Origin of the sequence: Hyalangium sp., assembly GCF_045802625.1 — a bacterium.
GTDB lineage: Bacteria > Myxococcota > Myxococcia > Myxococcales > Myxococcaceae > Hyalangium.
On sequence record NZ_JBJMQP010000244.1, the window covers coordinates 1 to 56092 of the forward strand.

General features: G+C 67.9%; 52 protein-coding genes (1 of these 52 cut by a window edge). 18 read left to right on the plus strand and 34 right to left on the minus strand.

Going from position 1 to position 56092, the window contains the following annotated elements; genetic code table 11:
- Positions 1 to 16: 16 nt before the first annotated feature.
- A complete protein-coding gene (locus tag ACJ8AT_RS37915; RefSeq protein ID WP_407739505.1) occupies positions 17 to 235 on the minus strand; it encodes a hypothetical protein in 219 nt (72 codons plus the stop codon).
- A gap of 414 nt (positions 236 to 649) precedes the next feature.
- Here ACJ8AT_RS37915 and ACJ8AT_RS37920 point away from each other — a divergent pair, with 414 nt between their 5' ends.
- Positions 650 to 1804 (plus strand): zinc-dependent alcohol dehydrogenase, encoded by a 1155-nt coding sequence (locus tag ACJ8AT_RS37920; protein ID WP_407742865.1) that lies wholly within the window; start codon positions 650 to 652, stop codon positions 1802 to 1804.
- Between the two features lie 16 nt (positions 1805 to 1820).
- On the plus strand, positions 1821 to 2402 hold the full coding sequence (locus ACJ8AT_RS37925) for a hypothetical protein (protein ID WP_407742866.1): 582 nt from the start codon (positions 1821 to 1823) through the stop codon (positions 2400 to 2402).
- Between the two features lie 174 nt (positions 2403 to 2576).
- Here the strand turns inward: ACJ8AT_RS37925 and ACJ8AT_RS37930 are convergent, their stop codons facing one another.
- The 24 genes from ACJ8AT_RS37930 to ACJ8AT_RS38045 form a co-directional block, all read right to left on the minus strand.
- The gene (locus ACJ8AT_RS37930) at positions 2577 to 2795 is read right to left on the minus strand and encodes a hypothetical protein (RefSeq protein ID WP_407739505.1); all 219 of its coding nucleotides are present in this window, start codon (positions 2793 to 2795) and stop codon (positions 2577 to 2579) included.
- A 235-nt stretch (positions 2796 to 3030) separates the two neighbouring features.
- A complete protein-coding gene (locus tag ACJ8AT_RS37935) occupies positions 3031 to 3249 on the minus strand; it encodes a hypothetical protein (RefSeq protein ID WP_407739505.1) in 219 nt (72 codons plus the stop codon).
- Between the two features lie 112 nt (positions 3250 to 3361).
- The gene (locus ACJ8AT_RS37940; protein WP_407742867.1) at positions 3362 to 3970 is read right to left on the minus strand and encodes a hypothetical protein; all 609 of its coding nucleotides are present in this window, start codon (positions 3968 to 3970) and stop codon (positions 3362 to 3364) included.
- A gap of 108 nt (positions 3971 to 4078) precedes the next feature.
- Positions 4079 to 4555: a SycD/LcrH family type III secretion system chaperone gene (locus ACJ8AT_RS37945; RefSeq protein ID WP_407742868.1), complete on the minus strand. Its 477-nt coding sequence runs from the start codon at positions 4553 to 4555 to the stop codon at positions 4079 to 4081.
- 4 nt (positions 4556 to 4559) lie between these two features.
- Positions 4560 to 5036: a hypothetical protein gene (locus ACJ8AT_RS37950; RefSeq protein ID WP_407742869.1), complete on the minus strand. Its 477-nt coding sequence runs from the start codon at positions 5034 to 5036 to the stop codon at positions 4560 to 4562.
- A gap of 43 nt (positions 5037 to 5079) precedes the next feature.
- Entirely contained in the window at positions 5080 to 5361 is a 282-nt protein-coding gene (locus tag ACJ8AT_RS37955; RefSeq protein WP_407742870.1) for an EscU/YscU/HrcU family type III secretion system export apparatus switch protein, read from the minus strand.
- A gap of 33 nt (positions 5362 to 5394) precedes the next feature.
- On the minus strand, positions 5395 to 6456 hold the full coding sequence (gene sctU / locus ACJ8AT_RS37960) for a type III secretion system export apparatus subunit SctU (RefSeq protein ID WP_407742871.1): 1062 nt from the start codon (positions 6454 to 6456) through the stop codon (positions 5395 to 5397).
- Between the two features lie 13 nt (positions 6457 to 6469).
- Positions 6470 to 7288, minus strand: a complete 819-nt coding sequence (locus tag ACJ8AT_RS37965) for a flagellar biosynthetic protein FliR (protein ID WP_407742872.1) — start codon at positions 7286 to 7288, stop codon at positions 6470 to 6472.
- Complete coding sequence (fliQ, locus tag ACJ8AT_RS37970; RefSeq protein ID WP_407742873.1) at positions 7285 to 7548, minus strand: flagellar biosynthesis protein FliQ; 264 nt, start codon at positions 7546 to 7548, stop codon at positions 7285 to 7287. The genes ACJ8AT_RS37965 and fliQ overlap by 4 nt, the downstream gene beginning before the upstream one ends.
- 12 nt (positions 7549 to 7560) lie before the next feature.
- Entirely contained in the window at positions 7561 to 8421 is an 861-nt protein-coding gene (gene sctR / locus ACJ8AT_RS37975) for a type III secretion system export apparatus subunit SctR (protein WP_407742874.1), read from the minus strand.
- Positions 8422 to 8424: 3 nt separating this feature from the next.
- Positions 8425 to 9057 (minus strand): flagellar biosynthetic protein FliO, encoded by a 633-nt coding sequence (locus ACJ8AT_RS37980; RefSeq protein WP_407742875.1) that lies wholly within the window; start codon positions 9055 to 9057, stop codon positions 8425 to 8427.
- A gap of 94 nt (positions 9058 to 9151) precedes the next feature.
- Positions 9152 to 10492 carry a type III secretion system cytoplasmic ring protein SctQ gene (gene sctQ, locus ACJ8AT_RS37985; protein ID WP_407742876.1) on the minus strand — a complete coding sequence of 447 codons (1341 nt, stop codon included), beginning with the start codon at positions 10490 to 10492 and terminating at the stop codon, positions 9152 to 9154.
- Positions 10489 to 11481 carry a flagellar hook-length control protein FliK gene (locus ACJ8AT_RS37990; protein ID WP_407742877.1) on the minus strand — a complete coding sequence of 331 codons (993 nt, stop codon included), beginning with the start codon at positions 11479 to 11481 and terminating at the stop codon, positions 10489 to 10491. Before ACJ8AT_RS37990 ends, sctQ begins: the two co-directional genes overlap by 4 nt.
- Before the next feature lie 28 nt (positions 11482 to 11509).
- A complete protein-coding gene (locus ACJ8AT_RS37995; RefSeq protein WP_407742878.1) occupies positions 11510 to 11998 on the minus strand; it encodes a flagellar assembly protein FliH in 489 nt (162 codons plus the stop codon).
- 35 nt (positions 11999 to 12033) lie between these two features.
- A complete protein-coding gene (gene sctN, locus ACJ8AT_RS38000) occupies positions 12034 to 13341 on the minus strand; it encodes a type III secretion system ATPase SctN (RefSeq protein WP_407742879.1) in 1308 nt (435 codons plus the stop codon).
- Positions 13342 to 13345: 4 nt separating this feature from the next.
- Positions 13346 to 14026 (minus strand): FliH/SctL family protein, encoded by a 681-nt coding sequence (locus ACJ8AT_RS38005; protein WP_407742880.1) that lies wholly within the window; start codon positions 14024 to 14026, stop codon positions 13346 to 13348.
- Positions 14027 to 14050: 24 nt separating this feature from the next.
- A complete protein-coding gene (locus ACJ8AT_RS38010) occupies positions 14051 to 15943 on the minus strand; it encodes a hypothetical protein (protein WP_407742881.1) in 1893 nt (630 codons plus the stop codon).
- Positions 15944 to 16009: 66 nt separating this feature from the next.
- Positions 16010 to 16801 carry a type III secretion protein gene (locus tag ACJ8AT_RS38015; protein ID WP_407742882.1) on the minus strand — a complete coding sequence of 264 codons (792 nt, stop codon included), beginning with the start codon at positions 16799 to 16801 and terminating at the stop codon, positions 16010 to 16012.
- 129 nt (positions 16802 to 16930) lie between these two features.
- Entirely contained in the window at positions 16931 to 17416 is a 486-nt protein-coding gene (locus tag ACJ8AT_RS38020; RefSeq protein ID WP_407742883.1) for an ATP-dependent helicase HrpB, read from the minus strand.
- The gene (locus ACJ8AT_RS38025) at positions 17373 to 18206 is read right to left on the minus strand and encodes a sigma-70 family RNA polymerase sigma factor (protein ID WP_407742884.1); all 834 of its coding nucleotides are present in this window, start codon (positions 18204 to 18206) and stop codon (positions 17373 to 17375) included. Before ACJ8AT_RS38025 ends, ACJ8AT_RS38020 begins: the two co-directional genes overlap by 44 nt.
- 7 nt (positions 18207 to 18213) lie before the next feature.
- Positions 18214 to 18609, minus strand: coding sequence for a hypothetical protein (locus ACJ8AT_RS38030; protein ID WP_407742885.1), 396 nt, complete (start codon positions 18607 to 18609; stop codon positions 18214 to 18216).
- Between the two features lie 35 nt (positions 18610 to 18644).
- Positions 18645 to 19079 (minus strand): tetratricopeptide repeat protein, encoded by a 435-nt coding sequence (locus ACJ8AT_RS38035; protein ID WP_407742886.1) that lies wholly within the window; start codon positions 19077 to 19079, stop codon positions 18645 to 18647.
- Between the two features lie 98 nt (positions 19080 to 19177).
- Positions 19178 to 19720, minus strand: coding sequence for a hypothetical protein (locus ACJ8AT_RS38040; RefSeq protein WP_407742887.1), 543 nt, complete (start codon positions 19718 to 19720; stop codon positions 19178 to 19180).
- Between the two features lie 213 nt (positions 19721 to 19933).
- The gene (locus tag ACJ8AT_RS38045) at positions 19934 to 20215 is read right to left on the minus strand and encodes a hypothetical protein (RefSeq protein WP_407742888.1); all 282 of its coding nucleotides are present in this window, start codon (positions 20213 to 20215) and stop codon (positions 19934 to 19936) included.
- Between the two features lie 267 nt (positions 20216 to 20482).
- Between ACJ8AT_RS38045 and ACJ8AT_RS38050 the strand changes: the two genes are divergently transcribed.
- From ACJ8AT_RS38050 to ACJ8AT_RS38075, 6 genes are all read left to right on the plus strand, one after another.
- On the plus strand, positions 20483 to 21178 hold the full coding sequence (locus ACJ8AT_RS38050) for a hypothetical protein (protein ID WP_407742889.1): 696 nt from the start codon (positions 20483 to 20485) through the stop codon (positions 21176 to 21178).
- A 347-nt stretch (positions 21179 to 21525) separates the two neighbouring features.
- Positions 21526 to 22266: an ABC transporter ATP-binding protein gene (locus ACJ8AT_RS38055; protein WP_407742890.1), complete on the plus strand. Its 741-nt coding sequence runs from the start codon at positions 21526 to 21528 to the stop codon at positions 22264 to 22266.
- On the plus strand, positions 22266 to 24374 hold the full coding sequence (locus tag ACJ8AT_RS38060) for an ABC transporter permease (RefSeq protein WP_407742891.1): 2109 nt from the start codon (positions 22266 to 22268) through the stop codon (positions 24372 to 24374). Before ACJ8AT_RS38055 ends, ACJ8AT_RS38060 begins: the two co-directional genes overlap by 1 nt.
- A gap of 4 nt (positions 24375 to 24378) precedes the next feature.
- A complete protein-coding gene (locus ACJ8AT_RS38065; protein WP_407742892.1) occupies positions 24379 to 25680 on the plus strand; it encodes an ABC transporter permease in 1302 nt (433 codons plus the stop codon).
- Positions 25681 to 25685: 5 nt separating this feature from the next.
- Positions 25686 to 26465, plus strand: coding sequence for an outer membrane lipoprotein-sorting protein (locus ACJ8AT_RS38070; protein ID WP_407742893.1), 780 nt, complete (start codon positions 25686 to 25688; stop codon positions 26463 to 26465).
- Positions 26462 to 28144 (plus strand): hypothetical protein, encoded by a 1683-nt coding sequence (locus ACJ8AT_RS38075; RefSeq protein WP_407742894.1) that lies wholly within the window; start codon positions 26462 to 26464, stop codon positions 28142 to 28144. Before ACJ8AT_RS38070 ends, ACJ8AT_RS38075 begins: the two co-directional genes overlap by 4 nt.
- Position 28145: 1 nt before the next feature.
- Here ACJ8AT_RS38075 and ACJ8AT_RS38080 read toward each other — a convergent pair whose 3' ends face one another.
- Positions 28146 to 28718 (minus strand): Spy/CpxP family protein refolding chaperone, encoded by a 573-nt coding sequence (locus ACJ8AT_RS38080; RefSeq protein WP_407742895.1) that lies wholly within the window; start codon positions 28716 to 28718, stop codon positions 28146 to 28148.
- Positions 28719 to 28997: 279 nt separating this feature from the next.
- On the opposite strand from ACJ8AT_RS38080, the gene ACJ8AT_RS38085 reads away from it, so the two are divergent.
- Positions 28998 to 31778, plus strand: a complete 2781-nt coding sequence (locus tag ACJ8AT_RS38085) for a hypothetical protein (protein ID WP_407742896.1) — start codon at positions 28998 to 29000, stop codon at positions 31776 to 31778.
- 94 nt (positions 31779 to 31872) lie between these two features.
- Positions 31873 to 32616, plus strand: coding sequence for a hypothetical protein (locus ACJ8AT_RS38090; protein WP_407742897.1), 744 nt, complete (start codon positions 31873 to 31875; stop codon positions 32614 to 32616).
- An 18-nt stretch (positions 32617 to 32634) separates the two neighbouring features.
- Here ACJ8AT_RS38090 and ACJ8AT_RS38095 read toward each other — a convergent pair whose 3' ends face one another.
- Positions 32635 to 34017 (minus strand): LVIVD repeat-containing protein, encoded by a 1383-nt coding sequence (locus tag ACJ8AT_RS38095; RefSeq protein ID WP_407742898.1) that lies wholly within the window; start codon positions 34015 to 34017, stop codon positions 32635 to 32637.
- 253 nt (positions 34018 to 34270) lie between these two features.
- Between ACJ8AT_RS38095 and ACJ8AT_RS38100 the strand changes: the two genes are divergently transcribed.
- On the plus strand, positions 34271 to 37765 hold the full coding sequence (locus ACJ8AT_RS38100) for a tolB protein precursor protein (protein ID WP_407742899.1): 3495 nt from the start codon (positions 34271 to 34273) through the stop codon (positions 37763 to 37765).
- A gap of 54 nt (positions 37766 to 37819) precedes the next feature.
- Here ACJ8AT_RS38100 and ACJ8AT_RS38105 read toward each other — a convergent pair whose 3' ends face one another.
- Both ACJ8AT_RS38105 and ACJ8AT_RS38110 read right to left on the minus strand, forming a co-directional pair.
- Positions 37820 to 38554 carry a methyltransferase family protein gene (locus ACJ8AT_RS38105; protein WP_407742900.1) on the minus strand — a complete coding sequence of 245 codons (735 nt, stop codon included), beginning with the start codon at positions 38552 to 38554 and terminating at the stop codon, positions 37820 to 37822.
- 89 nt (positions 38555 to 38643) lie between these two features.
- Positions 38644 to 39117 carry a hypothetical protein gene (locus tag ACJ8AT_RS38110; RefSeq protein ID WP_407742901.1) on the minus strand — a complete coding sequence of 158 codons (474 nt, stop codon included), beginning with the start codon at positions 39115 to 39117 and terminating at the stop codon, positions 38644 to 38646.
- Between the two features lie 301 nt (positions 39118 to 39418).
- On the opposite strand from ACJ8AT_RS38110, the gene ACJ8AT_RS38115 reads away from it, so the two are divergent.
- On the plus strand, positions 39419 to 41194 hold the full coding sequence (locus tag ACJ8AT_RS38115) for a CotH kinase family protein (protein WP_407742902.1): 1776 nt from the start codon (positions 39419 to 39421) through the stop codon (positions 41192 to 41194).
- 49 nt (positions 41195 to 41243) lie between these two features.
- Positions 41244 to 41969 carry a DUF2652 domain-containing protein gene (locus ACJ8AT_RS38120; RefSeq protein WP_407742903.1) on the plus strand — a complete coding sequence of 242 codons (726 nt, stop codon included), beginning with the start codon at positions 41244 to 41246 and terminating at the stop codon, positions 41967 to 41969.
- On the opposite strand, the gene ACJ8AT_RS38125 is transcribed toward ACJ8AT_RS38120, so the two are convergent.
- Both ACJ8AT_RS38125 and ACJ8AT_RS38130 read right to left on the minus strand, forming a co-directional pair.
- Positions 41964 to 43103, minus strand: coding sequence for an aromatic ring-hydroxylating oxygenase subunit alpha (locus ACJ8AT_RS38125; protein ID WP_407742904.1), 1140 nt, complete (start codon positions 43101 to 43103; stop codon positions 41964 to 41966). The two genes, ACJ8AT_RS38120 and ACJ8AT_RS38125, sit on opposite strands and share 6 nt — an antisense overlap.
- Before the next feature lie 92 nt (positions 43104 to 43195).
- Positions 43196 to 43612 (minus strand): MAPEG family protein, encoded by a 417-nt coding sequence (locus tag ACJ8AT_RS38130; RefSeq protein ID WP_407742905.1) that lies wholly within the window; start codon positions 43610 to 43612, stop codon positions 43196 to 43198.
- A gap of 179 nt (positions 43613 to 43791) precedes the next feature.
- Here ACJ8AT_RS38130 and ACJ8AT_RS38135 point away from each other — a divergent pair, with 179 nt between their 5' ends.
- The 3 genes from ACJ8AT_RS38135 to ACJ8AT_RS38145 all read left to right on the plus strand — a co-directional run bounded on the left by ACJ8AT_RS38135 (position 43792) and on the right by ACJ8AT_RS38145 (position 45688).
- Positions 43792 to 44394 (plus strand): DUF2378 family protein, encoded by a 603-nt coding sequence (locus ACJ8AT_RS38135; protein WP_407742906.1) that lies wholly within the window; start codon positions 43792 to 43794, stop codon positions 44392 to 44394.
- Positions 44395 to 44728: 334 nt separating this feature from the next.
- On the plus strand, positions 44729 to 45085 hold the full coding sequence (locus ACJ8AT_RS38140; protein WP_407742907.1) for a hypothetical protein: 357 nt from the start codon (positions 44729 to 44731) through the stop codon (positions 45083 to 45085).
- Between the two features lie 111 nt (positions 45086 to 45196).
- Positions 45197 to 45688: a hypothetical protein gene (locus tag ACJ8AT_RS38145; RefSeq protein WP_407742908.1), complete on the plus strand. Its 492-nt coding sequence runs from the start codon at positions 45197 to 45199 to the stop codon at positions 45686 to 45688.
- A 23-nt stretch (positions 45689 to 45711) separates the two neighbouring features.
- Here ACJ8AT_RS38145 and pbpC read toward each other — a convergent pair whose 3' ends face one another.
- On the minus strand, positions 45712 to 48084 hold the full coding sequence (gene pbpC / locus ACJ8AT_RS38150) for a penicillin-binding protein 1C (RefSeq protein WP_407742909.1): 2373 nt from the start codon (positions 48082 to 48084) through the stop codon (positions 45712 to 45714).
- Positions 48085 to 48091: 7 nt separating this feature from the next.
- Positions 48092 to 53815, minus strand: coding sequence for an alpha-2-macroglobulin family protein (locus tag ACJ8AT_RS38155; protein WP_407742910.1), 5724 nt, complete (start codon positions 53813 to 53815; stop codon positions 48092 to 48094).
- A gap of 243 nt (positions 53816 to 54058) precedes the next feature.
- Between ACJ8AT_RS38155 and ACJ8AT_RS38160 the strand changes: the two genes are divergently transcribed.
- Positions 54059 to 54781 (plus strand): RNA methyltransferase, encoded by a 723-nt coding sequence (locus ACJ8AT_RS38160; RefSeq protein WP_407742911.1) that lies wholly within the window; start codon positions 54059 to 54061, stop codon positions 54779 to 54781.
- 421 nt (positions 54782 to 55202) lie between these two features.
- Here ACJ8AT_RS38160 and ACJ8AT_RS38165 read toward each other — a convergent pair whose 3' ends face one another.
- Complete coding sequence (locus ACJ8AT_RS38165) at positions 55203 to 55412, minus strand: hypothetical protein (protein ID WP_407742912.1); 210 nt, start codon at positions 55410 to 55412, stop codon at positions 55203 to 55205.
- 132 nt (positions 55413 to 55544) lie between these two features.
- On the opposite strand from ACJ8AT_RS38165, the gene ACJ8AT_RS38170 reads away from it, so the two are divergent.
- A protein-coding gene (locus tag ACJ8AT_RS38170; protein ID WP_407742913.1) for an ABC-three component system protein crosses the window boundary here: on the plus strand, positions 55545 to 56092 show its 5' portion. It continues 808 nt past the right edge of the window; only the first 548 of its 1356 coding nucleotides appear in the window; the start codon lies at positions 55545 to 55547; its stop codon lies off the right edge, out of view.

The window sequence follows — 56092 nt, forward strand, 5'->3', positions numbered from 1 at the left end:
TACTGCCAGCCTGGTATTAGGCCAGGTTGCGGATGACCGCGGAGGACATTTCGTCCAGCTTCTTCAGGATGTTGGAGATCTGCTGGGTGGCCTGCGACTCGTTCTCCAGCTTGAACTGAGCCTGCAGGTAGGGGCGCTGCTCCTCAGGAGCCGCGTTCACCATCTCCTGCTGGGTGCTGGTCAGGCCCTGACGCTGGCTGGTCACGATGTCCGAGATGCTCTTGATGCTCGACATGGTTTTGTCCTCCGAAATTTCGTTCGCGGAAAAAGTAGCGTTACACCCTGATTATCGGCTCCTCCCCTCCGGAGTTTCCTGCCTCTTTTTCCCCCGGATTTTCCCCTCCCCCTCCGATCAGCCGCAGCTGGGCCCCAGCCCCTTCGCACTCGCCGAAGCCGAAACCGGGCAGTTGCTGGCCGGACCGGGCGCCCAATCCCGCCGAGTCGGGCCTGCCTGCCGTGCACGCGGCCTGAGCCTTGGCCAGTCGCATGCCCGGTGGCCGACGGTGCGACTGCTCCTCTGGGCTGCCTCGACCAAGTGGCGCGCGACCGGACGGACGCAGCGCCCCCCCATGCTTGGTGTGGACGAAGTGCACACGCTGTGTCGGGCAGCGCCCAATCTCGACGCGCCTGCATACCTCGAAGGACGCCAATGCAAGCACTCACGTACGAAGGACCGTGGCGGGTGTCGGTCAAGGAGAAGCCGGACCCGCGCATCGAGCACCCGCAGGACGGCATCGTCCGGGTGGAGACCGCCGCCATCTGCGGCTCGGACTTCCACATCCTGCACGGCCTGATCCCCGACACCCGCGTCGGCTCCACGTTCGGCCACGAGTTCGTGGGCATCGTGGAGGAGGTGGGCCGGGACGTCACGGGCGTGAAGCCGGGCGACCGGGTGGCGGTGCCGTTCCAGATCTTCTGCGGCAGCTGCTACTACTGCCAGCGCGGCCTGACGTCGTGCTGCATGAACACCAACCCCAGCACGGACGCGGCGTGCGGCATGTACGGCTACTCGCACACCATGGGCGGCTACGACGGCGGCCAGGCCCAGTACGTGCGCGTGCCCTTCATCGGCGTGGACGCGGAGCACGTGCCCGAGGACGTCTCGAGCCTGGACGCGCTGCCCATCACCGACGCCTTCCCGACGGGCTACCAGGCCGCCGAGATGTGCAACATCCGCGGCGGGGAGACGGTGCTCGTGCTCGGCTGCGGGCCAGTGGGCCTGTTCGCCATGTGGTCGCTCTGGGCCATGGGCGCCGGCCGCGTCATCGCGGTGGACCACTACGACTACAAGCTCGAGTTCGCGCGCCGGTGGCTGGGCGTGGAGACGCTCAACTTCCGTGACGTGGATCTCGTCACGATCATCAAGGGCATGACCGAGGACCTCGGCGCGGACGCGACCATCGACGCGGTGGGCGCCGAGGCCGCCGGCAGCCCCATGCACCGCGCGCTCGGCATCTACGCGAAGCTCGAGGCGGGCAGCCCGCAGGCGCTCAATACCGCCATCCACGCCACGAAGAAGGGCGGCACCATCTCCGTCATCGGCGCGTACGGCCCGCCGTTCACCGGCGTGGACATCGGCACGTACATGAACAAGGCGCAGACCATGCGCACGGGCCAGGCGAGCGTGAAGCGCTACATGCCGCTGCTCTTCGAGCACATCCAGGCCGGCCGCATCCGCCCCTCCGACGTGCTCACGCACCGCGGCCCCCTGGAGAAGGCCCCGGAGTTCTACCGCACCATGGCCCAGAAGAAGGACGGGTGCATCAAGTGCGCCCTCTTCCCCAACGGCCCCACCATCCACTAGCCCGGAGACAACCCACATGGAAACGACAAATACTCCGCGTGAGTCCCAGGTGCGGGCCCCCCGCATCGACACGACCCACACCCCACGAGAGCCCACGTTGAGCAGCCCCGAGGACATCCAGCGGCACTCCGGCTACAAGGCAGTGCAGGCCCCGCAGCGCCCGGCCTACTGGGGCGTGGACCGTGAGCTGTCGCGCCGCCCCGGCGTGCCGATGATGCGGCCTCCGGAGCCCTGGCCCAACGCGCGCCTGGACATCGAGCGCATGGACCCCGCGCGCGCGACCGTGTTCAAGCACGGCCGCCCCAACCGGGAGTGGCCACCCGTCTTCGGCACCACCTGCCCTCCCAAGGGGCTGTCGGGCCTCATCCGCAAGTGGGCCTCGAGCCTCCCCGACCACAAGCCCCAGTACTGGCTGCTGAAGCTGCTGGGCGACCGCGTGGACAGCGCCGAGCACCGCCTCAAGAAGCTCGCGTCCGTGGCCCTGCCGCTCGCCGCCGTGGGGCTGCTGGGCCGCATGTACCTGCGCAACGGGCTCAGCGGCGCGAGGCTCGACCGCGTGCGCGGCACCCTGCACCTGCGCACCGCGTACGGGCAATAGGCCGCGCGGCCCGGGGAAGGGGCTCGCCCTTCCCCGGCGGGCGCGCCGAAGTGGAGCTGGAGGCGGGGGCTCGCTGGGCGCCTCGAGCCCGCAAAAGCCGAAGCCGGGCTTGCAGAGGGCCACTTCGCCCACGCAAGTCCGGCTCCGAGTGCTTCAGGTACTGCCAGCCTGGTATTAGGCCAGGTTGCGGATGACCGCAGAGGACATTTCGTCCAGCTTCTTCAGGATGTTGGAGATCTGCTGGGTGGCCTGCGACTCGTTCTCCAGCTTGAACTGAGCCTGCAGGTAGGGGCGCTGCTCCTCGGGAGCCGCGTTCACCATCTCCTGCTGGGTGCTGGTCAGGCCCTGGCGCTGGCTGGTCACGATGTCCGAGATGCTCTTGATGCTCGACATGGTTTTGTCCTCCGAAATTTCGTTCGCGGAAAAAGTAGCGTTACACCCTGATTATCGGCCCCTGCCCTCCGGAGTTTCCTGCCTCTTTTTCCCCCCGATTTTCCCCTCCCCCTCCGATCAGCCCCTGCCGAGCTCCGGGCAGCTCGAGCCCGCAAAAGCCGAAGCCGGGCTTGCAGAGGGCTCCTTCGCCCACGCAAGTCCGGCTCCGAGTGCTTCAGGTACTGCCTGCCTGGTATTAGGCCAGGTTGCGGATGACCGCGGAGGACATTTCGTCCAGCTTCTTCAGGATGTTGGAGATCTGCTGGGTGGCCTGCGACTCGTTCTCCAGCTTGAACTGAGCCTGCAGGTAGGGGCGCTGCTCCTCGGGAGCCGCGTTCACCATCTCCTGCTGGGTGCTGGTCAGGCCCTGGCGCTGGCTGGTCACGATATCCGAGATGCTCTTGATGCTCGACATGGTTTTGTCCTCCGAAGTTTCGTTCGCGGAAAAAGTAGCGTTACACCCTGATTATCGGCCGTGCCCTCGTGGAGTTTCCTATTTTTTGATCCACGGAGAACCAGCCCGCGGATCAGCCCTTCATCTTCCCCAGGCCCGGGTTCTTCATCCACGTCTTGAAGGACTCGAGTTCCTCCTGCTTCTTGCTCTCCGACGACGAGCTGGCAGGGGGCGGAGCGTCATCCCCGCCCAGGGACATCTTCTTCTTCGGCTGGCCACCCGACTCGAACCCGTCCTTGGCCGCCTTGCCCGCCGGGGCCTGAGGAGCCGCGGGCGCCGCCGCCGGAGCTGCCGCCGCCGGAGCCGCCGCCGCCGTGATGGCCGGGGCCTTGATCCCGTGCTCGGCCGACGACGAGGTGAACTGCGGCGAGAGCGCCGCGATGCGCTCCTGCATGTACTCAATCGTGAGGAGGAAGATCTCCGGAGGCGGAAGGGCCGCCGGGTCCTTCGTCAGGCGCATGAAGGCCTCGGTAAAGTCCCGGTAGAGGTGCTCATCCAGCGGCGCCGACGGCTCCATCGCCTTGAGGACCTGGACCGACTTGAGCATGCAGGCCTTGATGTTGCCGGTCGCCGTCTTGGACTGCTTCTCCAGCTCCGCGAGGATCTTCCCCCGCCGAGCGATCATCTCGGGCGGCTCCTTGGGAACGGGAATCGGCTGGGCCTTCGAATCTTTCGTCGACAAGGTACTTCCTCCTTAGAGTAGAGCGGGAGCCAGGGGCTGATTAGCGACATTACCAGAATTTCAGGGAAGCGGAATCAGCAGCACCGAAAATGGAGGCGGCCCCGGGCCTCACCGCCGGGAGAGCGCGCTGATCATCGCCTCGGCCTTGCGAGAGACGGGGTCCTCCTCGGGAGCCAGCCCCGTGGCCTTGCGCAGATCCTCGATCGCCTGCGCCTTCTGCCCCAGGGCCAGCTTCACCTCGGCGCGGCCCACGTGGGCCTGCGCATCATTGGGTGACAGCTTGATGGCCACGTCGTACGCGGCCAGCGCGCCCTGGGCATTGCCGGCGGCCAGCTCCACCACGCCCAGCGCCTTGGCGAAGTACGAGTCCGTGGGGTTCACCGCGTACAGGCCCTGGAAGAGCGTGCGCGCCTCGTTCACCCGCCCCTGGTAGAAGAAGAAGTAGGCCGTCTTGGCGATGGCGTAGAGCTCATCGTCCGTGTAGCCCCGCACCTCTTTCAGGGTGGCCTTGCCGTCGGCCCACTTCTGCAGCGTCGCGACGAGCTTCGCCTCGTCCTGGGGGTTGTTGGGATTGGGTACGGCCATGGCGCTAGAAGCCCTCGTCCTTCTGTTCCTCGCGGATGCGGCGCTGGATCTCCACCACCTCGGAGTGCACGTGCCCCATCAGCGACAGCATCTGTGACTCGCGCTGCAGCAGCGCCTTGAGCCGGTCCATCCGGTCCGGCGGCGCGTTGATGCGCGCCAGGCCCCGCTCCAGCATCTGCCGCTGCTCGTTCTCGGCGCGCTCGGCCACCGTCTCCAGGTGGGGCCGGTCCGAGAAGGCCTCGAGCGGCGCGTCATGGTTGCGAGGGTTGGGCGGGCTGGGCAGCCGCAGCTCCTCGGAGGAGTGCGCCGGGCCAATGAAGTCCAGCAGCGCCGCCGAGGCCAGCGCCGGGTTCTTCGCGTTGCCGCTCTTGAACTTCTTGCGGTTGAGCTGCGACGGGTCGACGAGCTTCTCGCGGACGCTGCGCGGCCCACCCCATGGCCAGAGGGGTGCCCTCGGGGGTTGATTGTTGATCTTCGCCATGGCGCAACCTCACTCCAGAAGGGGTCCGTCCGTCCAGCCCTTGTCAGCGCTGGCCGCCCGCCTGCTGCTCCTGCTGGAGGGCATAGACGAAGTTGAGGACCTCGGCCACCGCATCATACAGCTCCTCGGGCACTTCCTGGCCCACGTCAATGCGGTAGAGCGCGTTGGCCAGCGGCACGTTCTTCATGATGGGGATGTTGTACTGGCGGGCGATCTCCCGGATCTTCTCCGCCTTCAGCCGCAGCCCCTTGGCCACGATGCGAGGCGCGGTGTCCTTCTCCTTGTCGTACTTCAGGGCGATCGCGATCTCGGTCTCGTCGTTCATGGTCGCTCGGGATGATAGCCGGGGTGAGGCCCGTCAGGCTTGCGCGGGCGAGCCTTGCTTCAGGCCGTAGACAAAGTTGAGGACCTCGGCCACCGCGTCGTACAGCTCCTCGGGGACGTCCTGGCCGACGTCGATCCGCAGCAGCGCGTGCGCCAGCGGCACGTTGCGCAGCAGCGGCACGTCCGCCTGCCGGGCAATCTCCTTGATGCGCTCGGCCTTGAAGTCCAGGCCCTTGGCCAGCACCCGCGGCGCCGCGTCCTTCTCCCGGTCGTACTTGAGCGCCACGGCCACGTGATCCGGGTTGGTGACGATCACGTCGGCGCTCTTGACGGACTCCATCTGGGCGCCCTCCATGATCTCCTGGTGCATCTGCTTGCGGTGGGCCTTGTGGTGCGGATCGCCCTCGCTCTCCTTGTATTCCTTCTTCACCTCGTCCTTCGACATCATCATGTCCTTCATGTAGGACTTGCGCTGCCACCAGATGTCGAAGATGGAGAACAGCAGGAAGACAAGCCCAATGCGGGCGGCCACGCGGTACACCAGCTCGCCCATGACGGCCATGATGCCGGGGACCTCCTGGCGAGCCGTCTGCACCACCATGCCCATGGCGTCGCGCACCACGCCATAGACGACGTAGGCGGCGATGGAGATCTTCGCCAGGTTCTTGATCAGCTCGACGACGGTCTTCTTGGAGAAGATGTTCTTCAGGCCCGCCAGCGGGTTGAGCTTCTCCAGCTTGGGGATCAGCGTGTCCATGGTGAACAGCGAGCCCACCTGGAGGAACTCGGCCAGCCCGCCCACCACGGCGGCCCCCATGATGATGGGCACGCTCAGGACGATCACATCCCGCACCGCCATCTGCATCAGGTGGAAGGTGGCGACCTCGAGCGTGTCCGGCTGGGAGGTGTGCTCGAAGGAGAAGCGGAAGAGCGTCTTGATCTCCGCCTCGATGTTCGGCCAGCTGCTCTTGAGGGCGCCCAACCCCACGAGAAACACGAAGACGCCCGTCAGGTCCTTGCTCTTCCAGACCTGACCCTTCTTGCGGGCATCGTCGAGCTTCTTTTGTGTAGGTTCTTCTGTCTTCTCGTCAGACATGACAGACGCCGGGTCAGGTGAGGAGCTTCAAGGCATGCCTGAGCATCTCCAGCATGGAGACGAACTCCCGCTGGAAGCGCTCGATGATGAGCTGGATGGCCAGGGCGCCGATGACGACGGACACCAGGGGCTTGATGGCCATGGAGATGAAGAACACCTGGAGCTGCGGCGCCACGCGGTTGATGGCGCCCAGGGCCAGGTCCGTGAGGAAGGTGGCCAGCACGATGGGCGCCGAGAGCCCCAGGGCGATGGCCAGCAGCTGCGCGAAGGACCGGGTGATCAAGTCAAAGAAGGGCCAGAAGCCGGAGCTGAACTTCGGGAAGCCGTCCAGGGGGATGGCCACGAAGCTGTCGCCCAGCGTCTGGATGATGATGTGGTGCCCGTTGAGGGTGAGGAACAGCACCACGGCCAGCTGCACCTTGATGCTGGAGAAGAGCGAGACCTGCTGGCCCAGCTGCGGCACGTAGAGCTGGGCGTTGTTGCTGCCCGCCATGGTGTCCGCCAGGGTGCCGGCCACGCGCGCCGCGTCGAAGATGATGTTGATGATGAAGGACAGCGTCACGCCGATGAAGATCTCCTTCAGCATCAGCGCGATGAAGGGCAGCGCGGTGATGGGGAGGGCCCCCATCCGGTCCGCCACCAGCGGGAAGAGCACGATGGACAGCGTGATGCCCACGCCCATCTTCACCTCGGTGGGCACCACCTCGCCGCCGAGAAAAGGCGAGAACACCAGCACCGGCATGATCCGGCACATGAGCAGGCCCACCGTGAAGATGACGAGCGAGAGGTTGGCTTGCTGCGTCAACCTCGCGAGCACATCCGTGGCGTTCATTTGAGCATCGCCGGGAAGCGGTCGAAGACGTGGAAGGTGAAGCGCACCAGCTGCGAGCCAATCCACGGCCCCGTCATGGCCAGCACGACGAAGACGATGATGACCTTGGGCGCGAAGGTGAGCGTCTGCTCCTGGATCTGCGTGGTGGCCTGGAAGACGGAGATGATGAAGCCGACGATCAGGCTGATGAGCACGGGCGGCGCCGAGGCGACGAGCACCAGGAAGAGCGCCTGCTGGGTGATGACGGTCAGTTCATGCATGGCGCGCGCCTCTTACAGGTAGCCGATGACCAGGCCCTTGGCGATGAGGTACCACCCATCCACGAGCACGAAGAGCAGCAGCTTGAAGGGCATGGAGATGGTGGTCGGTGAGAGCATGTGCATGCCGAGCGCCAGCAGGATGTTGGCCACCACCATGTCGATGACGATGAAGGGCACGAAGAGCAGGAAGCCGATCTGGAAGGACTCCTTCAGCTCGGACACCACGAAGGCCGGGATGATGACCATGAAGTCCCGGTCACCAATGCTCTTGCGGTCCTCCTCCTTGCGCATCTTCTTGGCCAGGTGGAAGAAGAGCGCGCGGTCCTTGTCCTTGACCTTCTTGACGAGGAACTCGCGCAGCGGCTCCTTGGCGCGGCTGGCGCCCTCGAGCAGGGTGCCCACCGTCTCCGAGGAGAGCAGCCCCGGGCCCTTGGCCCAGATGTCCACCTCGGCCGCCTTGTACATGTTCTGACCCACCGGGGCCATGATGTAGACGGTGAGGATGACGGCCAGCCCGGTGATGACCTGGGTGGGCGGGATCTGCTGGGTGCCCAGCGCCGAGCGGACGATGGAGAGCACCACCGAGATCTTCACGAAGCTCGTCACCATCATCAGCACGAACGGCACGAGCGACAGCGCCGCCAGCGCCAGCACGAGGATGAGCGGGCGCGAGGCGAATGACTCGGGGTTCGTCAGGGACTGGGCGACGTTGTCCGGGACGGGATCCGGGCTGGCGGCGGCGGCTCCACCGCCACCTTTGGCGTGACCGGCGGCGAGGGCGACGGCGGGCTGGAGCGCGACCGCGGCGGCATAGAGCCAGGGAGTGAGGCGGGACAAGGACTGGCGAAGGGGCGAGGATCTCACGGGGGGCAATCTTCAGGACCGAGGGGGCGTGGAACCGGTCCGGCGAGAGAGGAGCTTCTGGAGGAAGGGAGTCAGGGGGACGACGTTGGTGGCGGGCGGGCGCTCGGCCCGGATGCGTTCGACGGCCTGGGTGTCGAGCTTCGACAGGAGCTGGAGACCGCCCTCGCCGCTGCCGACCAGGAGGTACTCGTCCGCGGCCTTGAGCACGAAGAGGGCCCGGCGCTGATCGAGCGGCACCCGCTCCACCACGGACACCAGGGGGTTGCGTCCCGGGCCCACGCCCTGCAACCCCATCAGCTTGCGCAGGCCCACGTTGAGCGTGAGGTAGATGCTGGCCAGCACCGCGAGCAGCAGCAGCACCGTGCGCACCAGCGTCCAGCCCAGGCTCTCGGGCTCCTCGGTGGCGGCCTGGGCCTCGAAGGGATCCGGAAGATCGCTTGCCGGAGTCGGAGCCGCCGCAGCAGGAGCCGCAGCAGGGGCCGGCGCCTTCACAGCGGCAGCCGGAGCAATGGGAACCGGCGCCTTCGCCGAGGAGGCCGGCGAGGCGGCAGCCGGAGCCTCCGCGGAGGCCAGCGGAGGCGCGAGCAGGAGCCAGGCGCAGGCCAGCAAGGCCCAGCGCACGTTCGATAGGAGGGAAACCACCATGACTGGGAGCGAGGCTAGTCCATTCGGCGGCGGGACCGCCATGGCTCCACCCCGGATCCGGGGGTGCGCCCTGCCCGCCCGCCTGCCTGAGGGTCTACCCCGCCAGGGAGAGCACTCGGACGCCGAGTTGCCCCTCCACCTCCACCAGCTCGCCGCGAGCGACCACCTTGCCATTGACAGAGAGCTCCACAGGCTCTCCAGGCGAGCGGTGTAGCTCAATGACCTGCCCCACCTTCAGCGCCACCACCTCATCCGCGGTGACGGGCACCCGGGCAAGTTCCACGGCGAGCTGTAGCGGAATATCGGCCAGCAGCTCGCTGCCCTCGGGCTTGTTCGAGTCCAAGGCATCCCCTTCCGAGTCCGGAGCCATCTCGTTCTCCGGATTGGTGAAAACCTCATCTTGCCGGGCACCCGCCCCGGCCGCCTCATCGATCGGCAGCACGCGCTGGAAGACCGGATCGCCGATGACGAAGTCCTTGATGCGCGCCTTGTACTGGCCGTCCTCGACGAAGACCTCGGCCGCCACGCGGGAGCTTCCCAGCCCCACTCGCAGCGTGGCCGTGCCCGCCTCGCCGCGATCCGGCCGCGCCGTCAGCGCGTCCATCAGCACCACATCCTTCACGCGGATGTATGCCAGATCCGCGCTGGCGATCTCCGCCTGGCCGATCTCCGCGCGCAGCCACGTGCGCACCGTGGACAGCAGCCGCCGGTTGATCTTGGCATCCGACACGAGCCGGGCCCGCCGCTCGGCGCTGCCACGGCTCTCGTCCGCCGCGCCCATCACCGAGGCCGGGACGATCAGCCGCACCATGCCCGTGTTCGAGCCCACCGTGACGTTGGCCTGGACGACCAGCACCAGCTCGTCTTCCCCGAGCTTGGAGGCGACCTCGTCCACCGTGCGCGCCACGGCCTCTAAGCGCAGGCGGGGCACGGTGGGCTCCAGCGAGGGCGCCAGCGACTTGAGCGCCTCGAGGACGACGAAGCTCATGACTCCTTCTTCGATGTCCGTCAGCGGCCGCAGGCCCACCGTCTCGCCAGCGCCGCCCAGCAGCATGTCCACCAGGTTGTGCGCGAGCGCCAGCTCCACCTCCAGCACCACGCGGCTCTTGAGCGCCCCCGGCGCGAGCACCGTCAGGAAGGAGGGATCCCCCAGGTGGCGGCGCAGCTCCGACACGGGGCGGATCTGCATGGACACCAGGGACATGCGCGCGTCGGCGTCGAAGAGCGCCTTGAGCCGGGTGTACAGGGGCTCGGCCGCGCTCGGAGGCGGCGCCAGCCGGTGGGCGCGAGCAATGAACTCGGTCTGGGTGCGGTCCACCCGCTCCAGGTTCCGGAACCGGAACGGCTTCCACGGCCGGGACGAGTGGAGCTGGCGCAGGTCCACCAGCATCGTCCGCTCGTGGTATCCGGGCTCATCATCCCGGCGCAGTGTCATGCGCGGGCCTCAAACTTGAGATCCTCGAGCTTCAAGCCGCGCCCCTGGAGCGCGCTCTTGAGGCCCTCGCTCTGCTCCTGGATCATCTTCAGCACGTCGCGGTCGCTCCCGCTGAAGACGGCCGAGATCTTCCCGTTCTTCGCGCTGAGCTTGATGGACAGGCCGCTGAGCACGTTGCTGCGCAGATCGATCTGGAACTCCGCCGCGCCCGCGCCGTTGGTGCCCACGCGCACGCGCTCGACGATCTTCTGGGCGATCTCGTTGGCGATGGCGCGCAGCCGGTCCGAGCCCGCGGTGGGCTTGGGCTTGGCCACCGGCACGGGCGCCATCAGCGCCGGGTTGAAGCGGAAGCCCGCCGCCGCGGCCGCCTCACCGCCCTGCTTGCCATCCTTGTTGCCGCCGCTCTGGCCGCCGCTCGAGTCCGCGTCCGTCTTGAGGCTGCCCTTCTGCCCGGCCCGCCCGGCGCTGCGCAGATCCGCGCTGCGATCGTCCGCCTTGGCGTCACCCTCGGCCTTCGAGTCCGAGCGGCGCGACTCGGCCAGGGACTCGGTGCCCTCGCGGCCCTCCTTGCGGTCGGCGGCCATCAGCTCGCCCCGGGCCGTGTCCGTCTGCTGACCCTCGGAGGTGCGCTCCGCCTCGCCCGAGAGCGCCGCGTGGACGCCCTCGTCCAGGTTCTTGGCCTCCTGGCGCCCCTGGGCCTTGCCCGTCTCCTGGCGCTCCCCGGTCTGCCGCGTGGCGGCGCCTTCCTGCTGGCGCGCCTCGGTGGCCGTCCCATCCTTCACGCGCGCGAGCACCTGCTGCGCCAGGCTCTGCTTGGTCTCCTGCTTCTGCTGCGTCTGCGCCTTGGCAGTCTGGCTCTGCTGGACCAGCTTCGAGAAGGCATTCTCCGTGGTGCGGATCTGCTTGCTCTTGGCCTCCGCCCGCTGCTTCTCCTGGAGGAGACGCTGGGTGATCTGGTCTGCCTGGCGATCGTCGTCGACTCGGCTCATCGCTCGTACCTGAAAAGGGGGGGAGAGGTTACTTGCGCTGGCGGGCCTGGAACAAGGCACTGCCGATCTCTTCCTGCGTCATCTCTTCGCGCTGCTGGCGCTCGTGCTTCACCTGCTTCTTCCAGTTCTCTTTGTGCTTCTCGATGGCCTTGAGCTCCTTGGCGGCCTCGGCCATCACGTAGCGCCGCTGCTCGACCAGCCGCTCGGCGGCCTTGACGGCCTCTTTTTGACGCTCGATGTCGAGCGCCACCTGCGCCTCCTCGTCCTTCAGGCGCTGCTCGAAGCGGCTCATCATGTTCATGCCGTTGATGCCGGCGCCCTTGGCCATCACCTCGTTGAGGTAGGCCATGACCTTCTGCTTGCGCTCGACCTTGCGCCGCTCCAGATCTTCCTCGAGGCGCTTGAGCTCCAGCTTCTCCTTCTCCAGGGCTTTGATGGCCGCGGAGAACGCCTGTTCAGCCTCCTCCTTGGCGCGGGCGCGCATATCCAGGAGGGTCTCCAACCGGTACTGGGGCATGGTGGCCCCATCCTAACCCGGAAAACCCCGTTTCGTCAGTCCTGGAAGAGCGCGATGAGCTTCTCGACTGTCTCCTCGAAGGGCGAGTTCGAGTGGGTGTCCTGTTTGAGGAAGTCGATGATGGCGTCGTACTTCTCGATGGCGTAGTCGGTCCGGGGGTCGGTGCCGACCTGGTAGGCGCCCAGGAGGATGAGATCGCGCTGCTTCTCGTAGGTGGCGAGCGTCTCGCGCAGCTTGCCGGCCGCCTTCTTGTGATCCTTGGAGACGATGCCGCTCATCACACGGGAGAGGCTGGCCAGCACGTCCATGGCGGGCCACTGGTTGCGCTCGCCCAGGGCGCGGTTGAGGATGAAGTGGCCGTCGAGAATACCGCGGACCTCGTCGGCGATGGGCTCTTCCATGTCACCGCCGGCCACCAGGCACGTGTAGATGGCGGTGCACTTGCCCTTATCCGAGTTGCCGGTGCGCTCCAGGATGCGCGGCAGCATGGAGAACACGCTGGGCGGGTAGCCCTGGCGGGCCGGGGGCTCGCCGATGGCGAGGCCAATCTCGCGCTGGGCGCGGGCAAGACGGGTCACCGTGTCGAGCATGAACAGCACGTTGCCGCCGCGCTCGCGGAAGTACTCGGCGATGGCGGTGGCCACGTAGGCGGCGCGCAGACGCACCAGGCTGGGCTGGTCGGAGGTGGCGCACACCAGCACGGCGCGCTTCATGCCCTCCTCGCCCATGGCGTCCTCGATGAACTCGCGAACCTCGCGGCCACGCTCGCCGATCAGCGCCACGACGCTCAGGTCCGCCTGGGTGTTCCGGGCGATCTGGCCCATGAGCGTGGATTTACCGACGCCGGAGCCTGCGAAGAGGCCCACGCGCTGGCCCTCGCCCACCGTGAGCAGCCCGTCGATGCAGCGCACGCCCAGGGGCAGCGGCCGCTCGATGCGCTGGCGCTTGAACGGGTCCGGGCAGTCGCGGTCCACGGACCAGTCGATCATGCCCTCCGGCAGGGGCTTGCCGTCGATGGGCTCGCCCGTGCCGCCGAGCACGCGGCCCAGCAGCCCGTCTCCGCACTTGATGGTGAGCGGGTTGCCGGTGGGGATCACCTCGCTGTCGGGGCCAATGCCGGACAGCTCGCCCAGGGGCATGAGCATCACCTCGTCGCCCTGGAAGCCCACCACCTCGGCCTTCACCCGGCCGTTGCGGCTCTTGATGTAGACGACCTCGCCCACGCGCACGTTGGGCACGCTGGCCTTGATGACCAGGCCCGTGAGCTCCGTCACCCGGCCCCGCACCCGGACGAGCGAGGCATCCTTCAACAGCGAGTAGTAGTGCTGGAGATCGATCGCCATGGCCCTACGCCGGTCCTTCCTTCTTCTTGTTGGGGTCGGGCACCAGCACGTTCTGGAGCATCTCGAACTGCGTGGGCAGCTGCGCGTCCACCGTGCCGAACTCCGTCTGGACGATGCAGCCCACCGACGACACCTCGGGATCCTCGCGGATGGCCAAGTCTACCGCCCGGCCAATGAGCTCCATCAGCTCCGGCTTGCGCGAGCGCAGCACCTGCGCCGTCTTGGGGTGCACCCGCAGCACCATGGCGCGCGCGCTGCGGATCTGCTCGATGGCCGTGGCGCACATGTCCAGCAGCAGCTCCGGCTGCCGCTCGATGTCCCGGCCGATGATCTTCTCGGAGATCTTACAGGCCAGGGCGATGACGTCCCGCTCGTTGTTGGCCAGCATCTGCCCCGCCTGCATCTTGGCGCGCAGCAGCACCTCGGTGGACTGGGCGAGCCCCTCCTGACGGCCCTGCTCGCGCGCCTTGGCCAGCACCTCCTCGCGCTCGCGCTGGGCCTCCGCGAGGATGCGCTCCTTCTCCTTGTGCGCCTCCTCGATGATCCCCTGGGCGGACTGCCGCGCATCGAAGATCTCGGCGTTCATCACGCCCGCGCGAGTCGGCCGCGCCGCCAGGGGCCGCTCGGCCGAGACGACAGCGTCCGCCCCCGGCCCATCACCTTTGATCACCTTGCCGATCGCCATGGACAGCTCCTTGCGGGCCGGATGCTAACGCGATCCACCGCGAGGTCCACGCCCCGAGTTGTCCTCAGGCCCGGGACGGGGCCGCCGCTGCACGCTCGTCCCCTCGCCCCTCGCAGGGCGCGGCCCACCGGAGACGGCCGCTGACTTGCCTGAGAGGACACGGGGCGGGCGATCTGGCTCTTCTGCTGTAAGAGCAGGTCTCACCCCGGTCCGCTGGTTGCGGGCGCCCGGAGAGGAGATGACCCGGGAGACCTCGGGATCGCTCGGGCCCGCCGGGCGCTCGCCCATGCGAGGAGGAATGCGCGCGGGGGGAATGCTCCGCCGCTCCCCTTCCCGTTCACGCCGGGGCGCGGCGGCGGCCCCTCCGACCTCGGGAGGAGGCCTCCGGGAGCCGGCGCGGGAGATGTCTCCCATCTCGGGAGGAGGCTGTCGCGAGCCGACGCGGGAGCTCTCCACCTCGGGTGGCTGCTGCCGGGAGCCCACCCGCGAGTTCTCTCGCCCGGGAGGAGGACCGATCCGAGCCCCACCGGGATCCGGAGCCACCGGGGGCTCTCGCCGGGGAGCCACGTTGACGGAGACCTCCCGCGGCCCCATGCGGTGCCGGCGCGAGGCGTCGGGCGGAGCGTCGGCCAGGGACTCCTCGTTCGCGCGGGAGCCCTCTCGGGAGGACAGCGCTCCGGCGCGGCGGGCGGCGCGCTCGGCCATGGGATCCCGGCGCTCGTTGGCGTTGGCCTGGCGCTCGTTGGCGTTGGCCTGGTGGGAGGCGCCTCCCACGGCCCCCGCGCGCCGCGCCTCGCGCTCGGCCATGGGATCGCGCCGGGGAGCGTTAGCAGGCGCCGAGTAGTTCGAGCGCTCGTGGCCAGGAGGAACACGGGCGGAACTCTGCTCGGCCCGCTCGGCTCTCTCGGAGCGGACGGGAGGCGGCGGTGCGCCGCGGCCCGGCGGAGGGTTCAGCGCGGGACGCTGCGGGGTGAGCCGCACCGGGCGATCGATCAGGCCCCGGATCGCGAGCCGCTCCAGATCCGCGACGATGTCGGCGCGGCCTCCGTCAGTGGTGCGCGAGACGGGCTTGGAGCGCTCGTCCCGGACCCACTTCGCCAGCAGGCTGCCGAAGTCGCTGCGGTGCCGCTCGAGCATGCGCGCGGCGAACTCCGCGGACTGCGCCACGCAGGCGCGCGCCAGGCGCTGGGTGCCCGCGCTGCGGAGGGCGGCGGACAGGTTCTTCAGGCCGTCATGCACCGCGAGCTGCTCCTTGGCCTCCTCCTCGGGCAGCTTGCGGGGTGCGTTGGCCTGGACGGACTTGATGGCCAGCTGCTTCTGGTCCGGCGGCAGCACGGAGATCAGCGCCTCGCGCTGCTCCTCGGCGAGCCCCGCCAGCGCCGGCCCCAGCACTCGCGCGCCGAGCCGATCACAGACGGTGAGCAGCTCGCGGGGCTGCAGCATCAGCACGTCGCTGAACTTGAAGCCGACCTGCGAGCCCGCGCTGCGCGACAGCCGCTGCTCCAGCTTCCAGCGGACGATGTCGAGGATCTGCGGGCGCACCTCGCGGGTGAGCCGCACCGGCTTCTGGGGCAGGTGGGCGCGCACGGCCTCGGCGAGCACCGCGGGCAGCGCGCGCAGCACCACCTCCGCCAGCGCGCCGCGCTCCTTCTGGATCAGCGCCGCCAGCTTCTCGGGCTCGGCGCTCCAGAGCTGGCCGCGCCGGTCCTTCACCAGCTTCTTGATCTCCTGCACCAGGAGCGGGATCCGCTTCTCGCGAGGGATCTGTATGATCTCCTGGGCGCGGTGGAGCAGCAGCTCGCCCTCCTCGGGCGCGAGGTGCTCCAGCGAGGCGACGCCCTCCTGACCGCCGAAGGTGATGGCGGTCAGCAGCAGCATCGTCTGGCGCTTGTTGAGCGAGGTGAGAATTTGATCCAACGGTCACCTCGCGGGCGTCATCGCCCAGGGTTCGATGCGGGAGGCACCGGGGGAGCTTGCCTCAGCCTACCGGCGAGCGGGGCGTCCCGCGGAGGCGCTCGAGCCGCCGCGCATGAGCACCCAGGCCGACAGGCCAATCATGCCCAGAATGAAGATGGAGACCAGCGCCACGAGCACGCGGAACTCGTTGGCGCTCGACGCCGTCATCCGCAGGCCGAACACGTCCTGCAGCCGGCTCTCGGAGTTGGTCTCCGCCGCGGGCGGCTGCGCCGGCGTCAGCAGCACGGTGACCTTGTCCGGCTTGAGCTCCTGCACCGCGGAGGAGACGAACTGCTGCACCTCCTTCTCGGAGACGGGCGACTTGCCCTCCAGCGTGGGCCGGTAGCGGATCATCACCGAGGCCGACGGCATCGGCTTGTTCTCCGGCTGGGTGAGATCATTGGTCTCGGGGATGTTGACGATGACGTCCGTCTCCAGCACGCCGTCCACCTTGGTGAGCGCGTTGGAGACCTCGCCGGCCACCGCCTTGAGCATCATCGCGCGCTCCTCGGCGGCCGTGGGCACCATGCTGCCCTTGGCGAAGTGGTTGAAGCCCTTCTCCATGGGGCGCGGCAGCGAGTTGCTGCGCAACAGCTCCGCGGCCTGCGCCGCGTCCGACTTGGACACCTGGATGGTGAAGACCATGTCCTTGCCGTCACCCACCGCCACCTTCGTGGCGTTGATGCCGTTCTTGTTCAGCAGGACGTAGATCTCGTTGGCGTCCTCCTCCGACAGCCCATGCTGCAGTTCAATGGAGCAGCCGGTGATGAGGAGCAGGGCCAGGAGCGGGGCAACAAGCTTGGACGATCGATGAGTCATGTGCGGGGCCTAGCTTAGCGGCGCGGCCTTCCCGTTCCAACATGGGTCCCGGAAAACGTGGAAGGGCGACCCCTGCGAGAGAGGGATCGCCCTTCCTGGCGCCGCCCGACAGAGGGGCAGGCAGCGGAGCTACACCTGGGTCTTGACGACGTCCTTGAGGCCGCTGGTGGCCTTCTCGACGACCTTGCTGGTCAGGTCCAGCTCCTGGGTGTACTTGTACATGGAGGCCTGGAGCGACAGCAGCTCCGAGTTGGAGAAGTTCTTGCCGCTCATGCCCCCGTTGATCAGCTTCTCGAGGTTGAGCTGGCCCTTCTCCAGCGAGTTGACCACGCTGGTCACCATGTTGCTGGCCTTGCTCGTCTCCGGCTTGGCATCCACCGGCTGGGCGGCCTTGGCCGACAGCTGCTCGCTGTTGGCGCCGTTCACCTTGTTCAGGCCGGCCTTCTCCGTCTTGTTGACGGTCTCGACCTGGCGCACCTGATCGGCCTTCTGGGTGGCCTGCGCCTTCTGAGCCGCCTGGGCCGCCTGCGTCGCGTGGGCCTGATCGACCCCGCCCGCCGCCTGGGCCTTGTTAGCGAGAGCCGCGTCGAACTTCGAGGCTCCCTGCTTGTTCACCTGCTGCGCGCCCTGATCCTGCAGCTTCTGCTGCGCGATCTGTGCGGCCGAGACGCCTGCCATCGGACCCGCCATGTGACTGCCTCCTTGCATCGTCGGAGGAAGCCGGGGCTTCCTCGTCGTCTAGAAGTTCCTTGAGTCGCTCGATGGCCCGCGCATGCAGCCGCGACGCCCAGCTCTTCGACTGCCCGATCTCCGACCCCGCCTCTTCCAGCGTCTTGCCGTGGAAGTAATACCCCTGCAGCAGCTGCCGCTCCTTCTCGGGGAGCTTCTCGATCGCCGCCCTCACCCGCTGCTTCAACTGCTCCATCTCCAGCCGCTGATCCGCCGGCAGGGACTCGTCCACGTACCCCGAGCTGTCCGCACCCTCCAGGCTGGTGGCGAACACCATCGCCAGCCCCGTCACCGCGCTGGAGATGTCATTAACATCATCGTCGAATGACCCTCCGCGGTTGCCTCCGCCCTGCTCGCGATCCGACAAATTTCCAAGATAGGCGGCCGCGCGCTCGCCCACGAAGGCCCCGCGCGCATCCGAGCCCTTCAACACCCCCATTTTCCTCAGCCCATCGAAGATGGCACCCTTGATGCGGTAGTGGGCAAAGGTGAGGAAGTTGGCTCCAACCTTGGGATCAAAGCGATCCGCGGCCTCCAGGAGGCCGATCTGGCCGTAAGCGACCAGCTCCTCTATCTCGAGTTGGGCATTGAACTGCTTGCGCACGGTCGCCGCGAGCGACCGCACGTAGGGCCCGTACTTCTCGAGGATGGACTTCTTGTCGTCGCCGAAACCCAAACGCTGCTCACTCGGCCTTGGACCACAGCCGCTCGAGAACCTGGTTGAGCCGAGGATCCTCTTGGAGCGCGTCCGCGATCTTGCCCGAGAGAGAGGAGGACTTCATGTGAAGCTTCTCCTTGAGGACCTCGGCGACGAGATGACGCGTAGCCTCCTCCTTGTTCTTGAAGCCTCCGTTCTTGAGCTGCTTGGCGATGGCCATGGCCTGCGCCGCGATGGGGTCCGCGGCCTTGGTGCTCTCCACATTGGAGGAGCCTACCAGCCCGGAGGGCCCCACCAGGGACTCGGCCTTGTCGACCTTGGCCCCGAAACTCGATCCACCCACGGGAGCGTTGCCGGACGCACCCTTCGCGCCACCCGCCCGGCCCTTGCCACCGCCACGTCCGACTCCACCGACAGCCATCGCCAGTCCTCCTCAGCTCCAGCGCATTGTATGCGCTACTTCTTCGGCGGGGGGAGTACCCCCGCATCCTTGGCTTCCACGAGGGCCTTGGCCAGCCGGGCGGCATCGCCTTCGGGCTCGAGATCCATCGCGGCCTTCAGTTCCTTCATCGCTTCCGGGACCTTCCCCAGGAAGAGTAGCGCTTCTCCGGCGTGCGCGCGCGGCAGGGCCGAATGCGGGGCCAGCCGCTGGGCCGCCCGGTAAGCTTGCAGGGCCTTGTCATGGCGCCCCTGGGCGAACTCCAGCGCGCCGAGCGCCAGCTGCGGCACCTCGCTCTTGGGCATCAGGGCGGCGGCGCCGGTGAAGACGTCCTTCGCCTTGTCGAACTTGCCCATGTCCAGCCAGATGTAACCGGCCTCGAGCAGGATCATCGCCTGCTGTTTGGCGACGGGAACCAGGCTGCCAGCAATCTCCGAAGCAGACTCCGCCATGAACCACGCTCTCCTTTGCAAGGCCCCGGAAGGAAGAAGGGCGGCACCGACGCCGCCCTCCGTCCTGCTCCGAGTCCGTCCGCCGACAGCTTAGCGGATCAGCGGATGTTGCCGATGGCGTTCTTCGCGTTCTCGTGGCGCGTCTTGAGGACGTTGGAGATCGCCTGGTACTTCTGGGACTCGTTCTGCATGGTGGCCTGGAGCTTCAGCAGGTCCTTCTGCTGCTGGAACATGCCGGCCAGCTCACCGTTGAACTCGGTGCCCGAGCCGCTGGTGGCGCCGCCCAGGTAGTTGGGGCCGCCCGCGCCGCTGCCGCCGGTGCCCGGGATGCCCACCGAGCCCGTCGAGCCCACGGTGGTGTTCACGGAGGGCACGCCCACCGTGCTCACCGCGCCCGCGCCGCCGCCGGTCGCGCCGGGGAGCGCGCCGGTGTACGGGGTGGAGGCCCCGCCCGTGGCGCCCTGAGCCGTGAGCGACATGGAGGAGACCGCCGCGGAGACGATGCCGCCACCGGGGACCATGCCCGCGGCCAGGCCCACGCCGCTGGCGACCGCGCCAGAGACGTTGTTCACGCCAGCCTGCACGCGAGCGCCGAAGCTCATGTCAGGAGTCTGCCGCGGCACGGACAAGTTGGCAGACATCCGGGGACCCATCAACCCACCGCCATTAACACCATTGACACTCATGTTTCCTCCAGCGTTCGGACAATCGAGAAGAGTGCTGCGTAAGGTTCAGAGCCCCGGCCAGCCCGGCGCTCTCATTGTAATTATCGCTGATCACGGCCCTGGGTTGCCTCGCTCCCTGAGAATCCTGTCCTCGGGAGCCCGGCCCCAGCAAATCCGGGCACTTGCGGGTTACTTGCGGCCCTTGCCGCCCTGGGACTCCGCGATCAGGCGCTCGCGGGTCTCCAGGAGGATGCCCAGCAGCTCCTCGGTGCTGGCCAGGGCGGCCTGCACCTTCTTGCCCTGCTCGCCCTTGGGGCCCTTGAGGGCGTTGAGGCCTTCCTTGATGGGGTTGAAGAGCGACTGGATCTCCTCCGTGGAGGCGCGCTCGATGAAGGACTCGATGGCCGGATAGGAGGGCGTGGGGAGCGGCTCGGGAGCGGGGGCCTGCTGCTGCTGCTTGGGGGGAGGCATCGTGGAAAAGGTCTCCTGTCAGGGCGCCATCCAGTCGATCGGCGCGGAGCAGATCCCGGGACGCTAGGAGAAAACTCCCTCCATGTTCAAGACGGCCGTCACGCCCGAGGGGCAAGGTGGCCCGCACGCGACGCTCGTCCAGCGAGCATGCACGCGGCATTGCCCTTCAGGACGTGTCCTCGTCTCCGAGCGCACCTAGCTTTTTCCCAGCGGGGGACGCGCACAGCACCCACCGCACTCACCACAATTCAAATGGGGGAGACTTCCATGAAGAAGCTGATTGGGTTGTTCGCGTCCGTGGCGTTGCTGGGCTCTGGCGTGGCCTTCGCGCAAGACCAGGCGCAGATGCAGGAGCCGCAGACGCAGAGCCAGGGCGCCACGGGGGGCTCTGGGAGCATGGGCTCTGGGAGCATGGGCTCTGGGAGCATGGGCTCGGGTAGCCAGGCAGGCCAGAGCGGGCAGATGGGCCAGAGTGGGCAGGCGGGCCAGAGTGGGCAGGTGGGCCAGAGCGATCAGAGCGGCATGATCAACCAGGTGGGCGGCAACCAGCTCACCGGGCGCGTGGTGAAGAACGACAAGAAGACCGTCTGGATCGAGCACGCGGGCGCCATCGTGCCGCTGAAGATCGACAAGAACACGCAGTTCACCGACCCGAGCCTGAAGAAGGTCCAGGATCTCAAGGAGGGTGACGAGATCCGCGCCTCGTTCGAGGTGCGGAAGACGGACAACGTGGCCACCAGCATCGGGAAGTCCTCGGGCACCGGCGGCAGCGGCACCGAGGTGATGTCGCCCGACTCGTCCATCAATCAGTCGCCCGGCACCCTGCCCTCGCATGAGGGCATCGGCGGCGATGTGAACTCGCCGGACGTCAACAAGGGCACCGGCGGCTCCAGCACGGGCTCGGACGTGAACAAGGGCTCGGATGCGAACTCGAACCAGAGCAAGACCAGCGGCGACTACTAGCGGCACCTCTCTCGGGCGGCTGCTCTCCTGAAGAGCCGCCCACCGCCTGTCCCGGTGCGGGGCCCGCGATCCACGGTTCGGATCGCGGGCCTCGTTTTTTTGCGAGAGCGTGACGCAGGAGCCTCCTCGCTGCTCCGGCAGCGGCCCGGCGGGGCTCCTGTGCTTGCCTGCCCTTCCACATTGACGGAGTCCTCCGTAAGCAGCTAGATGCCGCGCACTTGGACGACGTGTCGCGTCGGCGGCGCGCCGTTCCACGGGGGCGTCATGCACAGGGGTGGGCCCAACACCCGAAGTACGGCTGTGACGCGCACGCCCCCGCTTCGCGTGCCCAAAGGACTCCCCTGAACATGACCTCCTCAGAGCCCATCGTCTCCATCAATGACGTCACCAAGGACTACCACCTGGGAAAGGTGGTGGTGCCCGCGCTGCGTGGCGTCGGGTTGCAGGTGCACCCGGGGGAGTTCATCTCCATCGCCGGCCCCTCGGGCAGCGGCAAGACCACGCTGCTCAACCTGATCGGCTGCGTGGACACCGCCACCTCGGGTGTGGTGAAGGTGGCCGGCCAGGACACCAAGCTGCTCTCGGAGCGGCGGCTCACGGACCTGCGGCTGCACACCATCGGGTTCATCTTCCAGAGCTTCAACCTGGTGTCGGTGCTCAGCGTGTTCCAGAACGTGGAGTTCCCCCTGCTGCTGCAGAAGAAGTTCAACGCGGGCCAGCGGCGTGAGCGGGTGATGGCGCTGCTGGAGCAGGTGGGGCTGGCCAACCACGCCAAGCACCGGCCCAACGAGCTGTCCGGCGGCCAGCGCCAGCGCGTGGCCGTGGCGCGCGCCCTGGTGACCCAGCCCCAGATCGTCCTCGCGGACGAGCCCACCGCGAACCTGGACTCGGTGACGGGCCAGCAGATCATCGATCTCATGAAGGACATGAACCGCGAGCGCGGCACCACCTTCATCTTCTCCACGCACGACACGAAGGTGATGTCCCACGCCAACGCCGTGGTGCGGCTCAAGGACGGAAGGGTGCTCGACCGCGTCACCCCGGCCGAGGCGGGCATGGCGCTGGCCTCAGGCGCGGAGGCCCACTGATGGGCACGCTCACGCTGCTCCTGCAGGTGGCCTTCCGCAACCTGTTCAAGAGCAAGGTCAACCTCATCATCGGCGGCATCATCTTCTTCCCCTCGTGCCTGGTGGTGACGGGCGGGGCGCTGCTGGACAGCATGAACTCGTCCATGAGCCGCTCGATCATCGGCTCGCTGTCCGGCCACATCCAGGTCTACTCGGACAAGTCCAAGGAGGAGCTGGCGCTGTTCGGCGGCATGAGCGGGGAGGCGGACATCGCCGCCATCGACAGCTTCGCGCCCATCAAGGCGGCGCTGGAGAAGCACCCCAACGTGCAGACCGTGGTGCCCATGGGCACCAATGGCGCGCTCATCACCTCCGGCAACACGGTGGACCTGACGCTGGCCCGGCTGCGCGACTTGTACCGGAAGAACACCGCCGAGGGTGAGACGCCCGAGCGGCGGGCGCAGATCGACAGCCTCAAGCAGCACGTGCGCCACCTGGCCGATCTGCTCCAGGCCGAGCAGGAGACGCGCCGCATCCTGATTCGCGACGAGGCGCGGGATCCCGCGGAGGCGGCGGCGCTGGAGAAGACGCGCTCGGACGCGTTCTGGGCGGACTTCGAGAAGGATCCGCTCGGCTCGCTCGAGTTCCTGGAGAACCAGCTGGCGCCCCAGGTGGCCGATGGAGATCTGCTCTACATCCGCTACGTGGGCACGGACCTGGACGCGTTCCAGAAGAGCTTCGATCGCATGCAGATCGTCGACGGCCAGAAGGTGCCCGAGGGCAAGCGCGGCATGCTGCTGTCCAAGTTCTTCTACGAGGACAACCTCAAGCTGAAGACGGCGCGCCGGTTGGATCTCATCAAGGAGGCGCGCGACACCAACCACAAGACGATCGCCCTGGATCCCCTGCTCCGGCGCATGGTGAAGGAGAACTCCACGCAGACCCGGGAGATCGTCTACCAGCTTGATCCGCTCAAGACGAAGCAGGCCGTCGCGCGGCTCCAGGAGGCCCTCAAGAGCCAGGAGACGGACCTGTCGAAGCTGCTGGGCGAGTTCCTGACGGTGAAGGACGAGAACTTCGACACCCGCTACAAGCAGTTCTACGAGCAGCTGGCGCCGCTGCTGGACCTGTACCGCATCAAGATGGGCGACACGCTCACCATCACCGCCTTCAGCCGCACCGGCTACGTGCAGAGCGTGAACGTGCCCATCTACGGCACCTACCAGTTCAGCGGCCTGGAGAAGTCCCCGCTGGCGGGCGCGGCCAACCTGATGGATCTGGTCTCCTTCCGCGAGCTGTACGGCTACCTCACCGACGAGAAGAAGGCGGAGATCGCCCAGCTCAAGCAGAAGAGCGGCGCCGCCGAGGTGAAGCGGGAGGACGCCGAGGCGGCCCTCTTCGGCGAGGACGCGCCCTCCAAGCTGGTGGCCGATGCCACCCCCGGGCTGATCAACGAGACCGATCAGATCACCTCCAACGGCGCCGCCCTGCGCAACGAAGACCTGATCAAGCGCGTCTACTCCCAGCACGAGATCGAGGGCGGCATGGTGCTGAGCGCCGCCATCGTCCTCAAAGATCCCTCGAAGCTGGACGCCACCCTGGCGGAGCTGCAGCAGTCCCAGGAGCTGAAGGACCTGAAGCTGCGCGTGGTGAGCTGGCAGAAGGCCGCCGGCCTCATCGGGCAGTTCGTGATGATGATGCGGATGGTGCTGTGGGGCATCATCCTCATCCTCTTCGTGGTGGTGCTGGCCATCATCAACAACGCGGTGATGATGGCGACCCTCCAGCGCGTGAAGGAGGTGGGCACGATGCGGGCCATTGGCGCGCAGCGCTCGTTCATCCTCTCCATGGTGCTGCTGGAGACGGTGGTGCTGGGCCTGGTGTTCGGCGGCCTGGGCGCGGGCACCGGCAGCGCGCTGATCACCTGGCTGCACAACGTGGGCATCCCCGCCGGCTCCGACGAGATGTACTTCTTCTTCAGCGGCCCGCGGCTGCTGCCCACCCTGTCCGCCTCCAACGTCATCTCCGCCTTTGTCCTGGTGGTGGGCGTGTCCCTGTTCTCCACCTTCTACCCCGCCTTCCTGGCCACCCGAGTGTCGCCCGTCACGGCGATGCAGACGGACGAGTGAAGCCATGCTCCAGATCCTCCTGATTGCCTTCCGCAACCTGCTGGCGCACCGCCGGCGCACCGCGCTGCTGGGCGCCGCCATCGCTGGCGTCACCGCAGTGCTCGTCATCCTCATGGGCGTCACCAATGGGATGAAGGCCACCATGCTGGAGTCGGCCACCACGTTGATGAGCGGCCACGTCAACGTGGGCGGCTTCTACAAAGTGACGGCGGGCCAGTCCGCGCCGGTGGTCACCCAGTACCCCAAGCTCATCGAGGTCCTCCGCAAGGAGGTGCCGGAGCTGGACTACGTGTCCCAGCGCGGGCGCGGCTGGGCCAAGCTCGTCTCCGACACCGGCTCCATGCAGGTGGGCATCGGCGGCATCGACGTGGAGGGCGAGCAAGGCTTCCGCAAGGTCGTCCAGGTCCGTGAGGGCAAGCTGGAGGACCTGAAGGAGCCGGGCACCATCCTCATCTTCGAGGAGCAGGCCAAGAAGCTGGAGGTCAAGGTGGGCGACACGCTGACGCTGTCGGCGCCCACCATGCGCGGCGTCAACAACACGCTGGATGTGCGCGTGGTGGCCATCGCGGCCAACATCGGAATGATGAGCGCGTGGAACACCTTCGTGCCCAGCAAGAGCCTGCGCGATCTGTACCAGCTCAAGGAGGACACCACGGGCGCCATCTTCCTGTACCTCAAGGACATGCGGGACATCCCCAAGGTGCAGCAGCGGCTGCGCGAGAAGCTGCCCACGGTGGGCTTCACGCTGATGGACAACGATCCGCGCGCCTTCTGGATGAAGTTCGACGTGGTGAACCGCGAGGGCTGGACGGGGCAGAAGCTGGACATCACCAACTGGGAGGACGAGATCTCCTTCGTGAAGTGGGTCGTCACGGCGCTGGGCGCCATCACCACCGGGCTCACGTTCCTGCTGCTGGTGGTGATCGCCGTGGGCATCATGAATACGCTGTGGATCGCCATCCGGGAGCGCACCCGGGAGATCGGCACGCTGCGCGCCATCGGCATGCAGCGCGGCCGCGTGCTGGTGATGTTCCTCACGGAGGCGCTGATGCTCAGCCTGGCCTCGACGCTCACGGGGGCCGCGGCCGCCTCCGCGCTCTGCACGTTCATCAACGCCCAGCACGTGGTGGCCCCGCAGGTCATCCAGGTGATGCTGCTGACCGAGCACTGGTTCCTCAAGGTGGAGCCCGGCTCCGTGGCCTTCGCCGTGACGCTCATTACCGTGGCTGCGATGATCGTCAGCCTCGTTCCCTCGTTCCTCGCCGCGCGGATGAAGCCCGTGACGGCCATGCACCACATCGGGTGATGCCCATGACGTCTCGAAACCTGCTGTCCGCCGCGCTCGCCGCGGTGCTCCTCGCCTCGCCGGTGGCGTTCGCCCTGGATGCGGCGGAGATGAAGAAGGTGCTGGAGGTCATCGACGACCGGCAGCGCAACGGCGGCGACTACAAGTCGCTGGTGTACCTGGAGCAGAAGGAGAAGGACAAAGCGGACACCGTGCGCGAGGCGCTCGTCTACCGGCGCGACGCGGACGACAAGCTGATGATCCTCTTCACCAAGCCCAAGGGCGAGGCCGGCAAGGGCTACCTGCGGCTGGACAAGAACCTGTGGAGCTACGATCCCAACGTGGGCAAGTGGGAGCGGCGCACCGAGCGCGAGCGCATCGCCGGCACCGACAGCCGCCGCGCCGACTTCGACGAGTCCCGCCTGGCCGAGGAGTACGATCCGGCCTACGAGGGCGAGGAGCCCCTGGGCAAGTTCCAGGTGCACAAGCTGTCGCTCAAGGCCAAGGCCAACATCGACGTGGCCTACCCCGTCGTCAAGCTGTGGGTGGACAAGGCGACCAACAACGTGCTCAAGCGCCAGGAGTTCGCGCTCTCCGGCCGGCTGATGCGCACGCTCTACTATCCGAAGTGGGAGAAGCTCTTCAGCGAGTCCAAGGGCGCCGAGGTCTGGTACCCGCAGGAGATCCGCATCTACGACGAGGTGGAGAAGGCCAACTCCACCATCATCCTCATCAAGAGCGTGGATCTGCGGTCGCTGGAGGCCAACATCTTCACCAAGGCGTGGCTCGAGAGTAAGAGCCGATGAGCCCCCGCACGCTCGCCACAGCGGCGGCCCTGGCCACCGCGCTCGCATACCTGCCCGCCTCCGCCCAGTCGCGGCCGAGCGAAGATGCGCTCTTCGGCGGCGACTCGGGTGACCCGAAGCAGACGCCCGCGGCCTCGGCGGCCGAGAAGCCCCAGGCCACTCCCGAGAGCGCCCCGCCCTCCTCCCGCCCGAGCGAGGACAGCCTCTTCGGGAGCACCTCCGCGGACGACGCGCCCTCCTCCGGCTCCCAGCAACCGCCCTCGCCGGCCAACGCCGCCAGCACTTCGCCCGCGCAGCCTCCCAGCTCGGATGAGGGGCCCTCTGGCCATGATCAGAGCCGTGACGAGCAGGCGCTCGACGGCCACGAGACGAAGGAGGCGTTCGGCTCGGAGGAGCACGTCGACGATCCGCTGAAGATCGGCGGCCAGTTCTACCTGCGCGCCATCATCCAGGGGAACCAGGGGGTCTCCGTCAGCAACACCACCTTCTCCGCGCCCACGCTCGTGGATGGCTATTTCGACGCCCGCCCCACGGACCGGCTGCGCGGAATGGTGGTGGGCCGGCTGAGCTTCGATCCCACCCTCTCCGGCCAGAACCCCAGCCTCCAGGGCACCACCAACCCAGCGGATGGCAGCACCAGCGCTCCTGGCGCCACCGTGCCCAACCCCCGCGTCCTGCTGGATCAGGCGTGGCTGCGCTTCGACATCGAGCGCACGGTGTTCGTCACCGCCGGCAGGCAGCACGTGAAGTGGGGCACCTCGCGCTTCTGGAACCCCACCGACTTCCTGTCGCCCCAGCGCAAGGATCCGCTCGCCGTCTTCGACGCTCGCACCGGCACCTCCATGCTGAAGCTCCATGTGCCCTGGGAGTCCAAGGGGTGGAACTTCTACGGCATCGCCATGCTGGACAACGCCGGGCCTGCCTCCACGCTCGGCCGCATCGGCGGCGCCGCTCGCGCCGAGGTCGTCCTCGGGGAGTCGGAGCTCGGCGCCAGCGCCGTGGCCCAGCGCGGCCACAAGCCCCGCTTCGGGCTCGATCTCTCCACGGCGCTCGGGCCCCTGGACGTGTACGCCGAGGCGGCGCTCAAGCGGGGCTCGGACGTGCCGCTGTACCGCCTGCCCGAGGGGGTCTCGCTCCAGGAGCTCATCCAGCAGGCCCAGGGCATCCAGACCCTGGCGGATCTCAAGAACCTCCCCGTGGAGAGCTACTACCCCACGGGGTTGACGCCGCAGATCTCCGGCGGCGCCAACTACACGTTCGCCTACAGCGAGAACGACAGCGCCACCGTGGGCGTCGAGTACTTCTACAACTCGACCGGCTATGACAGCGCCCTCGCCTACCCGTACCTCATCGCGCAGGGTGCCTTTCAGCCGTTCTACCTGGGCAAGCACTACGCGGCCATCTATGGCGTGCTCGCGGGCCCTGGCTCCTGGGACAAGACCAACTTCGTTCTGACGACCTTGGGCAACCTCTCGGACAAGTCCTTCATCACCCGGTTGGACGTGTCCCACCGCGCGCTCTCGTACCTGAGCATCGAGGGCTACGCCTCCGTGGACTACGGCCAGAAGGGCGGCGAGTTCCGCTTCGCGATGGACTACCCGCCGTTCCAGGTCGGCGGCCGCGCGCTGGTACCCGCTCCCACGATCCAGGTGGGCGGCGGCCTGCGCATCAACCTCTGAGTCACAGCGAGCCGCCGCCGCCGTTGCCCATGTGCTCGCGCATCCGCTGGTGCATCTCCTGGCGGCGCTTCTCGCGCACCTCGGCCTCGGCGCTGACAAGCTGATGCGCCGTCTTCTTCTGCGCGTCGTTCAGCAGCGCCTCGGCCTCGTTGTACGCCGCGTCGTCGTTGGCCTTGAGTTGATCCATAAGGCCCCGGGCCTGCTCGAAGTGGGCGCGCATCTCCTGCTCCGAGGGGCGGTTGGCGGCCGGCTCCCCGCCTCCCTTCGCGTCCTGGGGCATCGGCCCACCCATTCCAGGGCCCATGGGCCCCGGGTGCTGAGGGCGCAGCTGCTCCAGCGCCGACTTCACCGGAGCGTTCTTCTCGGCCAGGGCCTTGTCGATGCGCTCCATGCCTGCAACTTGCGCGTCGGTGAGCGCCAGCTCCTGGCGGTGCTCGAGCAGCACCTGCACCCACGTCTTCTGGGCGAAGGGCGGATGGCCCGGAGGAGGAGGCTGCTGGCCCGCGGCCCCTTGGGACTGGGCCAGGGTGATCAGCGGAAACAGCACGCAGAGGGTGACGAGATGACGTCGCATGGGGCGCTCCTTCTCGAGCAAGAGTGGATGCTCGCCAGGGCCAGGGGACTCCTGTCTCTGGGTTCGCAGGAGCAAGGTGCGCCGCGCATGTGCCGCGAAAATGTCCCTCGCATTACGGAGTGTGTCGGGCCAATCCCTTGGTGGCACACTGAGGTACATATGCGCACATGAGGCGCCATCCGCGCTGATCTCGGTATATAAGAAAAAAATAACCCTCCGTGAACTGCGGGCTCGGATCAGGCGATAACCACGAAAATCCCCTTTTTTGGAGCCCGCCCCATGTCCACCAACGTCAGCAATAACGGCGCTAGCAACAATGCAGCCGCTGAGGCCGCACAGCGTGCCGCAGAAGCCGCTGCAGCCGCCCGCCGTGCTGCTGCCGCCGCCGCCGCTGCCCGCAAGGCCGCGGAGGCCGCTAGCAAGGCCGCGGAGGCCGCCCGCGCCAAGGCCGCGAGCGCCGCCAAGGGCGTGGGAGATGCTCGCAAGGAGCTCGTGCACGGCGAGAACCAGCTGCAGAGCGCCAAGCCCGAGCATCGCGAGGCCGCCAAGAAGAACGTGGAGAAGCTGCGCGGCGACGTGGACACCGCGAAGAATCAGCTCAAGACGGCCAACCGCGCCCTGCTCGAGGCCGAGGACAAGCAGCAGAAGGCCCAGGAGGCCGTGGCGAAGACGTCCCAGGGCGCGCAGGACGCGATGACCACCGCCAACACCGCCGCCGGAAAGGTCCCCGGCGCCTCGGAGATCCCCGGCGGCCTCCAGCCCTACAGCCAGCAGGACATCGCCAAGGCGGGCGTGCACGCCAACGAGATCCGCGACGCCTTTGATGGAGCCGACGGCGCCGAGCGCGCCGAGCTGTCCAAGAAGCTGGGCGTGGATGCCTCCACCGACACGAAGGAGATCCAGGCGGGCCTGGACGCCAACAAGGACTTCGCCGCGCTCAAGCAGGATCCCACCAAGGCCAAGACGCTCGACGAGCTGAAGATCAACAGCGGGCAGGATCTGCGCAAGTTCGGCCAGACGCTGGCGGCTCAGGCCGACGGCGCTCCGGGCAAGGCTGGGGCGGGCAAGGACGCTCTCAACCTCAAGGGCGTCAAGGACAAGGACGCCCTGGCCTCCATCATCCAGACCTCGGGCAACACCCTCACGGACAAGGCGAAGGCCACGGTGGGCGGCGAGCTGTTCGCCAAGATGGTCGCCAACGGCCAGGACCCGAACAAGTCCGCCCACCTCAAGGGCGTGGATCTGGCCGTCGCCGTCCAGCAGAACGAGATGAAGGGCATCGTCGACAAGCCCGTGGGCCAGTGGACCGAGGCCGACGCCAACAAGTACACCAAGGCGCTCGCGGACCAGGTCGAGAAGTACAAGGGCGATCCGGAGGCCGTCGAATCGCTGATGACGATGTCCGGCAAGGCCCTGCAGAAGAGCGCCCAGCTCATCGGCCACCTCACCGGAACCGACGGCAACAAGGACGCCGTCCTGGGGCTGACCAACAACCTGAGCCGCATCGGCAACGCCGCGCCGCCGCGCGCCGCCGCGCAGCTGGCCATCGGCATCGCCAAGGAGATCCCCGAGGACAGCGAGCAGCACTACGTCGATGACGGCTTCGGCAAGTTCATCGACGATGGCGGCCCCTCGAAGTTCCGCGACACCATCGCCGCGGCGCTCAAGCAGCAGGGCAAGGACGAGTCCGCCGACGAGCTGGTCAACAAGAGCGCCGGCGGCGGCATTGGCGGCATCGCCAGCGATATCTGGAACGACGTCAAGGGCGCGGGCGAGTTCCTGCTCGACAAGGCGGGGGACGCGGCCCAGGCGGCGTACAACTTCGTCTCCAAGGAAGTGATCGGCAAGCTGGGCGACTCGCTGCGCAACGCGGCCGCCGGCGCGCTCAACATCGACGGCCAGATCGACAAGCTGAAGTCCGAGGGTGACAGCTTCACGGCCAAGGCGGGCGTGGACGCCAGCCTCTTCGGCGCGGACCTGGGCGCGGGCGTGGAGTTCAAGGTCACCAAGACCTCGGACGGCTACTCCATGGAGCTCGAGGGCGAGGGCAGCGCCGGCGTGGCCTCGAAGCTGAAGCTGCCGGGGCTGGGCGGCACGGACCTGTCGGCCACCGGGACGGCCTCGGCCACGGTGAAGTTCGACTTCAAGAACGCCGCGGACGTGGAGAAGGCCTCCAACACCGTGGCGGGCGTGGCCATGGGCGTGGCGGCCACCGCGGCTGGCGGCCCGCTGGCTCCGCTGGGCGCGGCGATGGTGGCCTCGTCCGGCGACGAGCTGGGCTTCATCGGCGACCACTACTCGTCCACCACCCTGCAGCTGGAGCAGAAGGCCGAGGTGTCCGCGGACGTGGGCGACCAGCTCGGGCTGCCCGGCGCGAAGGTGGGCGGCGCGGTGTCCAGCGCGGAGGCCATCGAGATCCCGCGCAGCGGCCCGCCCAACCTCATCCTCAACCAGAAGGTGGGCGTGAACGGCGACCTGGACATCTCCGGCGCCGTGCCCCTGCCCAGCGGCGGGGCGCTCAGCGGAGGCAAGGTGGGCGGCTCGGCGGAGATCTCCATGGAGACCAAGGTCCCCATCAACCTCAGCCCCGGCCAGCTCATCTCGGATCCGGTGGGCGCGCTGAAGACGGCGGGCAAGACGGCCGTGGACGAGTCCACCACCACGCTGTCCGCCAACGTGGAGTTCAACCACGGCGCGGAGATCAGCGGCGGCCCGGTGACGCTCAACAAGAACGAGGGCATGCAGGTGTCCCTGTCCGCCGAGGCCAAGACCAAGGACATCGTGGGCGCGCTGGGCAAGGCCGTCACGGGCGACCTCAGCGGGGCGCTCAGCTCCCTGAACAAGGACACGAAGGTCTCGGGCGAGGTGCGCGCCTTCACGGACGACAAGGCTGGCTTCGAGAAGGAGGGCGTGGACCTCGGCATCGCCTCGGTGGACGTGACCGCGGAGGCCGAGACGCGCAGCTCGCGGATCCTCAACGACTTCGAAGGCTCGCCCTCGGAGCTGCTCAAGAAGTTCGGCGGCGTGATCAACGGGGTGAACTTCAACCAGACGGCCTGAGCCCCGGCGGCGCACCGGCAGCCAGCCGAGGAGACAGACGAGCGGGCGGGCGCCTCGGTGTCATCGCGTCCAGGAGTGAACAGCTTCCTGGACGATGACACCCTGGCTCGCACTCTCTCTCGGCCTGTGGCTTGGGCAGACGCCCGAGCAGACCTCCTCCCTGCCCGCTGACGGCTCGACGCAGGATCCCGCGGCCCTCCAGCTCCGGGACGCCTGGGAGCGGGCGCTGGCGAACGCGGACGCGACCGGCACCGGACAGGGGACCGGCGGCTCCGGGACAGGGGGAACCTCGGACAGCGCGCAGGGGGCCCAGGCCACGGGCTCGAGTGGGGGCTCGAACGGCTCGGCCGGGAACACGCGCCAGCAGGTGGAGCAGCTCCGCGCCCAGGTCCAGTCGCTGCAGTCCCAGCTCGCCGCCCAGCAAGAGGAGAGCGCCGCCAACGCCCAGGGCCTCCAGCAGCAGCTCACCGGCATTCAGGACCGCGCCGCGGGGCTGGAGCGCCTGCGCCAGCAACGCTTGGCCGAGCTGGATCACGCCCGAAACTGGATGGTCGCGGCCGACCAGGCGCTCGAGGTGGGAGACATGGCCATCGGCGATGCGCTGGGCGAGGCGGACTCGGCGCTCGCTCAGGTGCTCCAGAGCGCCTCGGCCACGGGCGGCGGGCAGACGGTGAGCCTCATCGAGGACGCTCGCGGCTTCATCGCCCAGGCCCTGGAGTCCACGGGCCACCGCGACACCCTGCAGGCCCGCCAGTACCTGTTCGCCGCCGACTGGCGCGTGCGCGAGGCCCGGAGACAGAACCTCGACGTACCCAGCGCCACCGTCGTCACCCAGTGAAGGACAGCGCCCCGCCGCTCAGAGCTTCTCGCGGAGGATGAGCAGCCCGCGAGACGTGTCCGTCGCGTAGATGTAGCCGTCTCCCGGCACGGCCACGTCGGTGACGCCCTCGAAGAACGCCTGGCCGCGGCCCGAGTCCGTCTCCTTCCACGTGTTGAAGTAGCCCACCTGGGCCGGCTCGTTGGGGTTGGACACGTCCAGCACGCGCACGCCGTCCTGGTAGTGCGCCACGTAGAGCTTGGTGCCCACCAGCTTCCCTCCGCGGACGGACACCTCCGGGCGCGCCGGCACCTCCGCCACCTGGGTGATGTTGGTGGGCGAGCTGACGTCCAGCACGCGCAGGTGCGCGCCCCAGCCCTCCCCCGCCTCGAAGGCGAGCGTGCGGTTGCCGATGGGGCCCACGTCCACCGTACGCGTGGTGGCGTCCGTATACGAGAAGCGCCCCAGCAGCTTGGGCGCCTTCGGGGTGCTCACGTCCGACACCGCCAGCCCGTAGGACCAGTGGCTCACGTACAGCAGCCCGTTGCGGACCAGGACCTCGTAGGGCCTGTCTCCCAGCACCGGCTGGGTCTGCTCGACGAAGTAGCGCTTGGCCATCACCAGCTCGCGCGGGTTGGTGGCGTCGAAGATGATGACCTCCGCGTTCGGGAAGGGCGCGGCCGCGTAGAGCCAGGTGCCATCGCCGGTGATCGAGCGCACATCGGGCGCGTCCGACGGGAACGACTTGAGCGCGAGCGGCTCCGCCGGGTTCGTCACGTCATAGAGCAGCACGCCCTTCTTGCTGCTGGCGATGTACATCGTCTGATCCTTCACCCAGACCTGGTTCCAGGCGTCGTCCTGGGGGACCAGCTCCGCCACCTTGCGCGGGGCCGTGGGCTTGGAGATGTCGTAGATGTAGATGCCCGCGTCGCGCGCCGACACGTAGGCGTAGCCGCCCGTCACGAAGAGATCCACGGGCTCGCCGCGCGGCAGGGCGAGCTCCGAGACGAGCTCCAGCCCGGAGGCGTCGCTCTGGCTCTCGCCCTCGCGGCGCTGCACGCGCCGGGCCTCGAAGGTCCCGGACAGATCCAGGGCACCGTTGGTGCAGCGGCGGAACCTGCCTTGCACCTGGGTGGGCGAGCTCGAGCTGCAGCCGGCGAACAGGTACTTCATCGGGACCCCGGTGGTGGCCTCCAGCACCTCGCTGGTCACCGAGAACACGTCCGGCTCGACGCGCGTCTCCGAGATGGGCAGTCCGGAGAGCGCTGGCTCCCCGACGTACTTCATGACGCCGGTGGTCCGCCCCCCATCATCGAAGGTGATGTCCATGTTCCAGATGCCCTGGGGCTGGAGGGCCCCGAGGCCGGACCGATCGCACGAGCTCAGATCGATCTTCTCGAGCTCACAGTCGGCATGGGCCACCGGCTCGTCTTTTTTCCAACACCCAGTTGCAAGTACCAGGGCACACACGGTCAGCGAAAAGTGGCGAATCATAGCCCCTTCCATACCGAGTGCGCCGCCAAGACGAAAGTGCTACCGGAGTGGTTGCTTGGTGGCAGGGAAGTACAGAGCTGAGCAAAACCACACGTTATGGTTGAACCTCCCCCTCCCGGGAGAGAGCCTCCATACCTACGTACGCTCCGTCGCCCGACCCCCAGCCCCTGAGGTCGTATCCGTGAACCGACGCTCCCTTGTCGCCATTGCGCTCTTGCTGCTCCTGCCGAGCGCGGCCCTCGCGCAGGTCTTTGTCTATCCACGCCGCGCTGATCGGAGCCAGGTCAACACCTTCGACTTCGAGTGGCGCCACCTGGATATCCTCGTCGGCCCCGGCGCCAAGGGCCTGGCCAAGCCGCCCGAGCGGACCGCCAGCTCGCAGCCGCCGGGAGCGCCCGCCGGCCCCAACCCCAACGTCACCACCATGAGCCCTGGGGCGATGGGGACGCCGGGGTCCGCTGGGCCTCAAGACGGGACGCCGCAGATGAGCTCCACGCCCGAAGGGGGCGGAGTCCAGGTGGCGAGCGCTGGCAGCCCGGACGGTGGGGTGCCGGGCGGAGACGGTGGCATGCTGGGCGGAGACGGCGGCATGCTCGCGAGCGAGTTCGGCCACATGGCCTTCGAGCCTCCGCCGCCTCCCACCGCGGCGTTCTCCCCGGACGCGGGGACGTCTCCGGATGGAGGCCCCAAGTACGCCACCACGCTGGGCCCCGCCACGGGCGGTGTGCGCTTCTTCTTCTACGAGCGTGAGCGCCAGGTGGCCGAGCGCGCCGCCCCGCTCATCGAGGACTCGTACCGCTACCTGGTGAGCCAGTTCCACTATGTGCCCAAGGAGACGTTCCCCTACATCCTCTACAACAGCTACCAGGAGTTCCTGCAGACGCACGTGTTCGCCGTCTCGGAGGGCACGCTGGGCGTCACCAGCACGGAGGATCTGAAGCTGTCGCTGCCGTACCTGGGAGATCACCGGCTCTTCCAGGAGATCAGCACGCACGAGCTGTCGCACCAGTTCACCATCCAGAAGGTGCGCACCATCGCCGAGACCAAGAAGACGTTCGGCGATCCGCTCCAGGCCATGCCGCTGTGGTTCGTGGAAGGTCTGGCCGAGTTCTACGCCAAGCGCGGGTTGGATCCCGAGGCGGAGATGCTCGTGAGGGATCTGATGGTGAACCCGGATCTGGCCAAGGGCTACGCGTTCCTCGACTTCTTCTCTCCCGGGCCGTACGGGTACCTGTGGATCTACAAGGCCGGCCAGGCCCGGTGCACGTTCCTGGAGGAGGAGTACGGCGCGGGCTTCATCCAGCGGGTGCTGGAGGAGTCGCCCCGGCTCATCTCGGGCGGCAGGGACTTGCCGTCCATGAAGTTCGAGGAGCTGCTGCAGAAGCTCACCGGGGATGATCCGAAGAAGATCTCCGCGCGCTTCGAGAACTGGCTGAAGCGGCGGGCCTTCAAGGACTACCTGAGCTCCGCGCAGTCCGCCCCGGCGATGGATCTGATGGAGGAGCGCGAGGGCATCGTCACGGCGATGAACAGCTCGCCGGATGGGCGGGTGATCGCCTACCGCACCATCATCCCGGACACGGGCGAGAGCCAGCTCTACCTGGTGGATCCGAAGGCTCCCCACAGCTCGACCAAGGTAGCGGTCGACGGAGTGCCCGGCGCCGAGTCGCTGCACCCCATCTTCGGGCGCAACTTCGCGCTGACGAAGGATCGGCTCGCGTACGTGGCGGAGGTGAACGGGCGGGACATCATCTACGTGCAGGACTACACCTACACCTCCGAGCAGAAGACCGGGGAGGAGCTGGTGCGCCACAACGCCATGCGCACCGGCTTCCAGCGGCAGACCAACTTCTCGGTCGACATCAGCCTGGGCGGCAAGGCGGCATACCGCGTGGGGCAGCACGGGCTGCTCGGGGTGTCCACGGTGGCCTTCTCTCCGGATGGCAAGTCGCTGGCCTTCATCGGCATCAACGACGCGGGCATCCGGGACGTGTACGTGCTCCGGCTGGATCAGGGCGAGGACGCGAAGCCGCGCAAGCTCACCGACGACATCTACGCCGAGCGGCACATCACCTGGGGGCCGAGCGGCATCATCTACACCTCGGACGCGACGTCCCACCGCTTCTACAACCTGTTCCGCATCAAGCCGGACGTGCCGGGCCAGCCCGAGCGCCTCACCACCCAGGAGCGGGACGAGGCGGATCCGGTGGCCCTGCCGGACGGCCGCATCTTCTTCGTGGCCTGGCGGCACAGCAGCTCGGATCTCCATGAGCTGATGGCGGACGGCTCGATCGTCCGCCGCACGGACGTCACCACGGGCGTCTTCGAGCCGGGCGCCGGCCCCGAGGGCAGCCTGTGGCTGCTGTTCCACCAGTCCGGCGAGCGCCGGCCCGCGCAGCTGGCCGCGACGAAGATGCTGAGCCTGCCCACGGAGGCGTCTCCGCCGCCCGCGCCGCCCGCGCCGCTGGCGTCCATGGCGCTGAGCAGCGCCCAGCCGTACGAGCCCTTTGCCCGGCAGAACATCGAGCTGGGCCCCATCATGGGCTTCGCCGGCGCGGGCACCGGTGGCTTCTACGGCCAGGTCTTCGCCATGGCGAGCGACCGCATGAAGGACCACGCCATGCTGCTGAGCATGGCGATCTACGGCTCGTTCAAGCTGACGGACGGTGTGCTGCTCTACGTCAACCAGGAGAAGCGGACGACGTGGGGCATGGGGCTCTTCCAGTCCCTGCGCTTCCGGCTGGATGAGAGCTTCGCGGCCTCGGGCGTGTCCTTCTTCTCCGGAGAGCGCTACTACGGCGCGATCGCCAACATGCGCTACCCGCTCAGCAGCTTCCTCTACCTGCAGGGAGAGGTGACGGCGGGAGGGACGTCGTACTTCATCGATTCGTACACCGCGTTCCGCCTGCAGAACCCCTCGTTCAACCCCGCGCTGCAGAACCTGTATGCGCCGTGGCTCGCCGCCAACAGCCAAGGGCGCTTCCAGACGGAGCTGACGGGGCAGATCGGCTACAACACCATCCGCTACCACTACGCCACGGGCCCGCTGTCGGGCAGCTCGGCGCTGCTGGAGGCCACGGTGAGCGTGCAGCCCTTCAACTCCCAGGCCTACAGCAACATCCGGCTGGATCTGGAGCGCTACTTCCAGATCTACGGGCGAACCAACATCTTCATCCGCGCCGCGGGCGGCACCACGCTCGGCGGCATCTATGCCCGCTCGTACTTCCTGTCCAGCTTCGACACGCTGCGCGGCGTGAACTTCGCCGATGAGCGCTGGCTGCTCGGCCGCCACTTCGGCTACTCCACGACGGAGCTGCAGGTGCCGCTCAATGATCTCATCCGGATCGCGTTCCTCAGCGATCTGGAGGCCATTGCCGGCGTGGACCTGGGCGCCGTGGGCAACACAGGCCGGGTGCTGTGGGATCACCGGGTGCTGGACGTCGTCGCGGGCTTCAACATCGCGCTGGGGCCCTTGCTCATGCGGCTGCACTTCGCGCGGCCGCTGGATATCGGCGCCGCGGCGGGCAAGCCGGATCCGAACTGGGTGACCAACTTCTCGATCGGCATCGCCGGGCTCAACGGCTTCTTCGATCGGAAGGGGGAAGGCGACTCGCGGCCACCTCCGGGCCTCCCACAAGGCGCCTACATGGGCGGCGGGGGGATGCCTGGGCAGTGAGCGACGCTCTCAGGGGGCGGTGGCTGGACGCCCGCCCCCTGCCCCACCCCGGGCTCAGTGCGCGAAGAGCCAGCGCCGCTTGTAGGCCTTGGACAGGGCGAAGAAGACCACGACGAGCGCGGCGAGCCCTCCGAGCAGCCACGCGCGCCGCGGCGTCAACATGCCCCGGGCCTGGCTCTCCCACGCCAGGAGCACCAGCGCCCCGAGCGCCCACGCGGCGAACGGGTTGTGCTCCTTCTTGATGGCCCGGCCCAGATCGAACCGGGCGCGCAGCTTGCCCTCGTACGCGGGCGTCAGCCGCGGCACCCAGCGCGGCACCTTGGCGAGGAACTCCTCGTACGGCGCGCCGAACTGCCGGCGGAGGAAGTCCTCCTCGGCTCGGATGATGAAGAAGTACTCCCCGAAGAAGAACGCGAGCCCGCCCAGGTACACCCACGGATCATGGGCGATGAGCAGCAGGCCCAGGCAGATGCCCAGGTTGCCCACGTAGAGCGGGTTGCGCACGTACGCATACGGCCCGCGCGTGTTCAGCGTGACGGCCTCGAGGACATCGCCCTGGCCGCTGGTGCCCTCGGGGACCTGCCCCAGCGTGTAGAAGCGCAGCGCCTGCCCGGCCAGCGCCACCGCCAGGCCGATCCAGTTGAGCGCGGCATCCGCTCCCGGGCCGCCGGGGCCCGCGGCTCCCCGCGAGCGGGCCAGCAGGAACGCCAGGCCCACGATGACGGGCACCGGCGTGAAGCTGCGAAGACGGAAGAGGGTTTGTCCGAGGCTGAGGGTCCGTGCCGCCATGATGTGGCCCCGCCTACCACGGAAGCCGGCCCCGTGTCCCCCCTACCGCCACGGGGCGGCCCCACCCACCAGCGGGCGAGGAACCAGGCTCAGGACTGAGCGGCCACGAGCGCCGCGTTGGCGCGGGCCAGGGGCCCCCCGTCGGGCTTGGGGATGCGCTCGAAGTCGCCTCGCAGCGCCTTGAGGGCGAACTTCTCCAGATCGATCTCCTTGCGCGTGCGCACCCCACCCAGCGCGCGCACCAGCTCGGCCAGTGGCCCGAAGCCCATCAGGCCCTGCTGGAGCATCAGCCCCGCCGCCACCTCGCCGAGGATCCGCCAGCGGCCGCCATCCCGCCGGGCCAGCCACAGCCCCAGCAGCGCCATCGCCGAGCCCACCACCATCACCGCCCGGTTGAGATCCCATTCCCGCTCGAGCTTCTCGAGGTAGTGACTGATCTGCGAGCGCTCCTGCTCGGCCATGTGGCGCACGCAGCGCTCCACCCGCTCGTCAATGCGCTTGTTGACCTCGCCGGGCGCGTGCGAGCGCACCTCGTCGGTCGCTGTCTGGTTCCACGACTCCATAACCGGCTCCCTCGCTGTCTCAGTCACACCGTTCTTTCAAAGGTAGGGGTGGAACCGAGCCGCTCGCCGCTCCCGGTCCAGAGCACCGGCCCCCCTGCCGAAGAGCAGGCAGGCAAGCCCCTTGGCGCGGAAGGAAAACCTTTTCGTACCCGTCCCCGCTTCTTGCTCCGCACGCACGGTGTAGCGGTTGGGGAGGGAACTCTCCTCGCGAGGATGAGAGGGGCGGCACCCCATTCCGCCCCGCGGGGCTGGGACGAAGGCCTGGGACAACAGGGCACAGCCCTTGCTGAGCATCCAAGCGATGAGACTCGCACGGCCGCTCCTGATCGCCTCCCTGACCTTCCTGTTCGCCTGCCAGAGCAGCCAGCAGAGCGAGGAGCCATCGCTCCCCGCCCCCTCGTCCCACGCGGAGCCCGAGCAACCGCCCGCGCCGACTCCCGCTCCTCCGGCGCCGCCTCCGGTGGTGACGCCTCCCAAGCCACCCGAGCCGCCGCCACCCGCGCCGACTCCGCCCGAGCCGCCGTCCATCCCCGAGGCCCAGCGGCCCTTCGTGCTGCCGGCGGTGCAGTCGTCCGTCCAGGACTACGAGCTGGTGATGCCGGACGAGGTGCTCCAGCGGTTCATGGCCGATCCGGAGACGCCGGACCAGGACGCCACCTTCAAGGCCAACGGCACCACGTACAACGTGAAGGTCCGCCTGCGAGGCGCCTCGGCGCGCACGTTCCCCAAGAAGAGCTGGAACGTGAGCTTCCCCAAGGCCACGCCTTTCGAGGGCCGGACCTCGCTCAACCTCGTGGCCGAGTACGCCGATGCCACGCTGCTGGCGGAGAAGATCTCCTATGACATCCTGGCCGCCATGCGCGTGCCGGCGCCGCAGACGAAGTTCGTCCGCGTGACGGTGAACGGCATCTACCAGGGGCCCTTCCTCGACATCGAGCAGGTGAACAAGTCCTTCCTCAAGGCCCACGGCCTCGCGGATGCGGACGCCACCATCTACCGGGCGGGCTGGAAGGACAGCGAGTTCAAGACCTGGAAGGTGCCGTACCAGGGCGACTGGGTGAAGAAGACGAACGAGCAGTCCTCCGACGATGCGCTCCACGAGGTGCTCGACATCATCAACCACACCCCCGAGCCGCAGCTCTCGAGCGCCCTGGGGCAGCACCTGGAGCTGGAGTGGCTGCTGCGCTCCATGGTCATGGACGCGCTGATGTCCAACGACTACGTGGAGGACTCGGAGAGCTACTTCATCCACGACAAGGTGACGCAGCGCTGGGTGTACGTGCCGTGGGATCTCAACAACGTGGACGCGCGCTGGTGGTACCCCATCCCCGCCGATCAGGCGCAGCCCTCGGTGCGCCATCCGCTCTTCCCGTTCACCCTCACCGACGCGTGGACGCAGAAGATGTACGACCAGCGCAAGAACGAGACGGAGGCCTACCCTGGCTATCTGCCCGTGTTCTCCAACCTGGGCAGCCGCGTGGTGCTGAACCCGGAGCTGCGCGCACGGCTCGTGGTCTATCTGCGCAAGGCGCTGGACGAGTTCTTCAAGCCGGAGGTGATGAACCCGTACATCGACGCGCTCCACGCCGCGGTGGATCCGTCCATGCACAACGATCCGTACATGGACTACGGGCGGTTCAGCGTGGGCCACACGTTCCTGAAGAGCTACGTCACCCAGCGCCGCAAGTTCGTCCTCTCCGAGCTGAACCGGTACGCCGCGCGGAAGCCGGCCCTCGTCATCGAGGAGTTCGACCCGCGCGAGGGCGCCATCGTCCTGGGCAACCGGAGCAGCCAGCCCCTGTCCCTGGCCGGCAAGACGCTGACCACGAACCTGCGCGTGAGCCTGAGAGAGCTGGTGAGCCAGCCCACGGCCACGGTGCTCCCGGACGTGACGCTCGCCCCGGGTGAGCAGCGGCGATTCACCGCCGCGGAGCTGGGGCTGACGTTCCCGGCGAAGGGAGAAGTCGGCGTGTTCGACGGCGTATCCGTGGTGGGCTTCTTCGACGCGCTCTTCTATGGGGCGCTGCCCGACGGCCAGCGCTACGTGCAGGGTCCGAAGGGCTGGGAGGCGCACTGACGGAGCGCGGCTATGCCGCCCAGGCCCGCTGCGGTAGGCTGCCCGCCGCATGGCGATCGAGAAGGCGCTGCTGCTCATCGCGGACATCGGCGGATACACCCGCTTCATGAAGCACCACCGCTTCGGCCTCGCGCACGCGCAGGACACGGTGGCCCAGCTGCTCGAAGCAGTCATTGATGCCGCTGGCCGCTTCAAGCTCGCGAAGCTCGAGGGCGACGCGGCCTTCTTCTACGCCGTGGGTGAGGACTTCACGGCCTTCTCCCGGCACGTCGCGGACATCCGCCGCGCCTTCGTCTCCAAGAAGGAGCAGCTCATCGTCGACCGGATGTGCACGTGCGAGGGGTGCATGCAGGTGGCGGGGCTCACGCTCAAGTTCGTGGCCCACGCAGGCGAGATCGCCTTCCAGAAGGTGAAGCGCTACACCGAGCTGGCCGGAGTGGACGTCATCCTCGTGCACCGGATGCTGAAGAACGACGTGCCCGTGCCCGAGTACGTCTTGATGACCGACGCCGTGCTCGGGAAGCTGGATCCCGAGCTGCGCCGGTTCGCCCACGGCATCGAGCACGAGTTCGAGAGCATGGGCCGCACGGCGACGCACTACATCGATCTGAACGAGATCGCCTCGGCGCTGCCGCAGAAGCTGGCGCCCAGCCTGCCGCGCAAGCTGTGGCACAAGGCGACGAAGGAGCTGCGCTCGCTGCCGTACCTGCTCGGGCTCAAGGAGCCCTGCCAGGACTACCGCAACGTCGAGGTTGTCGACTCGCCCAAGTCATGAACGGCCGCCGAGCCGGGCCTCGAGCTCGTCTCGGAAGTAGCGCAGGCCCTGCTCGAACCGGCCGAGCCGCACGAACTCGTTGGCCCCGGAGCGCAGCCCGGACTGGATGGACTCGCCCATGGCCATGTCCTCCTGCACCGCCCCGAGCAGGATCTCGATGTTCTTCTGCCAGTAGCGCGCCGCCTTCTCCGTCGCCGGGAGCTCGGGGATCAGCGTGAGGGTCCGGTACTCCGTCACGTCGGGCCCCATGGGGAACGCGGTGCTCACCGACACGTGATCCGGTTGGACGAGGATCAGCACATTGGGGAAGAGCTGGAACAGGATGTTGGCGTGCTTGCGAAGCTCCCACCCCTGCTCCGGCGTCCCGGCCAGTGACTCGATGGAGCGCTTCGGGAAGATGGCCCGGATGTGCGGGCGGAGCGGATCCACCAGGCCCACGTTGTTGAAGAACAGCGGGTAGATGGACTCCCGGTGCGCGTACTTGAGGTGGTACGCCTCCAGGAAGATCTCGATCGCGATCTTCCAGTTGAGCTTCTTCTCGATCCGGGACGGCTGATAGGCCACGTGCTTGTCCAGCCCGAAGCCGGCCAGCTCCGCCGCCACCGGCGCCAGGAACGTGTCCACGTCCGGGCCTCCCGGCTCCAGCGTGACCCACAGCAAGCCCAGCCGCTCCGCCACCGGCACGCGGACCAGCCCCACCGACTCCGAGGGCCGGCTCGGGAACCCGGCTTCGTCCGGCACCGCGCGCAGCCGCCCCGTCGAGTCATACGTCCACCCGTGGTACGGACACACGAACGCCTGCTTGCGCCGCCCCTGCTCCTCCGGCACGAGCCGGGTCCCTCGGTGGCGGCAGACGTTGAGGAAGCACGTCAGCTCGCCCGAGGCCGTCCGGCACAGCAGCAGCGGAGTGCCCGTCGCGTTGTGGGTGCAGTAGTCCCCCGGCTCGGCGAGCTGCGACACGTGGCCGACGAGCAGCGGCAGCTTGCGGAACAGCCGGCGCTCGGCCTCGAACCGCTCCGGCTGGAGGTAGGGCGCCACCGGCAGGCGGGACTCGTCCTCCACCATGTGCGTGGTGCCCGCGCGCAGGTGCTCCAGCACCCGGTGGATCAGCTCGACCTGCTTCCCATGCTCCACGGCGGTCCTCCCGGCGCGTCGGCGCTCGCTCCGCCTCTCAGGATGAACGAGCGCTCACGGTGGCCGCAACCCCACCCGGAGTGCGCGAGGGCTCAGCCCCAGGGCCGCAGGATCAGCAGGTAGAGGGGCAGCGCGACCTCGAGCAGATAGGTCAGCACCGCTCCCGGAATCTGGATGGCCTGCACGCCACGCATGATCCCCACCGCATGGAACAGCCGCGACAGGATGATCGCGCCTCCGAAGATGTGGAGCACGATCGAGGAGCCACCGCACAGCTCAGCGGCCAGGAGCAGGAGCAGGAGCAGCGGCACGTGCTCCACGCTGTTGCCGTGAGCGCGGATGGCGCCCGCCAGCTCTTTATGGCCTCCGTCGCCGAGGAAGACGTTGTACTTGCCTCGCAGGCGGCTGACGTTGACCCCCAGCCCCAGGATCACCAGGGAGTTGAGCGCCGCATAGAGCGCCGTCACGGGGACTGCCATCAACGTCGTGCCAAGAATCGGGTTGGCCATCGCGGTTTCACCTCGTCACAGGGAGTGAGCCCCGACCATAGATGCGTCCTGTCCTTCAGGCACCGTTTTGGCCAGCACTCTTCCCCGGGGAGGGTGTCCTCGGCCCACCGTCCCCAGGCCAGACGCTCTGATCACGCCTTGACAGTCTGGATCCCGGGGGCGGACGATCGCAGGAACCCATGTCAGTGTCCTCCCAGAACGAGCCGGTCATCTTCAGTCAGATGTTTGAGGCGCTGATCATGCACGCGATGCGGGGCAAGCTCGGCCCGGACACGATGCGCAAGATCGAGGCGGCGGGGATTGATCTCAGCCGCCCGCTGCTCGTCGCCTACCCCCTCACCGTCTGGTACGACGCGGTGTGGACGTGCGCGCAGCTGCTCTTCCCGGAGCTGCCGCGCACCGAGGCCATCTACGCCACCGGCCGCAAGGTGGCGGACGGCTACAGCCACACGACGATGGGCAAGGCGCTCTTCTCGGGGCTGCGCAAGCTGGGCTGGCAGCGCGCGCTGGGGCAGATGGCGCGCTCCTTGCGCACCGGCGGCAACTTCCTGGCCTCCCACGCCAACGAGCTGCCCACGGGAGACCTGGAGATCACCCTGGAGATCCTCCCCGAGTTCATCCCCGCGCTGGGCGGCCACCCCGGCATTGACTCGAGCTTCATGCGCGGCTTCCTGGATGCGTCAGCGGAGCTCATCCGCGGACCGGACTCTCCCAAGTTCTCGCTCACGGCGGCCGATCCCGCGGTTCGCAAGGCCACCTTCCTCCTGAGGGAGAAGGCCTGAGGCTCAGGGGTGCTCGCGCACCACCCGCGCCGCCGTTGACACCAGAGGCTTGGCACGAATCAGAATGCTCCATGCAAGTCCCTCCGCAGAGCCAGCTCGGTGGCAGACTCAAAAGTCCCCTGTGGCATTGTCTTCTTGGAAGCTTTGCATTTCTTGCAATCATCCCACTGGCATGCGTGTCGCCGAAGCCTCCTCCAGGCGTTGTGCGCTTCGACCCCACGAATTTTCCAGACAGTGTTGACGGTCCGATTATGAAATGAGTCTTCTCGTGGAGAGCACAGAACCCATTCCTCCGGACAACCAAGGCGAGCGAAGGTGTAAGGCTCCCGCGTTCGTGAATGATCCGCGTTATCCACAGCGCAGCCTCCAGTACCGCTACTTCCTCCACAATCACTCTGCCGTACCCACCAATATCTCTGACAGAGACATTCGCGCGGTCATCAAGAGCGCGCTAATCCATGGCAAGTCCGTCGAAACAAAGGAAGGAAAAATTCCCGTTGCTGTCATCGCGTTCATCTCGAACACCTACGAGCCCTCCCCCAACTCCTGTGATGGCTTCTACGAGTATGACTGGGGCAGTCCCAAGGTAATGAAGTGGACCCCCGACGAGCACGGCGTGTGGCACAGCAAGAAAGCTGGCAGCGTCACCTGGATTAACGAAACCGAGTTTCAGTTCGAGCGGGGCGAATAGCTTGGTGCTCGCCACAATCTGAATTCAAGGTGCCCCATGAGGACAGGAAAGCTATTCTTTGGAATTACTGTCATTCTCTCTGGCTGCGTGCTCCAAGGCACACGCTCATCCGTGATTGAGAACGACACCTCCATTGCCTTCCCGCAGTTCTTCGCGCGCCCCGCAGTCAAGGTTGGAGGCGAGAGCGTACCCTACGAGGTCGATGGTGTGACCCTTCGGGCCATCATGATCGCCGCCAATGATTTTCTACCCCCTGACAAGAAGGAAAAGCAATGCTGGGATAGGCAAGAGGCGTATCAATACCGGGTCATTCGCCAGGGGGACATCCTCTTCGTGGATATCTCCGAGGACATTCAGTATTGTGGTTTGAAATACGTATCGGTGGACTCAGGCGCGCAATATGCCATCAGCTCTGACGGCCGAATCCTGCGACGCCTGATCGGCGCGGAGCCCGAGGGTCCTGTGAGTCCAGCGCAGCCCGAGGCTGCTAGCCAGAAGGTCCTGACAGCACCGGACGCGGGGGCGGATCCGATGCCTCCGCCGATGCCCGAGCCTGCTCCTCCGCAGGCTCCCGATAGCGGCGTCCCAGGCACGCCACCATGATGAACTGGCTTTCGCGATGAAACTCAGGGGTGCTCGCGCACCACGAGCAGCCGCCGCGAGCTCAGCCCTCTGTCATCCGTGACGAGGATCTCGTGGGTGCCCACCGAGGGCGTCCACCACAGCCGCTCGTCCGCCTTCGCCTTGCCCAGGAACTTTCCGTTCACGAACCAGGACAACTCCCGGTCGTGCGCCGTCTCCGCTTCCAAGGGCACCTCCTGCTGCTCCGGCGACATGCCGGGGATCAGCAGCGCCACCTGGCCCTCGGCCGGCGAGAGGATCTCCGGCGCGTGCTCGGCGCCTCCGGGCTCGCAGCCGGGCGCGTAGGCGGGCGGCTCGGGCAGGCTGCGGTGCTGCTCCGTCAGCCAGCGGCGGATGCTGGCGGGCCACGTGAGGTACACCCGCGACTCCGTCTGCCGGCCCGCCCGGCACACCGGGCTCACCGCGAGCCCCGACTTCGCATCCACCTCCACCTTCTGGTGGTACGGGCACGGCTGCGTGGGCACCGAGGAGCGCCGCGCGTACACCTGTCTGCGCTCCTTGCACGCGTCCGTGGGCAGGTGGCCCGAGTAGGCGCACACCTCCACGAGCGTGAGATCCGGCGGAGGCACCGTGTCCTCCTTCACGGCGGCGCGCCCGCGGGGGCCCACGGCCTCCAGCAGATCGAACAGCAGCGGCCCGGCCGCGTCCGCGCCCACCAGGTGCACGCTGGGCGAGTTGTCGAAGTTGCCCAGCCACACCACCGCCGTGTGCCGAGGCCCCGAGCCCGCCGCCCACGCATCGCGGTGGCCGAAGCTGGTGCCCGTCTTCCAGTGCACCTGCGCGGGCAGGCCGGTGAGCTGGCGGCGCGTGGGGAAGTCTGGCCGATCCCTCAGGGACAACGAGTGCCGGGTGAGCCACGCCGCGCCCGGAGAGAACAGCTCCCGAGGCTCCGCGGCGGGCCTGCCCTCCTCCAGCACCTTGAGCGGGCGCGAGCGGCCCTCCTCCGCGAGCGCCACGTACACCCCAGCCAGCTCCAGCGGAGTCACCTCCAGGCCGCCCACGGCCGCGGACAGGCCGTAGTAGCCGGGATCCGGCCGCAGGCTCTCGACACCGGCCAGGCGCAGCGTGCCCAGGAAGCGCTCCACGCCGAGTTCCTTCAACAGGTTCACGAACGGCAGGTTGAGCGACTGGGACAGCGCGTACTCCATCCGCACCAGCCCCATGAAGCGCCCGTCGAAGTTGCGCGGCGCGTAGCCGCCGTAGGACTCGGGGATGTCCGCCACGAGGTGCTCGGGCAGCACCACGCCTCGATCGATCCCCATCGCATAGAGCACCGGCTTGAGCGCCGAGCCGGGCGAGCGCGGCGTGTCGAAGCCGATGATCTGCCCACCATGCTGGGTGTCGAAGAAGTCGAAGCTGCCCACCAGCGCGAGCACCTCCGAGCGCTCGTGGTCCACCACCACCGCCACGCCGTTGTGGATGCCCTTCGTGGCCAGATCCGGCGCCGCGTCGCGCATCAGCCGCTCGGCCAGCCGCTGGGTGCCCGCGTCCAGCGTGGTGCGCAGCCGCCCCAGCTCGGGCCGCTGGGCCCGGAGCCACATGGCCGCATGCGGCGCCTCCCGAGGGAATGGCGTCAGGTCGCTCGGCACGGGCGTACTGCGCACCTCCGCGAGCACCGCCGAGGGCGCGGCCTTGGCCTCCGAAGGCCCCAGCGGGAGCGCCGTCTCCACCAGCAGCCGCCGCGCCACCTCGTCCCGCGCCGCCTTCAGCCGCTCCACGTTCTCCGGCGTGGGGAAGCGCCGGTTGGGGTTCTGCGGCACGGCGAGCAGCGTGGCGATCTCCGCTGGGCTCAGGTGCGTGGCGCGGTGCCCGAAGTACGCCAGTGACGCGGCCTCCACTCCCTCCACGTTGCGCCCGTACGGGACGAACTGGAGGTAGCCGGCCAGGATGTCGTCCTTGGACAGGCGCAGCTCGAGCTGCATCGCCCGGAAGGACTCGATGACCTTCGACACGAGGGTGCGCGGCCGGGGCTCCAGCACGCGCACCAGCTGCATGGTGAGCGTGGAGGCCCCGGACACGCGGCGCCCCTTCGTCACGTTGGAGGCCACCGCGCGCACCACCGCCAGCGGATCCACGCCCGGGTGCCACGCGAAGCGCTTGTCCTCCAGCGCGAGCAGCGCCCGGAGGTAGGCCGGATCGATGTCCCCCGGCCGCGTGGGGATGCGCCACCGCTCGTCCGGAGCGAGGAAGACATGGGCCGGAGTGCCATCCCGGTACTCGATCACCACCGAGTGCGGCGCCGCCAGCCGCTCCGGCAACGGCACGAGCCACGCCGCCGCGCCCCCCACCCCGGCCAGGGCGAGGAGCAGCAGCAGCGCGACGGCGAGCCGTCTCTTCGTGATGCGCGGCAGACGCATGGGCGGGCTACAGCAGGAAGTCCTTCCAGGGACCGGACACCTCCACCTGCTGGCCCGCGTCGCGCGCCCAGAGGCGCGGATCGTACATGGCCTCGGCCTCCACCGGCGGCAGCGTGAACTTGCCCGACGTCACCGCGCGCACCGCGTAGACCACCTTCTTGGACTCACCGGCCTGCAGGCTGCCGAAGATCTCCATCCGGTCGTCCCGGATGTTCACGTAGTCCGCGGCCCACTGCTCCTCGGCGTTCACCCACTCCACGTTGCCGCCGCGCCCGAGCCGGGCGTTCTCGATCTCCCAGCCCGCGGGCAGCCGATCCACCAGGGCGATGTTCTGGATGCGCTCGCCGGTGGTGTTCTTGAGCTCCACCTCGACGTAGAGCAGGTCCGCCAGCTTCACCGAGTCGCCCGGGTTGATGACGGTGCCGTCCAGCTTCTTGTACGTGCGGCGCAGGGCCAGCCCCTGTCCGCCCGTCTTGGCCTCGCCGTTCGAGCGCACGCCGTCACTGTTGATGATCAGGTAGAGCTTGCCCTCGCTCTTGTCCTTGAGATCGAGCGCGAGCCCCTTGCGCTCGCTGGCGCGGGCCAGCGTCCAGGTGCGATCCGAGGCGCGCACCGTCTTGGGGTCCGCCTTCACCTGCTGCGCCACCTCCTTGCCGTCCGCCATCAGCGTGGGCGGCGTGAAGCTGGAGGCCGCGCCGGAGACGCGCTTGCCCAGGCCGGTAACTCCCCAGACCAGCTCCTGCGTGGTGTACCAGGGGCTCGCGTGCACGGTGAGGCCCTGGGCCACCTCCTCGGCCAGGGGCTCGCCCGCGGGATCATTGCCGAACAGATCCTGGAAGGTGCTCAGCATCAGGCCGCGGCGGCGGCGATCCGAGTAGAAGGACCACGAGTTGTGCCGCTCGTCCGTGACGGGCGAGAGGTCCGGGTTCTTGAGGTCCTTCTCGTAGCGGCGGTCGCCGGCCATGTAGAGCGCGGCCTTGAGCAGGTGATCCTGCTCGCGATCCTCGCCGGTGAGCGTCTTCCTCTTGCCCAGCTCGTCGATGAGCTTCTGGACGCGCGCCTTGCGGCCCTTGCCGGCCATGGCCAGCACGTAGTGCATGTAGGCCTCGGCGGACTGGCCCTCGTGGTCATCGTGGCCGAGCTTGCCCTCCTTGCGGTTGAGCTCGTCTCCCAGCCAGGACAGCGCGTTGTCCAGCCGGTCCTGCGGCACGGGGTACTTGAGCTTCTGCGCATCCAGGAGCATGTGCGTGGCGTAGGCGGTGCCCCAGGCCACGGGCTCGGTGCCTCCCGGCCAGTAGGAGAAGCCGCCCGCGGGCGTCTGCATGGAGAACACGCGGTTGATGCCCGCCATCACCATGTCCTCCACCTTCTTGGTGCCCGTGAGCGTGGGGTCCACGTTGTCGATGAGCTGCGAGACGAAGAGCAGCGGGCGCGTGGAGGACGTCGTCTGCTCGATGCAGCCGTAGGGGTAGTGCACCAGGTAGCTCAAGTGCTGGAGGGACTCGGCATACGGATTGGCGGTGACCCAGAACGTGGAGTGCTCGGTGGTGGGCACCCAGCCCTGGAGGTACTGCGCCAGCTCCACCCGGCCGGCCTCCAGCGGAATCCGCTGCACCACGCGCTCGCGCGGGCCAGCGGGCAGCAGCGGCACGTCGAGCTGCTCGAAGGCCGTGAAGCTCCCGCCCTCGGCCGTCACCTTGAGGCGCGCCGCGCCCACCGCCGCGATGGCCTTGCCCTGGAAGACGAGCGTGGCCGACTTGCCATCCGCCAGCCTCACGCGGCCCTCGCTCTTGCCCAGCATCTGCAGCGGCGAGCTCAGGGAGGCCGGCGGCATCGCCATGCCCGGCACCGGCAGGTTCTCCGCGGTGAGGGACACCTTCACCTCCTGGGGGCCGCCGGAGAGGTTGGTGAGGAACACGGGGATCTGGATCTCGTCGTTCTGCGTGAGGAAGCGCGGCAGCGTCGTCTGGAGCACCAGCGGATCGCGCACCAGCACCTGGGCGTCCGCGTGGCCCACGCGCTTGGGGCCGGTGGTGACGGCCATCACGCGCACGGCGCCGCGGTAGCTCGGGAGGTTGAAGGGGATGCTCACCTTGCCGTTGGCGGGCACGGGCACCACGCCGCTCCACAGAGCCACCGGCTTCACCGGCTGCACCCGGCCGCCCGCGCTGCCCTCGTCACCACCGGTGGAGCGCGAGTTGCCTCCCGGGGGCACCAGCAGCGTCCAGCCGATCGTCTCGTAGGTCTCCACGCCCAGGGCGCGCTTGGCGAACAGCTCCTTGAGCGGATCCGGGCTCTTGAAGCGCGTGAGCGAGAGGATGCCCTCGTCCACCACGGCCACCGTGGCGAAGGTGTTGGGCTCCTGGGTGCCCAGCTCCAGGTTCACCGTGAGGGTGCTGTTGGAGCGGACCTCCTTGGGCACCTCCACCTTCACCGTCTGCGTGAAGTCGGTGGGCTCCAGGGTGACGTTGCCCACGCCGAAGGCCCGGTCCGGCATGAAGGCCTGGGCGGACTCCAGGTGCGGATCCTTCACCAGGAAGGCGCTCACGTAGACGTTGGGCGCGAAGCTCTTGGGCGTGAAGGTCCACGACACCTCGCCCGGCTCCACCGCCTTCCACTCGGAGGCCACCACGCGGTCCGTCTCCGCGGTGAGCAGCACCCGGCCGCGGTAGGGCACCTTGAACTTCACGGCGATGGGCTCGTTCAGCTTGCCCTGCTTGGGCAGCTCCAGCGCGAGGGAGGCCGGCTTGAGCGGGCGCGGCGTCTGGTCCACGCGCGCCTCGCCATCTCCGTACCAGTAATAGCGGCCGTTGCCCTCGAGCTGCAGATCCGTCTGCGCGTTGCCCGAGCGCACGCGGACGATGAAGCCCGCGGCGTCCTCGGAGGGCGTCACCTGGAGCTGGAACTTCCCGCCCTCCACCTTGGCGGTGGCGCGGCCCTCGCGCACGGGGCGCAGGTAGCGCTGGTAGCGCTCATAGCCCTCGCCCTCGTCGTAGTAGTAGCCGTACTCCTCGTCGAGCCGGAGGTACTCCACCTCCAGCGGCTTGAGCGCCTTGGCGTCGGTGAGCAGCTTGCCGTCCCAGTCCACCACCACGCCGGAGACGGTGAAGGGCTTGCCGGCGGTCACCTTCTGCACGCCGGACTGGAGGCCCACGTAGTAGCTCTCCGGGTGCATGGGCACCACGGCCTCGCCGAGCGTCGCGCGGCCACTGCCCGCCTCGAAGACGCTGGCCTGCGCCACCAGCTTCGCCGGGCCCTTGAAGCCGCCCGCGGTCTCCTTCGCCGGGCACTCCACGAGCACCTGGCCCTTGTCATTCACCTCGCCCTTCACCTGGCCGAGCGTCACGGCCTTGGCCTCGCTGGCCTTCTGCCGGTACACGCCATAGGTGAAGTTCGCGTTCTCCTTGGGCTTGAACTCGGAGGGCTCCAGCCGGCACGTCAGCTCCACCGGGCTGCCCTCGGCCGAGCCGCCGAACAGGTACGCGGCCTCCACCTTCACCGGCACCACCGAGCCCTGCAAGTAGCCGGGCTTGTCCACCGCGGCTGTCACCTTCATGCGCTCGGGGACGAACTCCTCCACCTGGAGGCCATAGCTGGCCACCTCCCGGTCCGCCACGCGCAGCGCCACGTGGTAGCTGCCCGTGTCCTGGAAGGCCTCGAAGGGCAGATCCAGCGCCACCAGGCCCGCCTCATTCGTCTTGAGCGCCACCTTCTTGAACTCGCGCTCGCGCGGATCCACCACGCGCAGCTCCACCGGCATGCCCGCGGGAGGCGCCTTGTCCTCTTGATCCCTCAGCACCGCGGCCACGTGGGCGGTGTCTCCCGGCCGGTACACTCCGCGATCCGAGTAGATGGACGCACGGTACGGAGCCTCGGCGCGGTACGGCTCGCCCTGCACGTCCGAGTTGGCGATCTCGGTCTTCAGCTCGCTGTACTTCAGATAGGTCAGCTCATCGCCCTTGCGCGCGATGAGGGCGAAGGGCGGGGCCTTGTCCACCGTCTGCGCGGGCACCTGGAGCTTGCAGCCCTCCGCGCCATTGGTGGTGCAGCGAGCCACCGTCTGGCCGCTCTTCTTCACCACGGACACCTCGACGCCGGACAGCGGCTCGGTGGACTCCATGCCGAGCGCCCACACCAGGACCTCCTCCTGCCCGTCGGGGCCGGTGCCTCCGCGCTTGGCCACGAGGCTCAAGTCCGTGAGCAGGATGCGCGCGGCGGCCTGGGCCTCGTCGTGCTTGACCAGCACCTCCACCACGCCGCGAGTGCTGGAGGGCACCATGCTGCCCACGTCCAGGTACGTGGTGGTGAGGGTGTCATCGGCGCCCTTGAGGGGGATCTTCCGGCTCAGGAGGACGTTGGAGGTGCGCTCGTCGGCCGCTTCCCTCGAGTCGTCGCTCATCCAGAAGACGAGGTTCTCCGGGGGCACGTGGCGGATGGTGAGGTCCACCGAGTCCACGTTGAGGTGGTTGAGGGGTAGGTTGCGCCAGGCGCTGCGAGGCAGGTAGCGGCCCGGAGCGGTGAAGGCCACCTGCGGCTTGCGCGCGCTGATCGAGTAGCGGTTCTGGAAGGTGGACAGCAGCCGGCCGCCGCCCGCCGAGAGGGTGCCTCCGTCGATCTTCAGCGTGTACGTGCCGCGCTTGTAGTCACCGAAGATGCGGAAGCCGCGGCGCGAGGGCGAGAGGGTGAACTTCACCGGCGGGGTGAAGTGGATGGCGTCCACGGCCACGCTGTCATCCAGCACGCAGCCCAGGTGATCGTGCTCGTAGTAGTAGGGATCATACTCGTCCTCGCTGAGCGGGCTGGGCGGAGCGTTCATCTCCACGTCGCGGCAGCTGATCTCCAGGTAGAAGCCGGTGTTGCCCTCGGCGACGGACACGTGGGTGATGTCCATGCGCTTGCCGCCGTGCAGCTCGAACGAGGCCTCGGACGCGGGCGCCGTGCCCCCCCCCTTGGGAGAGGTGAGCCCCGCCTTGAGCGCGAGGCGCACGGTGGCCCCCGGCCGGAGCTGCGTGCTGGTGAGCTGCGCGAGGATGACGTGGTGCTGGGTGGCGTGGCTGCTCAGCTTCACCTCCGAGACGGGCTTGCCCTCGACCTGGAAGCTCACGTACTTGCGCGCGGTGCTCGGATCCACCGGCCCGGAGAAGACGAGCTCCGCGGTGAGCTGGCCCTTGGTGACGTCCACCTGCGCCGGGGCCATCTTGAGGAAGGAGAGCTTCGGGGTGGTGAAGCTGTAGCTCCACGCCTCCGGAGACGGGGCCTTCACCACGCCGGCCGTCGTGTCCACGGACTCGAGGTGGACGGTGTACGTCGTGCCGAGCTCGAACCCGTTGCCCGGGGTGAAGGAGAGCGCGGAGTTGTTGCGGAAGAACTCCAGGTTGCCGCCCAGGTCGGGCGAGAACCGGATGACGGTGCCCTTCTTCCCCTCGGAGTCCGGGTACTGAACGGTGCGGGAGAACTCGAAGACGACCTTGTCGGGGACGACGCCCTCGGGGCCCAGCTCCTTGATGACGGGGGCGAGGGACTCCGGCGTGGGGAGCTCGGTGCTGGCCTGCGAGCTCTGGCTCTGGCCTGAGCTGGACGTGGGAGCGCCCGGGATGGGCGTCGACGGAGGCGGCCCGCCCTTGTCCTCCTTGCAGGCGGCGAGCGTGGTGCCCACCAGCAGCACCGCTACCAGCCACCACGAGCGGGTGGAGCGAAGCGGACTCGGCGTCACGACTGACTGCGGACCCATGTTTCCTCCGAAAGGCGGCATCGACTCTTCACGCTGCGTGCCGGGAAGCCAGCCCCGCGAGCGAGGGGAAGTGTGGTCACCTGCCCACGGCCCGACGGCGCCCCCCGCGCGTCTGTCGGCCCACACGGTGTCTCGGAGGCCGCGGGCTCCGTGCACACCGCCAGGCAGTGATCAGCCAGCGACGCTAGGCGTCACACGCACGGCGGTCAACGGGGCCGGAGAGAAGCCGGTATATGGAGGGCCATGCTTCCCATCCGCTTCGTCCTGATGCGCCCGCGCAACGCGGAGAACCTCGGCGCCGCCGCGCGGGCCTTGAAGAACTGTGGCCTGACCGAGTGGAGCTGGGTCCGCCCGGAGGCGGAGGACCTGGGGCCGGCGCGGCGGCTGGCGGTCCACGCGGAGGATGTGCTGGAGGGTGCTCGGCGGGCGGACACGCTGGAAGAGGCCGTGGCCGACTGCGTGTGGGTGGTGGGCACGAGCTCACGCAAGGTGGAGGGCAAGCGGCGGCTGTCTCCTCGGGCTGTCGGGGAGGAGCTGGTGGCTCGGGCGGCGCAGGGGCCGGTGGCGGTCGTCTTCGGCGACGAGCGCAGCGGGCTGACGAACGCGGAGGTGGAGCGCTGCCACGATCTGTCCGCGGTGCCGACGGATCCCTCGCAGCCGTCCATCAACCTGGCGCAGGCGGTGCTGCTCTATGCCTACGAGGTGCGAATGGCCTCGCTGGCGGCGGCTCCTCCCCCACCGGCTCCGCTCCCGGTGGCGGCCTCGGATGAGGAACTGGCCCGGGTGGAGGAGACACTCGGGGCAACGTTGAAGGCCATGAGATTCCTGGTCGATGAGCACCCAGGGCGTACGGGCCTGAGAGACTTGTTCGCCCCTCTTCGCCGTTCGCGATTGACGCGCAACGAGGCGCGGCTGTGGCTCGCTGCGCTTCACTCCGTCCTGAAGCACCAGAAGGATGGGCAATAAGGCCGGTCCAACCCCAGTCACCCAGAAAGCGAATCCCTTCCGGAAGAACGGAGTGGAGGCGGCGGGAATCGAACCCGCATCAAGGCGGAAGCAAAACCCTAAGCAGGTCGCGCTGTTACCGGCTAACGCCTTGATCTCACTTCGGATCGTTCCCCCGCTCCATCCCGTCTCGTCCCGTCTCGTCCCGTTCGATTCCCCGCTGGAGGGTCACACTGGGGGCACATGCGGCCCAACAGGGTCAATCCGCTTACCGGCGCGAGCGGCCTGAGTTCCCCCGTCTCCCAGGGCTTACAAGAGGCCCGTGGGAGGTGGACGGGAGCGTGTGCCCTGCGAGGTGGAGTTTGGGAGGGGCAGATGGAGCGGGGCAGGAACGTCGCGCCCTGCAGGACGTTCGCGAGGCTCAAGGCAAGGACCGCCGCGTTCACGAGATCGACCTGGCCTCGGACTCGGAAGGTGCAGGCGACGCAAGGGTCGTCAGGGCGTCACCGCTGAGGCTGTAGTCCACCCAGACGGGATTGGCGTTCGCGCCGAGCCGCTCGTAGAAGCGTCGCCCGTCCGCGTTCCACTCGGCGACCGTCCAACGGATCGCGCCGCACCCGTGCGCCACGGCTCCCCGTGCGGCGGCGAGCATGAGGCTCCGACGCGGTCGTCGCGCGCGTGCTCGGTCACGTACATTTCCTGACCTGTTCAGTAGATTCCCTTCTGCTTCTATGCTCAGAATATACGAACCGGGCTGCCACATCACCACCAGGAAGGAGCTGGAGTGGTCGAGCAAAGTTCACATGAAGCAAGTGACTCCTACCTAGGATACGCATACCAAGGGCTGTATGCCTTGTTGATACTCCTTGATGCACAAGATGGAGCATCAGTGTGCATCGAATCTGGAGATGATGTCTCCCTCTCGTCTCCCGGAAGCGCCTCGCTTTTCCAATTGAAGCACAGCCTCAACAATCCGCCTGCGCTGACCACAAAAAATGACGGATTCTGGAAGACGCTTCGAATCTGGGCCCCCCGCGCCAACGATTCGCTAGTTTCTCTTCATTTCGTAACAAGCGCTGAAGTATCGGCTAGCGATCCGCTTAAAACATTAGCAACCCCCGGAAGCGACCGGACGAAACTAGTCGAAGCCCTTGTGGCCGAGGCACAGCGTGTGCAAGACAGCCGTAAAGAGGCTGTCAGCAAGAATGCTAAACTTCCCTATGCTGAGCGCGCACCTGGATGCGAAGCATTTTTGAGCCTCTCCGCCACAGAGCGCCAAGCACTGGTCGACCGCATCAGCATACATGCTCAGAATGGCTCTATCGCCGATAT

What these genes read in the sequence shown, in the direction of transcription:
- ACJ8AT_RS37915 (WP_407739505.1), bottom strand. Translation starts at nt 235, where the DNA reads ATGTCGAGCATCAAGAGCATCTCGGACATCGTGACCAGCCAGCGTCAG.
- ACJ8AT_RS37920 (WP_407742865.1), top strand. Translation starts at nt 650, where the DNA reads ATGCAAGCACTCACGTACGAAGGACCGTGGCGGGTGTCGGTCAAGGAG.
- ACJ8AT_RS37925 (WP_407742866.1), top strand. Translation starts at nt 1,821, where the DNA reads ATGGAAACGACAAATACTCCGCGTGAGTCCCAGGTGCGGGCCCCCCGC.
- ACJ8AT_RS37930 (WP_407739505.1), bottom strand. Translation starts at nt 2,795, where the DNA reads ATGTCGAGCATCAAGAGCATCTCGGACATCGTGACCAGCCAGCGCCAG.
- ACJ8AT_RS37935 (WP_407739505.1), bottom strand. Translation starts at nt 3,249, where the DNA reads ATGTCGAGCATCAAGAGCATCTCGGATATCGTGACCAGCCAGCGCCAG.
- ACJ8AT_RS37945 (WP_407742868.1), bottom strand. Translation starts at nt 4,555, where the DNA reads ATGGCCGTACCCAATCCCAACAACCCCCAGGACGAGGCGAAGCTCGTC.
- ACJ8AT_RS37950 (WP_407742869.1), bottom strand. Translation starts at nt 5,036, where the DNA reads ATGGCGAAGATCAACAATCAACCCCCGAGGGCACCCCTCTGGCCATGG.
- ACJ8AT_RS37955 (WP_407742870.1), bottom strand. Translation starts at nt 5,361, where the DNA reads ATGAACGACGAGACCGAGATCGCGATCGCCCTGAAGTACGACAAGGAG.
- sctU (WP_407742871.1), bottom strand. Translation starts at nt 6,456, where the DNA reads ATGTCTGACGAGAAGACAGAAGAACCTACACAAAAGAAGCTCGACGAT.
- ACJ8AT_RS37965 (WP_407742872.1), bottom strand. Translation starts at nt 7,288, where the DNA reads ATGAACGCCACGGATGTGCTCGCGAGGTTGACGCAGCAAGCCAACCTC.
- fliQ (WP_407742873.1), bottom strand. Translation starts at nt 7,548, where the DNA reads ATGCATGAACTGACCGTCATCACCCAGCAGGCGCTCTTCCTGGTGCTC.
- ACJ8AT_RS37980 (WP_407742875.1), bottom strand. Translation starts at nt 9,057, where the DNA reads ATGGTGGTTTCCCTCCTATCGAACGTGCGCTGGGCCTTGCTGGCCTGC.
- sctQ (WP_407742876.1), bottom strand. Translation starts at nt 10,492, where the DNA reads ATGACACTGCGCCGGGATGATGAGCCCGGATACCACGAGCGGACGATG.
- ACJ8AT_RS37990 (WP_407742877.1), bottom strand. Translation starts at nt 11,481, where the DNA reads ATGAGCCGAGTCGACGACGATCGCCAGGCAGACCAGATCACCCAGCGT.
- ACJ8AT_RS37995 (WP_407742878.1), bottom strand. Translation starts at nt 11,998, where the DNA reads ATGCCCCAGTACCGGTTGGAGACCCTCCTGGATATGCGCGCCCGCGCC.
- sctN (WP_407742879.1), bottom strand. Translation starts at nt 13,341, where the DNA reads ATGGCGATCGATCTCCAGCACTACTACTCGCTGTTGAAGGATGCCTCG.
- ACJ8AT_RS38005 (WP_407742880.1), bottom strand. Translation starts at nt 14,026, where the DNA reads ATGGCGATCGGCAAGGTGATCAAAGGTGATGGGCCGGGGGCGGACGCT.
- ACJ8AT_RS38015 (WP_407742882.1), bottom strand. Translation starts at nt 16,801, where the DNA reads ATGACTCATCGATCGTCCAAGCTTGTTGCCCCGCTCCTGGCCCTGCTC.
- ACJ8AT_RS38030 (WP_407742885.1), bottom strand. Translation starts at nt 18,609, where the DNA reads ATGGCTGTCGGTGGAGTCGGACGTGGCGGTGGCAAGGGCCGGGCGGGT.
- ACJ8AT_RS38035 (WP_407742886.1), bottom strand. Translation starts at nt 19,079, where the DNA reads ATGGCGGAGTCTGCTTCGGAGATTGCTGGCAGCCTGGTTCCCGTCGCC.
- ACJ8AT_RS38040 (WP_407742887.1), bottom strand. Translation starts at nt 19,720, where the DNA reads ATGTCTGCCAACTTGTCCGTGCCGCGGCAGACTCCTGACATGAGCTTC.
- ACJ8AT_RS38045 (WP_407742888.1), bottom strand. Translation starts at nt 20,215, where the DNA reads ATGCCTCCCCCCAAGCAGCAGCAGCAGGCCCCCGCTCCCGAGCCGCTC.
- ACJ8AT_RS38050 (WP_407742889.1), top strand. Translation starts at nt 20,483, where the DNA reads ATGAAGAAGCTGATTGGGTTGTTCGCGTCCGTGGCGTTGCTGGGCTCT.
- ACJ8AT_RS38055 (WP_407742890.1), top strand. Translation starts at nt 21,526, where the DNA reads ATGACCTCCTCAGAGCCCATCGTCTCCATCAATGACGTCACCAAGGAC.
- ACJ8AT_RS38060 (WP_407742891.1), top strand. Translation starts at nt 22,266, where the DNA reads ATGGGCACGCTCACGCTGCTCCTGCAGGTGGCCTTCCGCAACCTGTTC.
- ACJ8AT_RS38065 (WP_407742892.1), top strand. Translation starts at nt 24,379, where the DNA reads ATGCTCCAGATCCTCCTGATTGCCTTCCGCAACCTGCTGGCGCACCGC.
- ACJ8AT_RS38070 (WP_407742893.1), top strand. Translation starts at nt 25,686, where the DNA reads ATGACGTCTCGAAACCTGCTGTCCGCCGCGCTCGCCGCGGTGCTCCTC.
- ACJ8AT_RS38075 (WP_407742894.1), top strand. Translation starts at nt 26,462, where the DNA reads ATGAGCCCCCGCACGCTCGCCACAGCGGCGGCCCTGGCCACCGCGCTC.
- ACJ8AT_RS38080 (WP_407742895.1), bottom strand. Translation starts at nt 28,718, where the DNA reads ATGCGACGTCATCTCGTCACCCTCTGCGTGCTGTTTCCGCTGATCACC.
- ACJ8AT_RS38085 (WP_407742896.1), top strand. Translation starts at nt 28,998, where the DNA reads ATGTCCACCAACGTCAGCAATAACGGCGCTAGCAACAATGCAGCCGCT.
- ACJ8AT_RS38090 (WP_407742897.1), top strand. Translation starts at nt 31,873, where the DNA reads ATGACACCCTGGCTCGCACTCTCTCTCGGCCTGTGGCTTGGGCAGACG.
- ACJ8AT_RS38105 (WP_407742900.1), bottom strand. Translation starts at nt 38,554, where the DNA reads ATGGCGGCACGGACCCTCAGCCTCGGACAAACCCTCTTCCGTCTTCGC.
- ACJ8AT_RS38110 (WP_407742901.1), bottom strand. Translation starts at nt 39,117, where the DNA reads ATGGAGTCGTGGAACCAGACAGCGACCGACGAGGTGCGCTCGCACGCG.
- ACJ8AT_RS38115 (WP_407742902.1), top strand. Translation starts at nt 39,419, where the DNA reads ATGAGACTCGCACGGCCGCTCCTGATCGCCTCCCTGACCTTCCTGTTC.
- ACJ8AT_RS38120 (WP_407742903.1), top strand. Translation starts at nt 41,244, where the DNA reads ATGGCGATCGAGAAGGCGCTGCTGCTCATCGCGGACATCGGCGGATAC.
- ACJ8AT_RS38130 (WP_407742905.1), bottom strand. Translation starts at nt 43,612, where the DNA reads ATGGCCAACCCGATTCTTGGCACGACGTTGATGGCAGTCCCCGTGACG.
- ACJ8AT_RS38135 (WP_407742906.1), top strand. Translation starts at nt 43,792, where the DNA reads ATGTCAGTGTCCTCCCAGAACGAGCCGGTCATCTTCAGTCAGATGTTT.
- pbpC (WP_407742909.1), bottom strand. Translation starts at nt 48,084, where the DNA reads ATGCGTCTGCCGCGCATCACGAAGAGACGGCTCGCCGTCGCGCTGCTG.
- ACJ8AT_RS38155 (WP_407742910.1), bottom strand. Translation starts at nt 53,815, where the DNA reads ATGGGTCCGCAGTCAGTCGTGACGCCGAGTCCGCTTCGCTCCACCCGC.
- ACJ8AT_RS38160 (WP_407742911.1), top strand. Translation starts at nt 54,059, where the DNA reads ATGCTTCCCATCCGCTTCGTCCTGATGCGCCCGCGCAACGCGGAGAAC.
- ACJ8AT_RS38165 (WP_407742912.1), bottom strand. Translation starts at nt 55,412, where the DNA reads ATGCTCGCCGCCGCACGGGGAGCCGTGGCGCACGGGTGCGGCGCGATC.